Here is a 56,222-nt window from a genome sequence, read left to right on the forward strand (position 1 = left end):
GCTTTGTTTCAATAAAGCGTTCTTGCTTAGGTGTGAGACTAATGCTCATAGTAAATTTTGATTAAGTTGGCTATACATAATAACTATTGTAATATAATTCCAAAAATTTAATTATTCTCAAGGCTCAAGGCGTTAGTAAAGATTACCGAAGGTATCGCTATTTATTCTAACATCAGATAATGCGATCACTCCTCACTCTACACCAGAAATGCGATCGCTCTCACTCTACATCCATAATGCGATCGCTCTCACTCTACATTAGAAATGCGATCGCTCTTAACTCTATATCAGAAATGCAATATTACTTGCCTGAACTTCCCTCTGCTATTAATCTATCCAAGTTAATAGTCCATCGTGAACCTAAATTCTCAGCAAGCAACTTTTGTAATGATATTCCTCCCAATAGTTCTATCTGAGGATTTTCGTTAGCTTTATTGATTGCAGGTTTTGTAAATCCACTTGGAGTAACTAAAACTCCCTTAGTAGCTTTTCTATCTAATACAGTACCTAGTAACTCTTTTAAATCTTTGACTCCTACATTTTTTGTATGTCTTTTGCACTGAACTATTAATAACTCTCTACGTCCGGGATCATCACGATAACAAACTAAATCAGCACCATCATCTTTACTGTATGGTGTCAAATCCACTGAATAGCCCATCTTACGATAAAGTTTTGCCGTTAATGCCTCAAAATCTTTTGGATTAAGTTTAAGAAGCATTTCACTAATCTCCTCAGAGGTTTGAGGGTTGCTCAAATATCTAGCCCGAATAAGGGACATCGCATCTGAAAAACCCCTAAATCGTCCATCAGGGAGTAATTGTCCATGAGCAAAAGAATATGCTCTAAGCACTTCTAAGACTATTTCTGGTTTATTATATGGTAATAAATCTAAAACCCAAGTTATACCTTCCCAAGCACGTCCAGTAGCTATTAAACGACGATCAAATTCAAGCATTATCTCTGGTCGGTATTTCAAACGGTACTTGAAACCATCAATATCCATAGGAAGAGAACCTGATTCTATAAGGAATAGTCGAACTAGATTACGAAATTCAGATTCTGAACGAGTATGTATTGTAGCTATATACTCAGTCTTGTGATTATCAGTTGGAAATTCCCAATCAGGAGTGTAAACTGTGTCATCATTTAATGCGATTAACCATTGTTCCAGCGTTAGTTTTGCACAATCTACCACTGGCTTATCATCTAATTCTAATATCTCTCCATCACATTTAATATAGGGATACTTATCTTCCATATTTTTTGTAAATTAGACGTACTAATTTTGGATAATTATGATTGAACTCAGAATTGAATCTTAACAGCAACAATACGCACATCATGAGTACGTTTACCCATTACCTTATTAGTTGTTACCAAATTTAACCAATTGGGAAAAATGCACAAGTGTTGAATCCTGCAATAAAACTTTACAATCTTTGCGTTTTACCCAGGTAAAATCCATTGTCTATTGAGAATAGAGTCATTAATTGATCAAATTTGGTATCACCAATACCAATGCACAACTTGGACACAATCCTCAAAATCTTAACATTCAACACTTCTGGGAAAAATGTGTTTAGACTCTAAACATTCATCTCCCTGTGCAAGTAACCGAGATATAGCCTCTGTTGCTAGGTGATGCTGAATATCAGAAGGATTACAGAAGCGCATCACAACATTAGTATCAAGAATATATCTCGTCATTCTTCGTAAATACTATCTCGATCAAAAGCTTCATCAGGTAAACTTAAACCAGTTTGAGGAAGTTGAGAAACCCATTCACGAAACTCCTTAGTCCTTGCTTCTGGTGTTACTTCTTGCCAAAATGCTCCAGCATAAGAAACCTGTTTAGTCTGAAACTCAATAAAAGCGATAAAATCAGCTATTTTTTCGAGTTGTTCTTCATTGAGTTTATCTAGTTCTTGCTTAATTTTTTCTCGCAGCATAATAATTTAAGTTTGAGATTGCAATAAATGAGCAAATTAACAAAGTAATACGATTATATCATAATTGTTTATTAGATAATACTTGCTGAAGATATTCTGGTAAACTGAAAAAGTTGAAAGCAAATGCAGGTGCTACTGACGTAAATCCTAGATAACCCGTTAAAATTAGACTCAGGATTAATACAGAAAAGACTTTTTTGAACTTAGAAAACATAATGCTAATGAAAACCTAAAATCTTGGTGTTTTCGCTTAGTTAAGGCTTGTTACAAGTATACCAACTTTAAAGGATTGATTAAGCCATAATTAACAATTTTTTACCTAAAAAACAGCAAAATCCGTATATTTCCGAACTTCAGGCGCTTTAAACCGTAAAATAATATAGCAATCCGGAACCATTCATGAGAAAATACTGATATAGATAAAAAGTAACGTGTAAAACTAAGGTGTAGGTGTGAGGATGTGGATGCAGTTATTAGCAGATTTTATCAAAAATTGAAATTGTATTTCTCCTTGAAGATGATCCAAATAGTGGTTATACAGCCACAGCATTAGGCCAATCAATTTTTACTCAAGCCGATGATATAGAAACACTGCAATTCATGATTCCTGATACTGTACAATGTCATTTTACCGATAAGGAAAAACGTCCTAAAATTATTCACTTACAAAACATTCTCTAAACAACATGAACTTAAAAGATATCAAACAAAAACTATTCCCCATTATCAAAATCATCTCCACCGCACTCATCACCAGCGCTATTGGTTTAGAATTATGGAATCTCAATAATCAACTACCCAGTATCTTAACCCCTGCTTTAATCATTGCCCATATTGCCCTATCTGCTCATTTTATTGAAGCATTAATTGCCGCTTATTATGCCCCAACACGCAATCAGACAGCAATCAAATATGCAACTTATACATTTTTTGTCGGTACAGTTGGTTTATTAGAATTATGGGAAAATCCTGATACCTAAAATATTCTCCCCAGTTTCTCTACCATCTCCACCGGTTTGAATTATCCTTATACTTGACACCAAAATCTAAAATCTACAATGCTAAGAGCCGGAATTGTCGGACTTCCCAACGTCGGAAAATCAACCTTATTTAACGCTGTAGTCGCTAACGCTAAGGCTGAAGCCGCTAACTTCCCATTTTGTACCATTGAACCCAATGTTGGCATGGTCTCAGTCCCCGACGACCGGTTAAACGTTTTAGCAAAAATTGCTACCTCAGTACAAACAGTACCCGCCCGTGTCGAATTTGTGGATATTGCCGGTTTGGTCAAAGGTGCAAGTCAAGGAGAAGGACTAGGTAATCAATTTTTATCCCACATTCGAGAAGTTGATGCCATAGTTCATGTTGTCCGTTGTTTTGAAAATGATGATATCATTCATGTAGCCGGTTCTGTTGACCCAGCCAGAGATATTGAAATCATTAATTTAGAACTTGGTTTATCAGATTTATCCCAAATTGAAAAACGCATTGATAGAACTCGCAAACTTGCACGCACTAGTAAAGATGCACAATTTGAAGTGACAATTTTAGAAAAATTAGCCGCTACTTTAAATGAAGGTAAATCCGTTCGTCAAATAAGTTTAAATACCGAAGAATCCGAAATTATTAAAGGCTTAGGATTACTTACTAATAAACCAATTATTTACGCTGCTAATGTCTCTGAAGAAGACCTAGCAACAGGTAATAATTTTGTCGAAAAAGTTCGAGAAGTCGCTGCGATTGAAAATGCCCAAGTTGTCATTGTTTCTGCTCAAGTAGAAGCAGAATTAGTGGAATTACCAGAAGCAGATAAAGCTGATTTTCTAGAATCTTTAGGTGTCAAAGAAGGTGGTTTAAAATCCTTAATTCGTGCAACTTACACCCTTTTAGGTTTGCGGACTTATTTCACCTGTGGACCAAAAGAAACCCGCGCTTGGACAATTAATGCCGGAATGTCTGCACCCCAAGCCGCAGGAGTCATTCACTCTGATTTTGAACGGGGATTTATTCGCGCAGAAACTGTGGCTTATAACGATTTAGTAACACACGGCTCAATGAATGCGGCCAAAGAAAAAGGCTTAGTTAGAAGTGAAGGAAAAGAGTATATTGTTCAAGAAGGTGATGTAATGTTATTCCGATTTAATGTCTAGCAATTAATGAATTAACACAGTTTAAATTAGCCAAGACATATATCCAAATAAATTCTTGTCTGGTGGGTTTCTGCCTACCTAACACCGAAAATATATGTCTTCCCTGGTCTTTTTTACAGCTTAAATTCAATTCTCAATCTTCATCTTTAATAACAAGTCCCAATAACTTACAGCAGTTCCCGCTATTATAAAGTACAGATATGAATAATTAAACTCTTGTGGTGCGGGCATCTTGCCCGCCAATAGTGTACAAAATCACATTAATATCATCTATAAACAGATGCAGTTATTTTTTAAAAACCATATCTACGGGTGGTACGCAAGTGTTATTAGTACAGACTATCCATCTTAGCATCAGTAACAAATTTTGCGTTTATTGCTGAGAAATTTAGTAAATATACTTGACAGATTGATAATTGCTATGTAATCTATAAAAAGTTGACTTGTAATTCAAGTTACTCAAAAAAAGTTTATCGTCTATACAATTACTAAGACTAAGGCTAGATAGTTATGCAGTATATAGATACAGAAAGCTTGATCACCAAGGAGGGGGTTTTTGATGATCAATTATTTCGGCAAAGCGCTGAGATAGTTGTATCCAAATTAGAAAAATACTTAGCTGACTCATCAATCAGAGGACTAGCACTCAGTAATCCTTATGACTTGTCCCAAACAGCAAAAGAGATTATGAATCAGGGACAGAACGATAAGGCTTTATGCAATCAAGAAAAGCTAGAAGCAATTATTGATTTATACATTAAAACCGGAATACAAGTGTACTCACCCGGTTATATGGGGCGACAATTTTCTGGTGTAATTCCCTTAGCCGCTCTGATTGATTTAATTAGTTCCATTGTCAGTCAACCCTCCTCCTTCTATGAAGCAGGGCAATTACCCAACGTAGTTGAGCGGATTATGGCCGATGAGTTTAACCAATTTATTGGTTGGAATCCTGATACTTTTGCCATGGTGACGACCTCCGGGGGGACATTAGGTAATTTAACCGCTCTTTTAGCAGCTAGAAACGAAAAATTTCCCCAGATTTGGTCAGAAGGTATTTCTGCATTGGGAGATCAATATCGTCCGGCCATTGCTGTGAGTGAAGATGCACATTATGGCATTTGTCGGGCTGCAGGGATTATGGGAATCGGAGAAAATCAAATTATCCGTTTACCAATTAATCAGAAAAAACAAATCTGTATAGACCAGGTACGTCCTACCCTAGAAGCAGCAGAGAAACGGGGGCTAAAGATTTTCTGTGTGGTAGCTTCAGCAGGAACTACTTCCGTAGGTGCTTTTGATACAATTGATGAATTAGCACAAATCACCAAAGAGAAAAATATCTGGCTTCATATTGACGGCGCTCATGGTGCTAGTTTACTGGTTTCTGACCAGTTGCGTCACAAATTAAAAGGAATTGAAAACGCAGATTCCTTTGTCTTAGACGCTCACAAAATGATGTTTTTACCTGGGGTGTGTACCCTTCTTTTCTATAAGAATAAAGAAAAGAGCTATGGAGCATTTCGTCAGAACGCTAGTTATGTCTTTGAAAAAGTTCCTGATATCTATACTCAATTCGATAGTGCAGAACAGAATTTTGAATGCACTAAAAGACCCCTAATTATGAACTTGTGGGTATTATGGGCACTTTATGGAAAGGACATATTTGCCAATAAGATCGAGTATTTATGCCAGTTGACCCAAGAAGCCTATCAAATACTCCAACAGGAACCAGATTTCCAGACCATTCATCAACCAGAGGTGAATATCCTTTGTTTCCGATATGTACCTTCTAATGTGAGTGATAATCTGTTATCTGATTTTCAGTTAGCAATTAGAAATAGAATTAGGGAAGGAGGTAAATTCTTCATCTCCAAGGTAGAAATTGATGGAATTAACTCTTTGCGTGTCGTTTTCATGAATCACAGAATTAATACTAATCACTTTCATGAATTGCTAGATGAAATTAGAAAAATTGGATTGGAATTAATTAGCGGAACTTAGTTAAAAATTAATAGTCAGTAAATGGGTGACTGTTGTAAAAAGCTATAAATTTTCAATAATTAGGCTTAAACAGGCGAAAAATATCGAAAAACTGCTTTTATAGCTTTTTGTAAATCTAATAAATAACAGGAGAAAAAAGTGTTAGAATATCAAGAGAGAGAAACAAGTATAGATACCGAAAGTCAGACAGTATCTACTTCTCGTAAAGAGTTAATCGATAAATTAATTCCCCTTGATGAACTAGAGCCAAAATCAATTGATGAAGTAGTCAAACTGCCTTCATTTTTCGAGAAAATCAACAAATGTGAAAGCCTATTAGATAGATCATACAGTGGACTTGAAGAGACAATTCAAAATGCCTTAGTATTGCGGCGTTTACAGCAAATGACAAATACTCTCATGCTCAATCCTATTTGGAAAGACATGATTGAGAAGTCAGGGTTAAAAAAAGCTCCCCGCAATTTTGAAGAATGGCAGCAATTACCGATTTCTGACAAGACCACTATGAGTGAGTTATTCTCATCCTCAAGACCAGGTTTAGTTGTTCCTTTAAGTCATGGCGGTTTTGAAATTGTCGCCAGTGGTGGAACTACAACTGGTTTACCAGCGGAAATGGTTTACTCATTACGAGAATTACAAGATACATACAAAATTGCTGGTAAATTCATCGGCGAACATATGTTAGCTGATTACTTAGCAGGAGATGATCCTAAGTGGGTTGCTACCACCTTAGCGGATTTTCAAATGTGGAGTAGCGGAACAATGGTTGGAGGTGTTTTACAGAATATACCAGGAATTAACTATCTTGGTGCAGGTCCGGTCATGAGGGAAGTTTATCACCACATTATGTCCTATCCCGGTCCAAAGGCAATTATGGCAATTTCTGCAGGAATAGCAATCCTGAGTGACCTTGGTGTTGGTTTACATGAAGAAGCTAGAAAAAGTTTTCGTGTAGCAATGTACGGTAGTGGAGTATTACCATATCGCAAACGACTTGAGTTAAAAGAGCTTTATCCTAATCTGGAGATTTTGAGTTACTTTGCTACAGTTCAAAACGAAGCTATTGGCTTACAGTTGCGCCATGAAGTTCCCTATTTAGCTACTGTTCCAGGGTTACATTTGGTTGAGGTTGTGGATAGTGAGGGTCGTTGGGTTAAAGTTGGAGAGGAAGGTGAGTTAGTTGTAACTCGACTGCATGGCCATGAAGCACCATTTCTGAGGTTCAAATCTGGAGATAGAGTAATACGTCGTCCTAATATAGATAAACCAGAATTAAAAACCCAACAATTTGAATTTTTAGGTCGCAGTGGAGATATTATTCACATTAACGACACACAATATTCTGCTCCCCAAGTTTACGCTTCTCTCTGTCATGAATTGAAAGCAATTGGTATTTTTGACTTGGAAGCACTGGCTCACGAAATGCAGTTTGTTAACCATCGAACAACAAAAACCTTGCAGTTAATCGCTTCGGTAGACGATATAGAAACCTTGTTTATCAGAATGGATAATATGCTGGGAATTGAAGGAATCAAGCGTTTATTTATTCAATCCTTAATGCACTCCTTATCTATTTTTAATATAGGAGAAGCTAATGTGTATTACACTGAAAATAGTGGCTATAAATTTGAGATAAAACTTGTAAAAAGGTGGTCAGAAGAGATTTATAGAACTCCACTAAGTAAAGTACCTTTAATCAGAGATATTTTCTAAAGTCGGCAGGATATGGATAATAAGGTAGGGAATGTCACGCCCGAACCCTAGATTTATTATTCTAGTAAGCTTGTAAACAGTAAATCTTGGACTTTTTCAGGTTAGCTTAACAAGAATCCTCTCACTTGAGGGGAGTGTCAACGACTGTTTTTTTTTCAAGTAAAATAACGAGGAAAATTATGGAGTCAAAGATCAGCATATTTTGTGTTGTTGATGTCATTGAATCACTTTCGGGTGGAACGCTATTAAATGGTAATCTTTCCATGATGGACAATAGCCCTCTGGGTAGTCTAAATCAGGGAACAACCAATTTAGTTACCCTGTGTCACCCAGGACAAACTATTCAGTGGACAATTTTAGCTCTTGATTTGCAGACACCAGTAGCTATCAGAAAGATTACCTTTCTTAACCAAGATGGTACTAGTGTTGAACCGCTTCCAGATGACCCTACAAAACTGGAAAGCGATAAGCTGCATTTAAATGTTTGGTCTGGAGTTGTCCCATATTACCTTGTACCTGGTGTAGATTATCGCTATAGATTTGAGTTGCAAATGTATGAAGGTAAGAACTGTCTGATGTATGTAGATACTCCTGCTTTAAAGTGCATTTAACCTCAGCTTCATAAACAACAAAAACGCCTGTAAAAATAGCACTTTATAGACAGTTTGGACTAGGCGTTAAACAGTGAAAACAAACTTGAACTCAGAGAAAAAGGAACCTTTATGAGCCAACAGTTGGGAATAATATTGTTGATTGATGTGGCAGCGGCCATAGAAGCCAACACCTTGGAAGGTAATACTTACCTGTTCGACAACATGAAATTGCAGGGGTCTGAAGGTTTAGGCACTGGCAAATTGATTTCTGCAATTAATGGTACTAGTTACTGTGATGGTTCTCAAGCTAATGAGCAGGTTTTGAACTGGCTGCCCTATGGAGTTGGTTCTTTACCCCCTACCTTGCCCAAGAGCTTTCTATCAGACAAGTCGAAAAATAGCGATCTTAAGGTACTTGAAGAGATACAAGCCCTTACAGATAGACTGACCGGTGCTAATGCTGACAAATCTCAAAACATCTCTAGCGTCGTCCAGGAATTACAAAAGATCTCGAAAGCTGTCGGTGTTAAGACTCAAGTTCAGAGTAAAAAGAGTAACGTTAATCAGGACATTGGCCATCTTGGACAAAAAATTATGGATGTCACAGGAAACCTTGTGACTGAGGTCGATGGGAAAATTCCTGAAATCAATTCTCTCAATCCCATCATTACAAACATCACTGGTGAAGCAGTTGATAAAAATGTCATTTATCCTGCTGCCTATGGCTCTCCTGATATGGTGACAGACGGTTGGTACTGGGCTGCATCTATAGATACATCCAGACCAGGAACTTATGCTTACACAATGCATATACAGTTGTATAAACTATCTCGTGAGAATGGGGCTTGGGCTTGGATACCAGTAGATTTTACCCATGATGCTTATATCAAGATCTCCAATGATCCTAAGAAAAATGGGTTTACAAATGCAGGTATTGGATACTTGCCAATTCCCAAAGCCTAGTCAACTGCTTGATTTTCAAACGCAATTTCAAAAAATGGAAGACAGATTATGGCAAAAACAATAACAATCGCCAGTGTAATAGATGTTGTGGGTGCATTGGCAACTGATTCCTTGAGCGGACAAGTCTATTTTACAGATACTGAGAAAGCATCTGGTTCTACAGGCCATGGTACAGAGAATTTAAAAACCATAGTGTCAGTAGGAGATGTATTGGTTTGGACAGTGACATTCTTAGAATGTGAAGCCTATGCTGCCATTGATGAAATCATCATTGACAAGAAATACTGTGAACCACAAAAGAAGGTTTATGAAGGTACAGATGTCTCCTACTGGTCTGGAACGGTGAAAAAGGGCATTCAATCAATTCCTTACACCATCAAATTTAAAGTAGGAACTCGGGCAGAATCTATAGCCACGGCTTCCCCTCTCCATCTTGTGGGTAAAGATGCCTAAACTGCCAAGAATCATAATTTAACTAAGCAAGAGGAAAACCATGTCAGATAAGTCTACTCTCAAGAAGCAAAATCCTGGACAGCTAAATTCAGTGCAACTGAATATAGTCACTGTCATAGACGTTCATAAAGCTGTGAGAACGGGAAGCCTGAAAAACACCCTATACATGATGGACAACAGCGTAGGGGGGCAAGGACAGGGAACAGATCATTTACAAACTGTCTGTAAACCAGGACAGGTTATTAACTGGATTATCTATCCTATGGATATGGAAAAGAGTCCAGAGGGCGTATGGCCACCTATGCCAAAAATTAATAACATTGTTTTCCTAGACAGTCAACAAGAAGGCGACGCTGAGGAATTTTCTGAAACCAAAATCTGCACTGAGTTGAAGGTTTATGGTGGTCCTGATATGATGCGTCATCGTTATTGCCCAGTTTATTATTATTGGGCAGGAGCGGTATTAAGTACCTTGAAACCTGGTGTTTATAATTACAGATTTGTCCTTGAACTGGAGCAGGAAGGTAAAAAGGAGAAATTGTATTTGCATACTCAGGAAAAGCCCTCTTTGAAAGTAATTGATCTGTCCGCAGGACAATACTAATCTCTGTTAGTAGTATTTCTGGTTTATTAGTCATATTAAATGACATAATCAGAGGTAGATTTAATGATTAGATGAGCTAAATTGCATCTGATTTTACATAGGTTGTGGGCATCTTTGCCCACAATACAAAACTTAAATTTCTAAATATTTGGTTTTTTTAAGTCTTGCTATTTAGCTTTAACGATTTGTGTTATAAATCCTAAAATTATTGATAATCCATAAATGGTAAAATTCCGCATTATTGAATCACAGGACTTTGAACAAACTGTTGATTTATGCTCTAATTTATTTGTGAATAATGAACCAATAACTAAAAGTTTGCAGATAAATTATCAAGAATTTCGACAATTAGCTGAAGCTTATTTAAGTAAAGCAATTGTGGATAGACTTTCTATTGTTGCGACTGAAGATAATGGAATTATTGTTGGTTTTATTATCTCAGAACATTTGATGACTATTCCCCCTTATACTCAGGAACTCAGTCATAAATTTGCAGCAATTCACAAGTTTTCCCAGGATTTAAAATATAGTTATTTTGGTAAATATCAATATTATTACTGGGAGTTATTTCAGACTTTACATATTTTTTTATTAGGGGTTAAAGATGAATACAAAAATCAAAAAATTGCTACGAATTTAATCAGGGAGAATTTAAGGTTAGCTAAACTGAACTATTTTTCTGTGGTTATTTCTGAACTAACTGGAATTGCATCTCAAAATCTATTTCGGAAAATAGGTTTTCAAGAAGAGGTAACACTCAGCTATGACTCCTATATCTTTGAAGGTGAGAAAATATTTTCATCTATTCAAGAATCTAGAAGTTGTAAGTTAATGTCATATAGGATTTAACTGAGCTAAGATGAGGACATCTGGTAGAATAAAATTTGGGATCATATCATCAGCCGAGAGAAAAAAAGATAGATGATTGATAACTTCTGTGTTAAAAATAGTTACATCAAATTTTAAGGAGATAATGACGTGAACACAGCACTAGTTCTAGTTGACATTCAAAATGATTATTTTTCCGGTGGTAAATGGGAACTTGTCGGTATGGATATAGCAGCTTTCAATGCTGGAGGGCTTTTGACTGCCTTTCGTGAGAGAAAGCAGCCAATTTTTCATGTTCAACATATTGCCAAAAATCCTGACGCACCATTTTTTGTTGTTGATACCTATGGTGCTGAGATTCATGAATCTGTTAAACCCCAGGAAAACGAAAAGATTATTATCAAAGAGTTTGCGAACAGTTTTCGTCAGACTACTCTTCTTGATGATTTACATAATGCTGGGGTGAAAAGATTGGTGATTTGTGGTGCTATGAGTAATATGTGCATAGATGCCACAACTCGCGCTGCTAATGATTTAGGTTTCGACTGTATTGTTGCTCACGATGCTTGTGCAGCTAAGAATCTTGAATTTCATGGTCATATTACACCTGCTTTGGAAGTTCACTGTGCCTTCATGTCAGCACTCAGCTTTGCCTATGCTCAGGTTATCTCAACTCATGAAGCAATAACTATTTCAGCTTTTACCTAGGTTTTGATCATCATTTTTGGAATTACCGATAAGTGCAATTAATGCAGATATCGCTATTAGGCTGTAACGCATTTAATTTGTACAGCAACACCTCATGGCGAGAATGATCCCCGCATCACAAAATTCAGCCATATTAGGATTGTACAATTTGGCTGCGTAACAGCTTACCTACAACTCTTTCAGCAACCCCTATTCTAGAAAGTTGTGAAGTGCTTGGTGATTTAATTTAATCTTTTCTGCTAACAATTCCCAGTTTTCCCCCTCAATTATATGAATAAATTCTTCTAAATTTTCCCGGTATTGATATAATGAATTTAATAATGCTTGGCGGTTATATTGCGCCATCATGACCCCTAATTCGGGATTTCCACCCCCCACCCTACTCGTATCCCGAAACCCTGAACTAGCAAAATTTTGGGCTAATTTGGCAATTTCTGGATCTGCTTCACTTAAACAAGCTGCTATCAAGGAGGCACTTACTATCACGGGTAAATGGGAAATCCAACTCACAGCCTGATCATGTTGTTCTGGTTGACAATGGTAGATAACCGAACCAAGCGATCGCACAATTTCCTCTATAATCGTAACAATATGACTAGCTGTAGTCTCTATTGGTGTTAATACATAAGGACGATTGACAAATAAATTCCGCTGTGCTGATTCTATACCTGAATCTGTCTTCCCCGCCATAGGATGACCACCAAGAAAATTCTCCCACAAAGGGGAAATTGCCTCAACTATAGGTTTTTTGACTGAACCAACATCAGTTATAATAGTAGTCTTAGGCAAATAGCCAATTAAGTCTTTGATTTGGGGAACTATTAATCCTATAGGGGTGCAAATAAATACGACTTCGGCTGATGCTAATAAGCTTAAATCCAAGGAAGCCTGATCCACACTACCTATTTCAACAGCCCTGACACAAGTTGATTCACGACGACTCACACCTAAAACATGGTGTCCTTGAGAACGTAAATCGAAACCCAAACAACCACCTATCAATCCTAAACCTAAAATACCAATTTTCATTGTCACCTGTAAAATTTAATTTATATTTTCGATACCTGACTCCAATTCCCAGAGTTAACAATATTTAAACAACATTAATGATAATTATCATATATCCAGTCCATCAGGATATCTTATGCCTAATTTCAATGGGACTGTGGATAGTAGCACAGAATTTTAATATATTGGTTATTTGGTAGAAAAGCAATAATTTTGAACTTTTACAAAATCTACTCAAATTACAGGAGACAAAGAATGCGTGATACATTTAATCGGATGATAGGCAGAACTAGATATGTTGTCTGTCGTTTATTCTTGCATTTAGGGGGATCTGACGTAGCACCGATATTAGGCGTTTTGAATCAGACTGCAAGGGAAGCAATTAACGCTGATGGTGATATAGAAGTTTTAGGAGAAGAATTGGCGCAATTATGCCAAACTCTACTACAATACGATGAATATTGGTTATCTGCTGCTAATGAAGGTGATGTACTTTGGGACGAAGGGGAGACAGGAAATTACGTCAATGAACTATTCACAGACTCAGCCCAAAGATATGGTGCTAATCTTGATTTTAGTTCTACTTCCTCAAACCAGCCTTTATCACTTCCTGCGACCCGTAACGTCATTGTTATGATTATAGTCGCTACGGAAGGAGAAATTCCAGAGTTAGAAACAGACTTGGCTAATATTCCCGCCTTAAAAGAAGCCTTAAAGGCCTTGATTAATTTACACTACAAACATAAACTCCGCGCTATCCAAGTGCATTTTTCACCCGCTCAGTTAGGAGATGATCTTTCTAGTGATCAGCTATTGGAATATTACCCCGAATTGATCCCATTGTAAACTAATTCAGGACTTACGGAAAATATCAGGAAAGTGGGGATAATTGATGAATTACCCCAATCAAATCTTACCTAAGTCTTATATTTGTTAACCTGTAATTAGTATCCGCACAAAACATGAATACCATGATTATGACTATGCTGCGTAAATTTACAGTTGTTTGTTTAGCCCTAACTCTGTGCTTAACCACTGTAGCCTGTGGAGGTGAAAACCAAGCTAATTCCGTAAAACCCGATGTTAGCAAAACTGCTACCCCCATCAAATTAAATGATGGACAGTATCAAGTACAACAAGGCACGTATAATGATGCCAATGGTGAGTATACTCTATTTTTACTCAACAACAACCCCCCAAGCTTTGCCACAGAAAAGCTACAAATGGCCAGATTAACTGAAGAAGAAATCAAAGCTGGTAAGAAAACTTACTTAAAAGTAGAAAATGGTCAACCAGCTTTATACCTGACAGAAGACTTTAAACTTGAGTACGTCCATAATGTCACAGAGACAAAAACCAATCCCCAAACCGGACAAAAAGAAACCGTCATTGTTCGTCAAGAATCTAACTTTTGGACACCTTTTGCTGCGTCTTTAGCTGGGAACGTTGCTGGTCAAGCTATTGGTAGTATGTTGTTTAGACCTCAATACTATGTTCCCCCCGTTTATCAACCCGGTGGGGTCATGACCGGTTATGGTGGTTATGGTTCTAGTTATGATTCCGCTGTTTCTAATTATCGTTCTCGCTACAATGAACCACCCGCAGCAGTAAGAAATCGTACTACTTTCCGTACCACAGGAAACATCAGAAACTCTGCTTCAGAACGCGCTACAACTAATAATAACCCAACCGGAAGAGCCTCCGGTTCTGGTTTTGGTGGTAGTAATCTCAGACCTTCTGATAATTCTAGCTCTACCCACCGCAATTCTGGTAGTAGTTTTGGTAGTGGTGGCCGTTCTTCCAGTCGCCGTTCTTCCGGTTTCGGTAGCAGAAGAAGATAGAAAATTTCTGCATTTAAAGCACCCTACCCATAATGTATAATTTAGGTAGGGGCTAATCACTGAAAATTAAACTTCATTCCAGCCCCAAGAGTGGAATTATACCTCAAATCCTAAAATTCCAAGTCTTTAGCACTAATACTAATAGACTGGGGATCTTGACTTGTATCTGTTGCTAATTTGCCACCAGAAAGAACAACAATAGCGCGAGTATATTGGGGATCACTATTTGTACCAATTAAATTTGGATTAGAAGCTAATTGGCGTTCCTGTGTTTGTGTTAAGTCTAGCTTGATATCAGGTGCAATCCCTTTATGATTAATATCTGTACCATTAGGTGTATAGTAATGAGCAATAGTTACAGCCAACCCTGAACCATCATTCAGTTCATGAACCGATTGTACCAAAGCCTTACCAAAGGTTTGACTACCAACAACCACAGCCCGTTTATTGTCTTTGAGTGCACCGGTGAGAATTTCACTCGCACTAGCAGAATTACCATCAACTAACACGGCCAAAGGTAGTTTAGTTATAGCTGTGCGATTGGCCTGTGTTTGGGCACTAGATCCTTTACGGTCTACGGTTTTGACAATATGACCATCATCTAACCACATTCTGGCAATTTCTATACTCGCATTTAACAAACCACCAGGATTACCTCGTAAATCTAAAACGTAGGCATCAACTTTTTGGTCTTTTAAGGTGCGAATAGCTACACGCATTTGATCAGCAGCGTGAGAACTAAACTCTTGTAATTTAATATACCCAACTCGCCGACCAGTTTCTTGTTTAAGGGTATACTTAACGGTAGGCACTTCTATTGTCGCCCTTGTTAATTTAACATTAAATTTGTTACTGAGTCTTTCCAAATCCAATTTAACAGAAGTACCAACCTGACCACGAATCAATTTTGACGCATCTTCCACTGTCATTTTCAGGGTAGATCTACCATCAATTGCCAAAATTTCATCACCTGATTTGAGTCCAGCTTTCAGGGCTGGAGAATTATCCATAGCTTCTATAACAGTCAGACGTTTGGTTTTTTCGTTTATTTGCATACGAATACCAATCCCGGAAACTTCCCCAGATGTTTGGTTAGTTAGGGATTCATATTGTTTAGGGTCCATAAATCGGGTATAGGGATCACCTAATTTTTGTAGAGCTTCGCGGATAGCTACATAAGCATCCTTGTTAGAAGTATATTCTTTTGTCAATAGGCTTTGTCTGATTGCTTGCCAGTCTTGTTGGTTAAATTTTTCATCCACATATTCACGATTAACCAACTGCCAAACCTGGTCAACTAATGCTTTAGGGCTATCTTGTAAAGCAGCATTAGCGCTGCGCGTCCAGGCTTGACTGAATACAGATATAGTAGCAGTTGTGGCGATCGCTCCACCAATCAGGGCAACTTGGAGCGGTGAGTAACGTTTCGCAGATTGGTTCATGTATATTAGCTGAAATAGTTGTGTTTTTGACAGTTTATCAATCAGATTTTTCTGATCTCTTCCAGTTTTTTATCTTAATTACCTTGACGATTCATCCGTATTTTGGTACGAACGCCAGTGATCAACCAAATATTGTATTTATTAGTTCATAAATACGGTTTGAGTTAATCTATTTTTTACATGACGACACAGAGAAATAGGTGATATTGAGATGAGTGTGATTTGTAAATGCTCAACTATCTCCTATATTATAGCACTTTCTTTCCTGAATAGCTGTGATTTTCATCAATTAATTAAAGTTGCAACTACTACCTGATTAATTCACTTTCAGGGCAAATTTAAGAAATCCTGGGGATTGTTACAAAAATTATCAGAGATTTTTAAGACAACTCATGATAACCTAAGTAAGTCGGTGTTCAAAATTGTCGTTATAGCACATTTGCTTGAGGCAAGAGGTAAGAAGCATGATTAGAAAAGTTTTCATCTTTACATAATTTGGTTTTATGCTGTTAACCTACTTAGTTAGTTTATAAAACTAAACCTCCTGTTAGTCAATAACTGGAGTTTTCCCAGCTAGTGAAAATAGACACTTTAAATACAAAATGTCTCATGGTAGAGAATTGAGTAGGTTTAGAAATAAAAGGATTTTGACCCTAAGATATTAATAATCAACTGACTAACTCAGGTCAAATCCAAGGTAATATTAGCGACAAAAATAAAATACAGCAATTCCCGGTATTATGATGTACATATCTAGCGGGCAAGATGCCAGCACCACAAAAGTTTCATAATTCAACTTTGTACCTCATCTTCAGTGGAAAACGCTGTAATATCCGCAAATCAACTAATTAGAGAAAATCTAGTCCGGGTTTGAAAAAAAGAACAGATTTTGCGCCATAATAAAAAATTGCTTACCAGTAACCAAAATTGAAGCAAGATTCCCTATTCCCTAACCAGAAAACTGACAAAAACCTAAAGAAAATAAGTATGAATAACCAACCGAAAATAATTGTCCTTGATGATGATCCTACAGGTTCGCAAACCGTCCACAGTTGTTTACTGTTAATGCGCTGGGATGTAGAAACTTTACGTTTAGGATTAAAAGATGATGCCCCTATTTTCTTTATTTTAACTAATACTCGGTCCCTGACTCCAGAAGCAGCCGCATCTGTTACCAGAGAAGTTTGTCATCATCTCAAACTTGCATTAGCAGCGGAAAAAATTACCGATTTTCTTGTAGTTAGTCGTTCTGACTCCACTTTACGCGGTCATTATCCCATAGAAACCGATGTCATTGCCGAGGAACTTGGTCCTTTTAATGCTCATTTTCTTGTACCGGCATTTTTTGAAGGAGGAAGAATTACCCGCGACAGTATTCATTATCTAATTATTGATGGTGTTCCCACTCCCGTACATGAAACAGAATTTGCCCGTGATTCCGTCTTTGGTTACAATGATAGTTATCTTCCTAAATATGTAGAAGAAAAAACCAAAGGCCGGATTAAAGAAAATACTGTGACTAGATTTCTACTTGCAGATATCCGTGCTAGTAGTTTGGATAGCTTATTGCAACTTGACAATAATCAGTGTGGTGTCGTAGACGGGGAAAATCAGCAAGATCTTAATAACTTTGCGGTAGATGTATTAACGGCCGCAAATCAGGGAAAACGCTTTCTATTCCGTTCTGCTGCTAGTATTTTAACAGCTTTAGCCGCCTTACCACCCCAACCCATTGCCCCCGAAAATATGGCAGAATATGTGCGCGGTGGAAAACCTGGGGCAATTATTGTTGGTTCTCACGTCAAAAAGACAACTCAACAGTTAGAATCATTATTACAAGTTGAGGGAACAGTAGGTATAGAAGTTAATGTCCGCCTATTGTTGGAACATGGGGTAAATGAATCTGCTAAACTGCTAACGGAGATTCTAGAAAATGTCAAATTAGTACATAATGCTGGTAAAACACCAGTAGTTTATACTAGCCGTCAGGAATTGGCTTTTAAAGATGTCAAAACTAGGTTAGATTTTGGCAGCACAGTTTCAGCTTTACTTATGAATGTTGTCCAGGGTTTACCATCTGATCTGGGCTTCCTCATCAGTAAGGGAGGTATTACTTCTAACGATGTGTTAAGCACGGGTCTGGCGTTAACTTCAGCCCGATTACTTGGTCAAATTTTAGCAGGTTGTTCAATGGTAATTACACCATCTGATCATCCTCTGTTTCCTAATTTGCCAGTGGTTTTATTCCCAGGTAATGTCGGTGATGCTGATGCTTTGAGAACAGTTTACCAAAGATTGATAGGCAAGAGGTAAAAGTCCAAGGTTCTATTTCCAATTGCCAATTACCAGTTCTCAAACTTTCATGAAAATCTTAATATTGGTGTATTTTGGCTAGTGCTACATGAATTCTGATTCTGCTAAACCTGATGAAATAAACTCTGAGTTGCCTAAGTCAGAATCAATTTCCCATCAGATTGATCAAGAGGTAAATAGTTCTGAATTTGATGAAATAAATCCAGATTTTACCAATAAAAAGGTAGAATCTCCCCCTATTATCCCTAATTCAGAGTTAAGTTCTGTAACTGTCTATTTAAACGGTAATTCTCCTGCCGAAAATATGGCCACACCACCCAGGTTATCAGCCAATGAGGAGGAATCTAGTTTTGGTTTATCTGAGGTCCTCAATACTGATTTAGAATTACTAGAACAAAAGGTAGATCATAATATTCAAGTTCAGTTAAAGACTGAAGGAGAGCGACTATTATTAATTTTACCCACTGAGTTACAAGTACCACCATCAGAATTTAATTGGTGGGAAATTTGGCAACAAATGAAACAGCGTCTAAATGCTGGCGATCGCTTACGCAAGCCAAACACAGCCCTGCATCTAGTAGCTAAAGATCGGTTGTTAGATAATAGACAACTGCAGGAGTTAGCAGAAACTTTAAATACATACCAAATTCAACTCAAATCTGTAGCAACTAGTCGAAGACAAACAGCGATCGCCGCTTGTACTCTCGGTTATTCTGTAGAACAAATCCAATTTCAAACATCCCTCACTACCGAAATTCAACCGACTTCCAGACCCCTAGCAGATGCTCTGTACTTGCAAATGACAGTCCGATCAGGTGTAGAAATTCGTCACCCTGGTACGGTAATTATCTTAGGAGATATCAATCCTAGTGGTATCGTCATTGCTGATGGGGATATTCTAGTTTGGGGACGATTACGAGGAGTTGCCCATGCTGGTGCCGGTGGTAATCGGGAATCTCTGATCATGTCCTTACAAATGGAACCAACCCAATTGCGAATAGCTGATGCTGTCGCTAGATCCCCAGAAAAGTCCCTAACCAGCTTCTTTCCTGAAGTTGCACATATTACAACCGCAGGAATTCGCATTGTTAAAGCCGTTGATTTTTCCCGTAGTCAATTAAGTAGTCGAATACAATTAGTTACACAAAATCTGATCTAAGATTTTCCTTTAGTGAAAAATCTGTAAGTAATTAATTCCCTGGGGTTACTGAATTAGAATCAATCAATAGCAATAAAAACATTTTATTATTGTTCTGAAGAACTTTCATACAGCATAATCATGACTCGCATTATTGTCATTACCTCCGGTAAAGGGGGAGTCGGTAAAACCACAGTTTCAGCTAATTTAGGAATGGCTTTAGCCAAAATAGGTAAGCAAGTGGCCTTGATTGATGCAGATTTTGGACTGAGAAATTTAGATTTACTCCTGGGTCTAGAAAATCGCATTGTTTATACAGCGGTGGAAGTTTTAGCAAGGGAGTGTCGTTTAGAACAAGCTTTAGTGAAAGATAAGCGACAACCAAATTTGGTACTCCTCCCAGCTACTCAACATCGCAATAAAGAATCAGTTACACCTGATCAAATGAAATTACTAGTAAATGCTTTGGCACAAAAATATCAGTATGTGATCATTGACTGTCCAGCAGGGATTGAAATGGGGTTTAAAAATGCTACTGCACCAGCTAAAGAAGCTCTGATTGTTACTACTCCCGAAATTTCCGCAGTCCGTGATGCTGACCGGGTAGTGGGATTGTTAGAAGCTCAAGGTGTAAAAAATATTAACTTAATAGTTAACAGAATTAGACCAGCAATGGTACAGGCAAATGATATGATGTCTGTACAAGATGTTCAGGAACTTCTTGCTATCCCCATCATTGGAGTAATCCCCGACGATGAGCGTGTGATTGTCTCCACCAATCGTGGCGAACCATTAGTATTATCCGATATTCCCTCTTTAGCGGCCACAGCTTTTGAGAATATTGCCCGGAGATTGGAAGGGGAAACTGTCGAATTTCTGGAGCTTGACTCATCTAATAAAAATATCTTTTCCCGCTTGAGAAAGATGTTGTGGTCAAAGATTGTTTAATTTACATGAAGAGCGTTTCTGCCTTACACATACCCGCAATGATTCTTGAAATTTTAGAAAAACTTTTTACTCGTAGTCCCGATAATAGCCGCGATGATGTTAAACGTCGTTTGCAAGTGGTAATCTCCCATGATCGTACGGACTTAGACCCCCAAACCTTAGAAAAAATGCGTCAGGAAATCCTAGAAATCGTTTGTCGCTATGTGGAAATAGAAACAGATGGTTTAGAGTTTTCCCTAGAAAGCAGCCAACGCACAACGGCTTTAATCGCTAATTTACCAATCCGCAGGGTCAAGGAAAGCCTAGATGAAACAGTATTACAAAACACTGATATCTTACTATAGGGGTGCAGGATCTATACTCTGGATTATATTCTAATTTAATTCATTATCCTTAGGTAGTATTGATGATATATCAGTTCCCAGGCTCATGAGGTTTTACAGCACATTCCGATTGAGCCATTAGCGAGTATATTTTGGTTGATACTGAAAATAGCGATTGATTTATACTGCAAATTATCGTGGTAATTAGTATAAAAAGTGATAGTATCCAATTGCTATAATCTGTTAAATCAATCTTCTTTTCTCTTACGGTTCTATAAAACTTACCCAAAACTACCATGGGTTAGACACATCTGGATATAGATAGTCTTGGCGTTTACTTTCTGCTTCATCGCTGTATTATAATGACTTCTATCTTGTTCCCTCCACAGATAATAAGAGTAGAATTTACCGTTTCTGAGGGTTCAGGGGTAAAAATATCCGCAAACCATGGGTTAATTTTCTTCCGAAATATCTAATGTTTAAGTTAAATTTAAACTAGCGTTGCTGATTTATTAATCTCTTCTTAATAATTTCAGATCAAACTTAGTAACAGGATGTAATTCCCTAAATAAGTATTTCTAAAAGCTTAAGAGGCAGTATGACTTTTTTATCCACCATTTTGAATCGTGTTGTTGCCACTTCAGTCATAACCGGGGCTGTTGCATTAAGTCCAGTTTTGACAGCAATTGCTGAAGCTCAAACCTTGAACGGTGCTGGAGCAACCTTTCCCGCTCCTCTCTATGAAAAGTATGCTCGTGAAGTTAAGAAAAAATACCCCGACTTGAAAGTTAACTACCAAGCAATTGGTAGTAGTGGTGGTGTTCGCCAAACCATTGCTGGAACTGTGGACTTTGGTGGTAGTGATGCAGCGATGAAAGATGATGAAATCGCTAAAGTGAAAAATGGTGTGATCTTAGTACCCACTGCTGGTGGTGCTGTTTCCGTTGTTTATAATTTACCAGGTGTCAACAAGCTGAGATTATCCCGCGCGACATTACCAGCAATTTTCTCTGGAAAAATTAAAAACTGGGATGATGCAAAAATTAAAGCGGATAACCCTGGTGTCAATCTACCAAATCAACCGATTAAATTTGTCGTTCGCGCTGATGGTAGTGGTACAACTTTCATTTTTACTAACCATTTAAGCACTATCGATGGTTATTTCAAAGGCAGAATTGGAGCTAATAGTGCTCCCAAATGGAATTTACCCAACGCTCTCAAAGGTAAAGGTAATCCTGGCGTAGCTGCTTTGGTGAAAAGCACTCCCGGATCTATTGGTTATGTTGAATATGACTTTGCTACTAAAAACAACCTCAAATCAGCAGAATTGCAAAATAAGAAAGGTGAATTTATAGCTCCTTCTTTAGCATCTGCTAACGCAGCTTTATCTAATGTAAGTTTTCCTAGTAACTACCGCGTTTTTATCGGAGATCCCAGCCAAGGTTATCCGATTGTGGGTTTGACTTGGATGATGATTTACAAACAGTATGCTAATGCAGGAAAGGCCGACGCTGTGAAAAAATGGATTAACTGGGTACTCAAAGACGGTCAACAATACAATGATGACCTCAACTACACAAAAATTCCTGGTGATGTTGTCAACCGCGTACTACAAACAGTGAATAGCACTGTTAAGTAATTTTTACGCAAGCATTCAGCCGTCAGCTTTCTCAGTGAAAATGCAGATGGTTAAAACTTTCTCTTTTTTACTATTTCTGCTGATTGCTGAACATTTACATCTAAATTTACATATTCTGATTCCATCAACTTTTTATTGATCATGGCTAATTTATTTGAAACACCAGATGATAATTCCCGGAATTTAAGTGATGGAAATATTGATTTAACCTCTACGGGTGGCGTTAATTTCTGGTTTGACAAAGGATTTACATGGATAGTATATATTTTCTCTAGTATTACTGTGGTCGTCCTATTTGTGATGACTTGGGTAATTTTTCAGCAAGCACAACCGGCTATTAGTCAATTTGGATTCAGCTTTTTATGGGGTCAAGATTGGGATACGGGTAATCAGATTTTTGGTGCATTACCTTATATTTATGGAACACTGGTAAGTAGTGCGATCGCTATTTTATTAACTATACCTGTAGGCATATCCATCGCCTTAGTTACCAGTGAAGACTTTTTACCAAATCCAGTCAAAAGTACCATAGCTTTTGTGGTAGAACTAATTGCGGCTATCCCCAGCGTCATTATTGGTTTATGGGGGATTTTCATATTTATTCCTGTTATACAACCTCTAGAAAAATGGTTAGGTAACACCTTTGCCTTTATACCGTTTTTTAACACCCAAGACCCAGCCGGCAATAATATGTTGACAGCGGGAATTATTCTCGCCATTATGATTTTACCGACAATGGCAGCTATTTCTCGTGATGTATTATTGGTCATTCCTAAAGAGTTACGTAGTTCATCTATGGCTTTAGGCGGGACTCGTTGGGAAACAATTTTTCGGGTTTTATTACCAGCAGGATTTTCTGGAATGGTCAGCGCGGCCATGCTGTCTTTGGGTAGAGCTTTAGGGGAAACAATGGCCGTAACCATGGTAATTGGCAATTCTGCCCAAATAAGTCTATCTTTTCTTGATCCAGCATATACAATTCCTGCCATTTTAGCTAATGAGTTTGCTGAAGCTGAAGCAGGTTTGCATATTGGAGCATTAAGTTATTTAGGCTTAATTTTATTTGCCTTAACTTTGGCAATAAATATTGCGGCTGTATTACTTGTGGAGTGGGTTGGTAAAAAGAATAGATAAAAGTACGGATCATTCTAAATCGCACCAAATCCCTAATTAACAATCCAAAATCTAAAATCTAAAATCCAAAATTAATATGCGTGATTATCCAAGTGCGAAAATAAATCAATCTATAGCGGCTGAATTGTGTAAACCTTTACCGAAAAGTAGACAAGTATTTACATACTTGATGAATGGTATTGCCTTTAGTTTAAGTGGTTTAGCACTCCTGCCATTATTATCCATATTATGGGAAATTATGTCGCGGGGGGCAATAGGCTTCAAATTGGAGATGTTATTTAATCCATTAATTGAAAATGGGTTTGCTAATGCTATTCTTGGTACTATACTTATGGTAAGTATCGGTGCATTACTCAGTATTCCTGTGGGCATAATGACGGGAATATTTTTAGCAGAATTTAGCCAAAGTAACCCAATTACTCAATATGTTAGGTTTATTACTAGCATTATTACAGGTGTTCCTTCCATTGTCGTGGGGATGTTCGCTTATGGTGTAATTGTTTTATTAACTAAGGGATTTAGTGCCATTGCTGGGGGTTTTGCTTTAGCTGTAATTATGCTACCAGTGATAGTATTAACAACGGAAGAGGCTTTAAAGCTAATTCCCGTTTCCCAGCGTCTTGCTTCTGCAGCTTTGGGAGGAACTCGTTTTCAAACCACCTTTCGTGTTATTGTTAGTTCTGCAATCCCTGGAATTACTACGGGTATTTCCTTAGCCATAGCTCGGGCTGCTGGTGAAACTGCGCCACTAATTTTTACCGCCTTATTTAGTCAAAATTGGTCAGATGGGTTATTAAGTCCTACTGCTTCCTTACCAGTATTGATTTTTAATCTCTATAATAATCCTGACCCAGCGGTAAACCAATTAGTGTGGACTACTTCCATTATTCTCCTAACTTTAGTTCTGTTTTTCAGCTTACTGTCTCGCTTAATTGCTAAAAAAAGTAAGGTCAATTAAAAAATTTTCTGTCGTATTTTTAGGTGAATCATGAGTAATCTAACCACTACCATCAAAGTCAAAGATCTGAGCTTTTACTACGGAAACTATAAAGCTATTCAAGGGATATCATTGGATATCTATCAAAACCAAGTTACCGCATTAATTGGTCCTAGTGGTTGTGGTAAATCTACATTTATCAAAACTATTAATCGGATTAGTGAATTAGAAGGAAAGGTTAAAGTTGAAGGTCGCATAGAATTTCTTGGTCAAAATATCTATGATCCTCAAGTTAATATTAATCGTCTCCGTCGAGAAATTGGCATGGTATTCCAAAAACCTAATCCTTTTCCCATGAGCATTTATGAAAATGTTGCTTACGGTGTGAAAATTGCCGGTAGACAACCGAAAGTAGTATTAGATGAAATTGTGGAATCTGCACTGAAAGGTGCGGCTCTGTGGGATGAAGTCAAGGATAAACTGAATCAATCGGCTTTAGGCCTTTCTGGTGGACAACAACAGCGTCTTTGTATAGCTAGGGCTTTAGCTGTTAAACCCAAGGTACTGCTTATGGATGAACCTTGTTCAGCCCTCGATCCTATTGCTACTATGAAGGTAGAAGAGTTGATTCACAAATTACGTTCAGAATTTACGATTGTGATTGTCACCCATAATATGCAGCAAGCAACTCGTGTTTCTGATTTCACTGCATTTTTCAGCACTGATGAAAGTCGTGTTGGTCAAATGGTGGAATTTGGGGAAACTGGTCAAGTCTTTCGTAGTCCTCTAGATGCTCGTACCCATGACTATGTTTCGGGAAGATTCGGTTAAATACAACAGAAAGGCGTAGTTTGAGGGCAATCAGGATTTAAAATCAATAGCATTGCTATTCCTAAATCCATAATTAGTATGACTCACTCTACAGATATTACCACCTTAGCCAGGTGGATGGCGGCTGATTTCAGTAATCAAGCCCAAGTTTTTGAGAATCCGGCTTTTTTTGCCCATATTCGTGTGTGTATGCGTCCCCTTGATTGGGGGGTATTGTCAGGGGTGAGCTTGTTCGTGGAACAAGCTTATGATTATATGTTGAATAAACCCTATCGGGTACGGGTGTTGCATCTGACGACTGTAGGGGATAAAATCCATATTGAAAACTATACAGTTAAGGAAGAAAAGGACTTTTATGGTGCTTCCCGTGATTTACCCCGGTTACAGACTTTGACAAGCGATCGCCTAGAAAGGCTTTCTGGTTGTAACATGATTGTAGAATGGACTGGTGGCAAATTTAAAGGCTCAGTTGAACCGGGAAAGGGCTGTATTGTCATCCGTGACGGACAAAGAACCTATTTGGATAGTGATTTTGAAATCGATGGGGAAAGGTTCATCAGTCGAGACAGAGGGCGAAATCCTGAAACAGATGAGCATATTTGGGGTTCTGTTGCCGGTCCTTTTTACTTTGTGCGTTGGGGAAATTTTGCCGAGGAAGTTAAGTTAAGTCCCTAATTTCCACTGTAGGACAGGCTTTGCGTCTGTCCAGCTAAGTAAAAACATGAATCTTCAAAAAAATTTCTTTCAGATAGTGCAAATTTAGAAAAATGATGCTAACATCATTAAATGTAAGTGCGGCGACATAGCCAAGTGGTAAGGCAGAGGTCTGCAAAACCTCCATCCCCCGGTTCAAATCCGGGTGTCGCCTTTTTTGAAAAATCAGCTAAATTCAACCGGGGAGTGTCAACAAGTGACTTAGCTACTAGAACCGGAGGCGGCTAATTCTGCTAATCGTTCTTGTTGATCTTGAGATATACAAGATTGAATCACAGTTTCTATATCACCTTCCAAAACAGGGTTAAGGGTAAAATTTTGACCTAAACGATGGTCAGTCACCCGACTATCTTTATAATTGTAAGTACGAATTTTTTCCGAACGAGAACCCGTACCCACTTGGGAGCGCCGCATAGAAGTTACAGCATCCTGTTGTTCTCGCAGTTTTAATTCATACAATTTAGCCCGGAGAATTTGCATCGCCCGTTCTTTATTCTGCAACTGGCTTCGTTCTTCCGTACAGAAAATCCGAATACCCGTAGGTTTGTGGAATAAATCAGCGGCTGTTTCCACCTTGTTCACGTTTTGTCCACCCGCACCACCAGAACGGGCTGTACTCATTTCAATATCTTTCGGGTCAATATGGACTTCTACTTCATCAACTTCCGGCATGATCGCTATAGTAGCGGTAGAAGTGTGAACCCTTCCTCCCGATTCTGTCGCTGGTACGCGCTGTACACGATGTACACCCGATTCAAACTTCAGCTTACTATAAACACTATCCCCTTGAATTTCTAGAATTACTTCCTTAAAACCGCCCATTTCCCCCAAGGACTCGCTGACTAGCTTCACTCTCCAACCTTGGACATCAGCATATCGGGAATACATTCGTAGTAAATCACCTGCCCAAATACTAGCTTCATCACCACCAGTACCAGCGCGAATTTCCAACATAATATTTTTATCATCGTTGGGGTCACGGGGTAGTAGTAATACCTTTAAGCGACTTTCTAAGTATTCTAGCTTTTCCTCTAATTCGCTGACTTCCAATGCAGCCATTTGATGTAACTCTAGATCACTATTGGACTCTTTGAGTATTTGACGCGCCCCTACCAATTCATCCTGGGCTGTTTTCCAAGTTTCATAGGTATTAACTACCTCCTCCAAAGAAGAACGAGACTTAGCAATTTTTTGATACTCATCAGGATTACCAGCGGTATCAGGATCAGCTAAACGGCGTGTTAATTCATGAAATGTTTGTTCAACGGACTTAAGCTTCTCCAGTAAATATGATTCTGCCATGATGACTATAAATGCTCCTAAAAAATAACAAGTTGGCTCAAGCATTAAATGACAAGCGACCCTACACTATGCAGGGTCGTCGGTGGCCGCCGCCACGCTATCAACAGCTACAGCCAACCAGCTACTTTTGATTACTGTCGCTAGTTTGAGTGGTGGACATACCATATTTACGGAGGAAGCGTTCTACACGGCCTTCAGTATCAATCATTTTCTGAGTACCAGTGTAAAAGGGGTGATTTCCAGACCAAACATCTACGTGGAGTTCGGGCTTGGTAGAACCAATGGTCATAACAACTTGACCATTGCAGTAGACTTTAGCGTCTGGATACCATTTGGGATGAATATCAGGTTTAGCCATTGTTTTTTGTTGCGAATCTATATAAATTGGGACTGAGGGCTGGGGATTGAGACTAGGGGGATTAGGTAAAAGTTTTTTTCCTTCCTTTTTCCCTCTTCAGTTTTCCGCCTGAACTCCTGATAGCGCAGCGTGGCGTTAGCCATACTCGGTGAACTCCTGATTCCTATCTTAACGTTTGGAGTATTGAGGTGCTTTGCGGGCTTTGTGTAAACCGTATTTTTTCCGTTCTTTAGCTCGTGGGTCACGAGTTAAATAGCCTTCAGTTTTCAAAGGTGAACGGTTATCTGGGTCAAGTTCACATAACGCACGAGCCACTCCTAGACGGATAGAATCAGCTTGTCCAGTTAGTCCACCACCTTCAGCCTTCACCAAGATATCATATTCATTTTCTAACCCCAAAGTTTCCAAAGGTGCTTTAATAGATCCTAAGTAATTGGGATTGAATTGGAAATACAATTCTCCGTCTTTACCATTAACAATCATTTTCCCTTCACCGGGAACTAGACGAACTCTTGCCACTGAGGCTTTACGGCGACCAGTACCCCAGTAAACGGCACGACCGCTATTAATTTCTGCTATCTGCATTAGTTTTCTCCAGGAATTGTACTAATTGTGATTTCTTTGGGTTGTTGTGCTTCATGGGGGTGAGTTGGACCTGCGTACACTTTCAGCTTAGTAAATAACTGTTTACCCAAACTATTTTTAGGTAACATACCTTTAATAGCGTGTTCCAGGATTCTTTCTGGTAATCGCTGTTGTAACTTAGCGAAAGTTTCTGTTTTCATACCACCGGGGCGGCCAGAATGACGACGGTAAAGTTTTTGAGTGCGCTTTTTACCTGTAACTGCCACTTTCTCGGCATTGATAATAATCACAAAATCCCCTGTATCTAAATGGGGGGTATATTCAGCTTTTCTCTTGCCCCTGAGAATCATCGCTACTTCGCTGGCCAGACGGCCTAGACGTTTATCTGTAGCGTCTACTAAGTACCAATCGCGCTCAAGAGATGCTTGAGGGGGAAGGTAGGTTTTACTACTCATTGTTTGTCCTTTGTCAGTTGTCAGTTGTTAGTTGTCATGATTCATGACCCATGACTAGGTATGCTTGGGTGTCATACCAAATTTTTGGCGGAAAGGGAAAATCGGGATAACCGACCCTCAACAAGCATAGCCCGTGAGCAGGTGCAGAATATTTCACTTCTTCCCGCCGTTCTTGTCGCCAAATGTCGGTGAAGTTATCTAGAGTCCGCTGACCAGAACCTACTTCTACGACCATTCCTATTAACAGCCGCACCATACCATATAAAAATCCATTAGCCTGAATTTCAATATGGATAAAAGATCCACTACGACTACATTGTACTGCTTGCACTTCTACCCGGGAGTGCGATCGCGCTGATCCAGCCCGTTGAAAAGCAGATAAATGGTGTTTTCCCAGCAGTGGTTTCAGGGCAGATGTAATCAAGGATTCATCCAAGGGGGCATAATAATAATGCCAACTAAAAGGCTGCACGAATAAATTCGGTAACTCTTCAGTGTAGATGGTGTAGCGATATCGTCGGTAAACTGCGCTAAACCGCGCGTGCCAACTTTCACTTACACCCGCTGATGCCCTAATTAATATCCCTGGGGGCAAATAGCCATTAAGAACTTTTGCCCACCTGTGAGCAGGAATTAAACTTGCGGCTTGAAAATGGGCTACTTGGGCGGCAGCATGGACTCCAGAATCGGTTCTCCCTGCTCCATGTAGTGTTACATGATACCCTAGAACAGTGGCTATAGCTGTTTCTATCTCTTCTTGGACAGTGCGCTGTCCTTTTTGTCTTTGCCAGCCGTGAAAATGAGTACCTATGTACTGAATAATCAAGGCTACTCGCTGAGTGGCTTGTTGCTGGCGGCTTTCTAACATACTCGTTTGTCAGTTGTCAGTTGTCAGTTGTTTTTTGTACTACTGACCAATGACCAATAACTTTAAACTAGTTCAATAATCGCCATTTCAGCATGATCACCGCGACGGGGGACGGTATGCAGAATGCGAGTATAACCACCCTGACGATTAGCGTATCGAGTAGGAGCTTGCTCGAATAGTGCATGAACCAGGGTTTTGTCGTAGATATAACCTAATGCTTTCCGACGCGATGCTAAAGAGCCATCTTTCGCCAGGGTAATCATTTTATCTACTTCACTGCGGACAACTTTAGCTCTGATTAAAGTTGTCGTAATTCGACCATGACGTACCAACTCTGTTGTCAAAGCTCTGAGAAGAGCGCGACGTTGATCCGCTGGTTTACTAAGTTGTTTGACTCGGCAACGATGACGCATAACAAGGCACTAATGAAGTTTCATTTATTGGGTTTTGATTTAGCTGGGTTTAGAGCTTCTTTCTTGAGGTAAAGTAATACCTAAGCGACGCTGTAACGCTTCCACAACTTCTTCCGCCGACTTTTGACCAAAGTTTTTGATTTCTAAAAGGTCTTCTTGGGTATAATCCAATAAGTCGGCTACGGAATTTACTTGGGCCCGTTTTAGACAGTTATAAGCTCTGACAGATAACTGCAACTCTTCAATGGGAATTTGGGCGGTAGGATCATCGGGAATAGATGAACCTGTATCCGTTGGTTCTAAGGAGATATCTTTCAATGGGTTGAATAAATCTACCAAAATTCCAGCGGCAGATGATAGTGCCTCTTGAGGAGAAATACTACCATTAGTCCATACTTCTAATAAAAGTCGGTCTTTCAAAGAGCCATCACCACGAGCTTCTTCAACACTATAGTTGACTTTTCGCACGGGCATAAACACTGAGTCAATTTGGAGAAAATCCAAAGATGTAGCCTCTTCTCTACCTCGTTCTACAGTCCGGTAGCCCTTACCGCGCTCAATCCGAAATTCCATTTCCAGTTTTCCACCTTCAGCGATGGTGGCTATATACTGAGTCGGGTCAATCACTTCTACTTCACTAGGTAAATCGAAATGTGCCACAGTCACTGTTGCAGGTCCGTTAACGAGTAACCGACCAATTTGGGGTTGAGGAGAATAACTCTTGAGAATGACATCCTTCATTCGCATGAGCATTTCTAGTACATCTTCCCTTACCCCTGGAACGGTCGCAAACTCATGACTGACACCAGCAATTCTCACTGCTGTCACTGATGTTCCCTCTAAATTAGCAAGTAAAACCCGCCGCAACGCGTTGCCAACAGTTGTTCCTTGACCACGCTCTAGAGGTTCTAGAACGAATTTACTGTAATAGCTCCGACTTTCTTCAGCATTAGACTCTACACATTCAATTTGAAACTGCGCCACGGAGTAGCCTCCCTCACTTTGTAAAGTCAAAAGTCAAAATTTAAAAGTCAAAATTTAAAAGTCAACAGTCAACAGTCAAAAGTTGACAGTTAACTGTTAGATGAGAAAAGTTTAAACTCGACGGCGCTTAGGTGGACGGCAACCGTTATGGGGAATTGGGGTAATATCCCGAATCAGTGTAATTTCCAATCCTGCACCTTGAAGTGCCCGGATAGCTGTTTCTCTACCGGCACCAGGTCCGCTCACCATGACCTCAACTTGCCGCATTCCTTGATCTGTGGCTCGTCTTGCCGCGCTTTCAGCAGCAGTTTGTGCGGCGAAGGGAGTTCCCTTTTTTGCCCCTTTAAATCCACTAGAACCAGCACTTGCCCAGGAGATAACATCTCCATTTTGATCAGTAATCGTGACAATGCTATTGTTAAAGGTAGATTGAATGTAGGCAACCCCATTGGGTACGTTCTGTTTTTGCTTTTTGCTCCCGGTTTTTTTTGTCGGTTGTCTGGCCATATTTCTTTAGTGAATTTAAGGTACAACTTGCTAATTGCTGCAAGTTTAGAAAAATTATTTGCCAGGGGCTTTCTTCTTACCGGCCACTGTCTGTCTTCTACCACGTCTGGTTCTAGCGTTTGTCCGGGTTCTTTGTCCACGCACTGGTAAGCCCATGCGGTGTCTACGACCTCTATAACAACCAATGTCAACTAAACGTTTAATATTTAGTCCTTCTAACCGGCGTAAATCTCCTTCAACTTGATAGTTAGTTTCGATTTCTCCTCTCAGGGCTGTCACATCAGCATCGGATAGGTCTTTAACGCGTGTATCTGGGTTAACTCCAGTAGCTGCGAGAATTTGATGTGATCTAGTTAAGCCAATTCCGTAAATGTATGTTAGACCAATTTCTATACGCTTATCGCGTGGAAGGTCTACTCCGGAAATCCGTGCCACAATGAATCTCTCCCTATTGTTTTCGTAGTTGCATTTAGCAAAGCGCGATAGTCTGGACTTGTCCGGTTAATTTTCGCGGGTTTAACTTTGCTTTGATAGATAGTTTCTATCCTTGGCGTTGTTTGTGTTTGGGATTTTCACAAATCACCATCACACGACCACGACGCTTGATCACGCTGCACTTCTCACAAATTTTCTTAACTGAGGCTCTGACTTTCATGCCTTTTAAAATTGACTCCAAATAGTAAATTATAGCATTTCTAGAAGAAATATTTCAGTTATGTAACTAGAAAAAGACCAGTTGATTTATGTATGGTAAGATTCTCTGTTATTGATTTATTTCTTCCGCAAGCGATAGGTGATTCTACCTTTGGTTAAGTCGTAGGGTGTTAATTCAACTTTGACGCGATCACCAGGTAAAATCTTGATGTAATTACGGCGAATTTTCCCAGAAATGTGTGCTAGGACATTAAAGCCGTTATCTAAGTCAACACGAAACATTGCATTAGGCAATGATTCGGTGACAGTCCCTTCCATTTCGATTAGGTCTTGCTTAGACAAGTTTTTTCCTCAACTCAACAATCTCCTATTGTTCTTGTACACTTTCAGGGGCATAAAGAACACAATTAGAGAAAATATCAACAGTTTATTAATATATCTTAGCTAAAATTGACTTGCCCCTGGCTTGGAAGATAGGGGCGGGGTAATTCTCTCCGGGGAAAATTTGATTTTTTCCCTCTGGCGACATAGACCACTGCCCCTGAGTTTCTTTAAGCAGCTATGATATCTTTCAATTCGGTAAAAACTTCTTCTTGGGACTGATGACCGTTGACTGTGAGGAGTTTTTGGCGATCGCTGTAATAATCAATTAAAGGTGCAGTATCGTCACGATAAACTTCCAAGCGCCGACGAATGACTTCTTCAGTATCATCTTTTCGTCCGCGTCCTAATAACCGAGTAATGACAGTTTCATCTGGTGCATCCAGATTGACTACCTTTTCACCACCCTGTCCTAGACCTTTGAGTAATTTTGCGAGAAACTCCGCCTGTGTAACTTTACGGGGAAATCCGTCTAAAATCCAACCTGATTCAGCATCTGATTTTCTCAGACGTTCCTCGACCATATCTTCTACTAATTTATCGGGGACTAATTCGCCTTTATCCATATAAGATTGGGCTTGAATACCCAAATCTGTTTTATCCTGAATAGCCTGGCGTAAAATGTCACCTGTAGAAATATGGGGAATTTGTAAAAATTCAGCCAAGATTTTAGCTTGAGTTCCCTTACCAGCACCCGGTGGTCCCAAGAAGATTAATCGCGTCACTATTGTTTCACCATTCCTTCATAACGCTGAGAGATAACGTAAGTTTGGATTTGTTTAGCCGTATCAATTGCCACACCAACCAAAATCAACAAAGATGTTGCCCCCAGCCCCTTAAAGGTGGGAACTTTCAAAGCGCTTTCTACGGCTGTAGGAATAATTGCCACTAAACCTAAAAAGATAGCTCCTAAAAAAGTGAGGCGATTTGTCACCCGTTCAATATACTCACTAGTAGCCTTACCGGGACGAATTCCGGGAATACTAGAACCCATTTTTTTCAAATTCTGAGCCACATCTACTGGGTTGAGAATCAACGAAGAATAGAAGTAACTAAAGAAAACAATGGAAGTTAAGTAAACGAGGGCATATACCCAAGGTGCAGAACCACCAGGACTTAAATAGGTATTAACAATGTTTGCTAATTCAGGATTTTTAGTAAAATTGGCGACTAAAAGTGGCAAACTCAGGATTGCTGCTGCAAAAATAATTGGCATTACCCCACCAGAATTAAGGCGTAGGGGTAAATAACTCCGCTGTTCTGCTAAAACCCTTCTGCCTACTTGACGACGGGCAGAAATAATGGGGATGCGGCGCATTCCTTCCTGTACGAACACAATACCCACGATTGTGAACATAAAAACCAGTATCAGGACGATGACACGCCCAACAATTTCCCGTCCACCAACTTGTACCAAGTCAATGGTATCCCCTAGAGACTTGGGTAAAGAAGCCACAATGTTGACAAAAATCAACAAAGATGCACCATTGCCGATACCCCGTTCAGTAATCAGTTCCGAAGCCCACATAACGAACATTGAACCAGCAGTAAGAGCTATTGCGGTTTCTGCTACGAATATTGGACCTGGTTTGAGGGCAAATTGTTGGAGGAATAGTGTCGAAAAAGCCACACTTTGAATAATTGCCCAAACTACAGTCACATAACGGGTAATTTGGGATATTTTCCGCCGACCTGCTTCCCCTTCATTTTTCTGTAAATTTTCTAGAGAGGGAACAGCAGCCGTGAGTAATTGGATGATAATGGAGGCATTGATAAAGGGCAAAATCCCCAAAGCAAAGATCCCTAAAGTAGAGAGTCCTCGTCCAGAGAATATATCCAATAAGCCAAAGATGGAATTGTTGCCCGATATAGCTTCAGCAAACTTAGGTCTATCAATTCCTGGTACAGGTAAAAAGATGCCCAGACGAACCAAAATTAAAATACCTACGGTGACAAGCAGCCTACCTCTCAGTCCGGCTGCTTGTGCCATCTGCATAAAAGTCTCTTGAGCCGTTGGGGCTTTATCTCGACTGATCATAGAATTTTACCTTTTAAGTATGAGGTCTGAAGTATGAGGTGTGAAGTATGAGGTGCTTTATTATGCTTCATCCTTCATCCTTCATCTTCTATGCAGCTATGGCTGTACGCCACGCTACGCTATGACAACTCCCACCAGCAGCTTCAATTTTGGTACGAGCTTGGCCTGTGAAAGCAGCAGCTTTTACCTGAAGAGGAACATTTAATTCCCCATTCCCCAAAATTTTCAATGGACCCTTAACAGCGGTTAAAATACCAGCCTCTTTCAAAGATTCCAGAGTTACTTCTGAGTTAGGAGGTAAATCATTTAACTTCTCTACATTAATGATCGTGTAAACTTTCCGGTTAATCAGGGGGAAGCCCTTGAGTTTAGGTATCCGGCGGTACAATGGCTGTTGACCACCTTCAAAACCTGGTCTTGTGCCACTACCAGAGCGGGATTTTTGACCACGCATCCCTAAACCAGCACTAGCACCTTGTCCAGCAGAAATACCTCTACCTACGCGTTTACGGCGTTTTTTCGAGCCTTTTTGGGGCTTAACATCGTTCAGTCTCATTTTGGTTGGGGATTTTAGATTTTAGATTTTGGATTTTAGATTGAGAATCTGATACAAAGGGTGACTAAATATAGAGTTTCTCAATGGCGATACCGCGATCTTCAGCAACTTCACTTAATGTCCGCAGGGTAGATAGAGCGTTAACTGCGGCTCTGGCATTGTTTAAAGGGTTGTTTGAACCTAATTGTTTAGCAAGAATATTGCGTATTCCTGCCAACTCTAATACAGTCCGTACAGCACCCCCGGCAATTACCCCTGTACCTGGTGCGGCTGGGCGCATCATGACCTTAGCCCCGCCACCAATACCATCAATGGGGTGAGGAATGGAATTGGATTTAGTGATTGGGATGTCAATTAGATGTTTTTTACCATCAGCGACACCTTTTTTAACTGCACCAATAACATCTGATGCCTTACCAACTCCGACTCCAACTTGTCCACGTTCATTACCGACGACGACAATGGCACGGAAGCTGAGTTTTTTACCACCTTTGACGACTTTACTCACCCGGCGGATTTGGATAACTCGCTCTTGCCAGGTAGTTTCTTCTTTTTTTGTACGGCTTGCTTTACGACGACCGGTTACCATAATCAATGCTCTCTTTTAGTTGTCAGTTGTCAGTTGTCAGTTGTCAGTTGCTACTGACTACTGACGGACTTAGAAATCTAAACCAGCCTCGCGTGCCGCCTCAGCTAGTGCTTTAATGCGACCATGATAGAGGTTACCACCCCGGTCAAAAACAACTTTGGTGATGCCTTTTTCTAGGGCGCGTACAGCTACCAATTTACCAACTTGTACGGACGCTTCACAATTAGCACCAGAAGCAATATTGGATTTTAATTCGGGTTCTACAGTTGATGCGGCGACTATAGTTTCTTGCTTGGTATCATCAATCAATTGAGCGTAAATATGCTCATTAGATCGGAATATAGCCAAGCGTGGACGTTCCGGTGAACCATTGACTTTGCCACGAACGCGTCGATGACGACGCTGTTTTGATTCTTTGCGTGTAAGTTTCATATTTACTTCTTACCACCCTTACCAGTCTTACCGGCTTTGCGTCTGACCACTTCACCTGCATAGCGAATACCTTTACCCTTATAAGGTTCAGGTGGACGAACAGCACGAATTTTAGCGGCTGTGTTGCCGACAATTTCTTTGTCATAGCCACTGACTATGACATTAGTAGTACCTTCTACCGCAAATTGAATTCCTGCTGGGGGTTCAATTTGCACTTGATGGCTATAACCCATATTTAAGACTAGGTTACTGCCTTGAAGTTGGGCGCGATAACCAACCCCTTGAATTTCCAAACGACGTTGAAAACCCTGGGAAACTCCCTCCACCATATTTGCCACTAAGGTGCGGCTCAAACCGTGCATTTGTCTGGAGGTGCGGGTTTCATCACGACGGGTAACTAACAGTGTTTCTCCTTCCTGGGAGACTATGACATTGTTAGGTAGTTGCCGGGAAAGTTCACCTTTTGGACCTTTCACCACTACTTTGACACCATCAATCGCCACTTGCACTTTGGCGGGGATGGTAATTGGACGTTTACCAATACGAGACATGATTTTTTGTTCTTTGTCAGTTGTTTTTTGTCAGTTGTCAGTTGTTCGTTGTTTTGGCACTGACCAATGACCAATGACCAATGACGATTACCAAACGTGGCAAAGCACTTCACCGCCTAGATTTTGGCGGCGTGCTTCGCGGTCAGTCATAATCCCACTGGATGTAGAAATAATGGCAATACCGATACCGCCTAGCACTCTTGGTAATTCTTTTTTGTTGGAGTAAACTCGTAAACCGGGTTTACTGACTCGCTTGAGGGCAGTAATTAAAGGTTGGCGATTTTTACCTTTGTATTTCAGGGAAATAACTAGGTTACGCTTTACCCCTTCTCCTGCTTCTTCAACTTCCGCAATGAAGCCTTCTTCCCGCAGTACCTTAGCAATGCTACGGGTCATTTTTGTAGCTGGTACTTGCGTAGTTTGATGCTTCGCCATATTGGCATTGCGGATGCGCGTCAGCATATCTGCAATTGTGTCGTTAGCCGCCATCGTTCCCTCTTTAGATGAACTTATTGATCACGAAAGGGCATTCCCATTTCCTTGAGTAAGGCGCGGCCCTCTTCGTCGGTTTTTGCCGTGGTGATAATTGAAATATCTAACCCTCGGACTTGATCGATTTTGTCGTATTCCACTTCTGGAAAAATTAGCTGTTCGCGCACACCCAGTGTGTAGTTGCCACGGCCGTCAAAGCTTTTGGCACTGACACCACGAAAGTCTCTGATTCTGGGTAGTGTGAGGTTAATCAGACGATCTAAGAAGGCGTACATCCGTTCGCCTCTGAGCGTCACCATAATCCCTACAGGCATACCTTGACGAATTTTAAAGCCAGCGATCGCTTTCTTTGCCCGTGTCACCACAGGTTTTTGTCCAGTAATCAGGGCTATTTCGCTAATTGAGGCCTCTAGTGATTTAGCATTTTGAGCAGCTTCTCCCAAACCTCTATTGATAGTTATTTTAGTCACCTTCGGCACTTGATGCACGTTGGTGTATTGAAACTGAGTAATCAATTTGGGAGTAATCGTCTCTTGATATACAGTTTTCAGTCGTGTTATGGCCATAGTGTTTGTCCTTATATTCCCTGGGCTTGGTCAGGGAAAGTTCTTTGCTAGTTGTCAGTTGTCAGTTGTCACTTGTTTTTTACTTAATGACCAATGACCAATGACTAATAACTATTTATCAAGAATTTCACCTGTTTTTTTGAGCATTCTCACCTTCTTACCTTCAGCAGTGAAGGTGTAGCAGATGCGACTAGCAACGTTTTGTTTGGTGGAATAGAGCATCACATTGGAGCTATGAATGGGATACTCCTGGGTGACTATTTGCCCTGATTCCCCTTCTTGCTGGGGTTTCACGTGCTTGGTTTTAATGTTGACACCTTTGACAAGAACTTTGCTCAGTTGTGGCAGTGCTTTAATCACTTCACCAACTTTACCTTTATCTTTGCCAGCGATAACTTGCACAGTATCACCAGTTTTGACGTGCATTTTATGAAAAACTTTGGGTTGTGGGCGCTTTGCCATTACAGCACCTCCGGAGCCAGAGAAACAATTTTAGTAAAGTTTTTGTCGCGCAGTTCTCGAGCTACAGGTCCAAATACCCGTGTACCTCTAGGATTACCTTCTTTGTTGATAATCACTGCGGCGTTATCATCGAAACGGATGGTCATACCGCTATCACGACTAATGGCTTTACGAGTACGCACAATTACTGCTTCTACAACATCAGACTTTTTGACGGCCATGTTGGGTGAAGACTCTTTGACAACGGCGATAATTCTATCACCTACGCCACCATAACGGCGGTTACCTGCACCTAATACGCGGATGCACATTAGTTTTTTAGCACCGCTATTATCTGCGACATTCAGATAAGATTGGGGTTGAATCACAACTGGTCTCTCTTTTGGGGTTGTTGTATTGTATAATACAACTGTTTACGCTGTAGCTTTGGTGTTTAGGATTTCCGTAACTTGCCAACGCTTGGTTTTGCTCAGGGGTCTAGTTTCTTGAATCCGCACCCGGTCGCCTATTTTGCACGTATTTTCTTCGTCGTGAACTTTATAGCGGCGGGTTTTAACTACGATTTTGCCGTACTTGGGGTGAGGTGCGCGGTTTTCTATGGCTACTACCACAGTTTTTTGCATTTTATCGCTCACTACCAAGCCAACTCGTTCTTTGACTGCCATAATCTTCTACTTTTGCTCTTGGTCTGAAAGACTTGCTGCCCGTTTCCGTTCTCCTTCTACTGTCAGTAATTGGGAGAGTCGATGGCGTGCGTGTTTGAACTGGTGAGGCTTTTCTAGTTGTCTTGTGGCTTTTTGCAAGCGCAACTGGAATAGTTGTCTTTTAACGGCAACAATTTCCTCAGCCAGCCGTTCATCATTTAATTCTCTAGCTTCCGCAATCTTGGGAAGAGACATAACCTACTCCTGCTCCTGTGGTTGAGAGCGTACAATAAATTTGGTCTTAATTGGTAACTTAGCGTCGGCCAAGCGCATAGCTTCGCGGGCAATTTCTTCAGCAACGCCGCCAATTTCAAACATGATCCGGCCTGGTTTGACCACAGCCACCCAAAATTCTGGATTACCTTTACCAGAACCCATCCGGGTTTCAGCAGGACGCATGGTGATTGGTTTGTCAGGGAAAATGCGAATCCAGATTTTACCACCCCGGCGAATATAACGAGTCATTGCCCGACGGGAAGCCTCGATTTGCCGTGAGGTAATCCAAGATGGTTCTTGGGCTTGGAGTCCAAAATCCCCAAAGTTGAGGGTACTGCCACGGCTGGCCAGACCTTCCATGCGTCCGCGTTGTTGTTTGCGGAATTTAGTTCTTCTAGGACTTAACATGATTTGTCAGTTATCGGTTCTCAGTTGTCCGTTGTCAGTTGTCAGTTTTTTTACCACTGACTATTGACCATTGACTTAGGTTTCATTGGAGCGGTCTTCAAACTGTTGACGGCGACGTTGTTGTTGTCGGCGACGGGGTTCGCGTTCACGGTCTCCACGGTCACGGTCACGGTCACGTTCTCTGGCTGGTTGAGCGGGAGCCTGTTCTTGACCAGGAATAATTTCCCCTTTAAATACCCAAACTTTAATACCGAGAATCCCGTAGATTGTCTTAGCTGTGCAGCCAGAATAGTCAATATCAGCGCGTAATGTATGGAGCGGAACTCTACCTTCACGAGTCCACTCGGAGCGGGCAATTTCTGCACCGTTGAGCCGACCACCGACTTGAACCTTGATTCCTTGTACACCTGCTCTTTGGGCGCGTTGAATTGCTTGACGAACAACTCGGCGGAAGGAAACCCGACGTTCTAGTTGTTGAGCAATGTATTCAGCAATCAGGTAAGCATCAGCATCAACTCGTTGGACTTCAACAACGTTAATACGGATTTGGCGATTACCACCCAAAGCTCCTTGTAGTCCAAGGCGCAATGATTCAATACCCTGACCACCCCGACCTACAACTACACCTGGTCTAGCTGTCCGAACTTCTAGGTCAATTTGATCAGCTTTGCGCTCAATTCTCACTTCGGAAATGCCGGCGTTATTTTGAGCGTATCTACCTAGTTTTTGTTCAATGTACTGACGGAGTTTGTAGTCTTCCTGTAGAAGTTCTGGATAACGGTCAGGTTCTGCAAACCAAAGGGATTGGTGTTCTTGAGTTATACCCAGTCGAAAGCCGACTGGATGAATTTTCTGTCCCACAAAAGCTTCCTCTAAAATTTCTGACTGTACGCAATTTTCTTGTGCCTGTACGGCTGTTTACTCAGCAGTAGTGCCAGCGGAAACAGCAACAGTGATATGACACGTTGGCTTGCGAATTTGGTAAGCTCGACCTTGTGCTCTGGGTTGAAACCGTTTCAGCACTGGTCCTTGGTCAGCAAAAGCTTGACTAATCACCAAACTGGATCTATCTAAGCCAGCATTATGCTCTGCATTAGCTGCGGCACTTCTGAGGACTTTTAGAATGGGGTCACAAGCACCGTAGGGCATAAATTCAAGAATGATTAGTGCTTCTCGGTATGAACGCCCGCGAATTTGATCAAGTACACGGCGCACTTTATAGGGGGAAATGCGTATATAACGGGCGATCGCCTTCACTTCAGTAGTATCAGTTGCCATAATTTATGCGATTATCTCCCTGATTTCTTGTCACTTTTGCCATGACCTCTGTAGGTACGGGTAGGAGCAAATTCTCCTAACTTATGTCCTACCATTTGTTCGTTGACAAATACAGGAACGTGCTGCCGTCCATTGTGAACAGCGATAGTATGACCTACCATCAAGGGCAAAATTGTCGAAGCTCTCGACCAAGTTTTGACCACTTGTTTTTCATCTTTTGCATTTAACTTCTCAATTTTCTTGAGCAGATGGTCAGCTACAAAAGGACCTTTTTTTAAAGAACGACCCATAGTTCAGTTTTGGATTTGGGATGGGAAATGGAGAATTTCTAATTTTGGACTACTAAGTTGTCTCATATAGAGCCAGTCTAAAATCCAAAATTTAAAATCTAAAATTCTAGGACTGACGACCACCACGACCACGTTTAGAGGATTTGCGGCGACGACGCAGAATTAACTTAGTGCTTGACTTCTTGCGATTACGAGTCTTAGCCCCTAAAGTAGGTTTACCCCAAGGTGTCACAGGACCTGATCTACCAATGGGCGCTCTCCCCTCACCACCACCATGGGGGTGATCCACCGGGTTCATAACGCTACCTCTAACCTTAGGACGACGGCCTTTCCAGCGATTCCGTCCAGCTTTACCCGCGCTCAGGTTTCTTGCGTCTGTATTGCCAACTTGTCCAATGGTGGCATAGCAATCACGCCGAATTAAACGAACTTCACCGGAGGGTAATCTCAATGTTACATAGTTGCCTTCTTTGGCCACTACTTGGGCTACAGCGCCAGCAGCCCGGACGATCTGACCACCTTTACCTGGTGTCATTTCGACGTTGTGAACACCAGTACCCAAGGGCATATTTGCTAAAGGTAGGGCATTACCATCTTCAATAGGAGAATCAGGTCCAGCAATTACCTTTGTGCCTACAGTCATGCCATTTGGTTGCAAGATGTAACGTTTTTCGCCATCTTCATACAACAATAAAGCGATCCGTGCATTGCGGTTAGGATCGTATTCAATGGCTATAACTGTAGCAGTCATATTCCGCTTATCTCTTTTAAAGTCAATAATGCGGTAAAGTTGCTTGTGTCCGCCACCCCGACGACGGCTAGTTATCCGCCCTTGATTGTTCCGACCTTTGGGACGATGAACTGATTCAGTTAATGATTTTTCTGGCTCGGTTTTCGTAATTTCAGCAAAGTCGGAGATGATAACTTGGCGAGTACTGGGGGTATAAGGGCGATAAGAACGAGTACCCATGGTTCAATTTTGGATTTTGGATTAATCAATTTTGGATTTTGGATTTTCGATTATTGGTAATCTCAAATCTCAAATTCTTAAACTTCTGGGAAGAGAACTTTTCTAATTTTTTCTTCGTCCCCAGGGGCAACGGTGACAATAGCTCGCTTATACTGGGGTTTATAACCAATAAATCTACCTACACGTTTTTGTTTACGTGGGGGGTTGGCGGTATTGACTTTGACGACCTTAACTGCAAATAGGTCTTCAATGGCGGCTCTAATTTGTGGTTTAGTGGCTTTAGGAATGACTTCAAAGGTGTATTTGTTTTGTTCCATAAGTATGGTCGCTTTTTCGGTGAGAATGGGGCGACGCACTAAGTCTGGTAGATCACGGGTGGCAACTAGTTTAGGCACTGTAGACCTCCTGGATCTTCTCTAGGGTTGATGATGTAACAACTATTTTGTCTGCATGAAGTAAGTCGTAAACGTTCAACTGGTCAGCAGGAATCAGTTTTAGGTTTTCGATGTTACGGGCTGATAAAAGCACGTTTTCTGCAATTTCTGACAAAATTAAAAGTGTCTTTTGTTCTGGTACAGCACCCCATCTAGCTAATGCAGCTACGAGGTCTTTGGTTTTAGGACGCTGTAACTCGTTGCTAAATTCTTCAACAATGATGATGTCTTCAGCGCGTCCAATCAGGGCTGTCCGCAATGCCAAACGGCGTTCTTTGCGGTTCATTTTCAGGTCGAAATCTCTGGGTTTTGGTCCAAAGATGACACCACCACCACGCCATAATGGTGAACGGATAGAACCAGCACGGGCGCGACCTGTGCCTTTTTGCCGCCAAGGTTTACGACCACCACCACGAACTTCTGCACGAGTTTTAGTGCTGGCAGTTCCCTGGCGAGAATTGGTCATTTGTCTGACTAGGGCGCGGTGTACGATATGCGCCGCTGTTGTTTCTTTGGCAACTGGTAAGTCAAAGCTGGTTTCGCCAACTTGTTCTCCTTGCCAATTTTTAATTACACTCTCTACCATCTTTGTGTCCTTTGTCAGTTGTCTTTTGTCAGTTGTCTTTTGTCAGTTGTCAGTTGTCTTTTTTTGCCACTAACCAATGACTACTAAACAATGACTAAATGACTATTTTTTACCAACTATAGTTGCTGGAACGACGCTCACTAAGGCTCCTGGTTTGCCAGGAATGGCTCCTTTAATGAGGATTAAATTACGTTCTGTATCCACTCGTACCACTGTCAGTTTGCGAATTGTGACCCGAGTACCGCCTAAACGTCCTGCCATCCTTTTACCGGGATAAACACGACCTGGGGTTGTACCAGCACCGATAGAACCTGGGGCTCTATGGTTTTTAGAACCGTGTGACATGGGTCCGCGACCAAAGTTGTTCCGCTTTTGGTTGCCTGCAAAACCGCGACCGATACTTGTACCAACTACATCTACAATTTCACCAGCACTAAAAATATCTGCTTTAATTTCTTGACCTGGGGTGTAATCACCAGCGCTGTCGGTGCGATATTCATTTAGATGACGGAGTGCTGGGGCAGATGATTTGGCTAAATGTCCCAACAATGGTTTGTTCAGTGCCTTGGGTTTGACTTCGCCATAACCAACTTGAATGGCAGAGTAACCGTCGGTCTGTTTTGTTTTAACTTGCGTAACGGTGCATGGACCGGCTTGGATGATAGTAATAGGAATGGATACTCCTGCTTCATCAAAGATTTGGGTCATGCCCAGTTTGGTGCCGAGAATACCTACAGACACAGTTACTGGTTCTCCTTTCGTTTTATTTTTTTGGGCTAAACCTGGAAGTCAAATGGGGACATTTTTTGTCACCACTTCGGAAGTTTTCACTGGCGTTAGACAGTGCAAATTCTTGGCGACGCAACAATTTTTGTCCTTTTTGCTTTAGTGAATTTGTTTATTTTCACTTACTCAATCACAATAACAGGAATAACTCCTACTCTATTGAGAGGGTATTACTTCTGTAATCCAATGCGAGGCTTAATGGCTTTGCGCTGTGTGCAGCAATGCTTTTGTCCAAGCAATTGCTTTGGCACTCTACCGTTGTAGTCGGACTTAAGTGGTTATTCCCTCTCAGTATCCATTTTCTCAAGGCTTAACATAACGCTATAAAATCAACATTATTGCTCAAGAACTACTTCTTTTAATACCTTAAACTATTGTTTGAGGTGTTGCCTAATTTTTTTTTAGGATTTACGGGAGTGATTTGCTGTGGGAGCTTGAATATGACTTTGGCTCTTGATTTGACCTAAAAGCTTTTTTAGTTTAGCAGTCTCTGATGCATTCAGCCAGTTTTATTCTTTTAGGGAAACTAACTAGGAACTCAGATGCTAGGACTAACTAGGAACTTTCAATCAGAAGGATAGCTATCTAATTCTACTGTTCGGTCACAATCTAATAATATAAATCATTTATCAATTTTTGTCTAGTGTTTTTCTGATGATTTTTTATGATGTTGGGCTGAGGGTGGGTGGTTTTACCCAAATTTCGGTTTTTAATTCTCAAGATTGTTGAAAATATGCGCTTTCATTTAACTTAATTTACCACTAGAGGGTGAATAATAGAGATATTTAAGTGGGATAGGAAGAAAATCTATGGCACTAATTACCACTGGTAACGGTTTTATCCGCAGTTTGGAGAAGTTTGGGGCGTTGGGTGTTTATGTTCCTCTGGAGGGGGGCTATGAAGGTCGGTATCTCCGCCGATTACGGGCTTCTGGCTATGTTGGCCTCCATATTACTGCTAGGGGTCTGGGTGATGTGGCTGCGTATCTGACTCAAGTTCATGGTGTCAGACCACCGCATTTAGGTAAAAGAAGTAACAGTAATGGTGCGGCTGTGGGTGATGTATATTATTTACCACCAATGATCGGTTCTCATTTGGCACAATTACCACCTAAGTCTAAGGGGTTGGTGTTGTGGATTATTGAGGGATATATTCTTTCTGATCAGGAGGTTGAGTATTTAATGAATTTGCCTAAGTTAGAACCACGGGTTAAGGTGGTAATTGAGAGAGGTGGCGATCGCAGTTTCCGCTGGACTCCTTTGGAAAAGACACTGTTAGCTAGTTAAGCAAATTGTAAGGGTGGTAAAACTCCACCCCTAGGGTTAATTTGGGGATGTCTTAATTTTGTATTTCCTGTTGTACCCAAGTACGAAAAGATTTTTCAGCTTGGACTTCATCTATTTGGCAATGTTGCAAAAATTGATAAAGTTTTTCTTTGGTGATTATAGAAAATGTGGGACTTTTTTCTCCTTCAATATATTGATGATTTTGAAGTTGATAAATTCGCAATATTTCACCGTTATAACGCCAAAATTCGGGTACACCCATGCTGGCATAAAACTGAAGTTTATTGATGTCAGTATGAGTAATATCTACTTCTACAATTAGGTCTGGTGGTGGATCTTCGTTTAAATTAACTTTTTTGCCAACTACTTGAGGTTGATTTTGAATGTAATAACAATTATCCGGTTCAGCACTTCTTTGTAAATCATCACGATTTAAAGTGGTTGAGCCCATTGTTTTGATTTTTAAACCCATTTCCACTACCAAAATGCGGATAAATAGTTCAATTAATCTGGTAGCACTTTCATGTTCTTCTAATGGCATGGTGATTTCTAATGTTCCTTGATCATAAATGAGTCGAGAAGAACGATTTTGCCCTAATGCTGTTAAAATTAGTTGGTAATTTTGCCAACTGATATTGTGAAAAACTACTCGCTGTTCTGCGGGGGTAGTTTCTGGGGTAATATTGTTTGGTTTAATAATTGTATTAACCATAGTTGCCTTTAAATTTAGGTTAATAATTATTATAATATATTACGCAAAAGTGAGAAACGAGTGAATTTAAATTTGTCTACTCCCTTACAATTAATTGGGCGTTCTATAGAGTTTCAGCGGATTATTGAAATACTCGCAAAAGATGCTGATTTGTTAATTACTGGAGTTCCTGGTAGTGGGAGACGCACTTTAGTTAGAGGTGCAGCACAGGAGGTAAATACGGTTATTTTGGAAATAGACTGTATTCGCGCTACGGAAGCGGAGAGATTTGTGCAATTATTAGCAGAAGCGATTAATCAAAGTTGGAAAGCAGAAAAAATTCAAATTTGGTTAAATGAAAATCGGTCGGCATTTTTTACTTTTAATTCTGAAAGTCAACTCAAACTAATTCGTCCTTTGGAACAAGAACAATTATGGCAAGCTTTTGCCAGTTTGTTAGATTTATTAGAAATAATGGCGATTGATTTAAATCAACGAATATTACTGATTTTAGTAAGTTTTCCCCATATTCGTTCTTGGGATCGTCAAGGTTTATGGGAAACTAAATTTAGAAAGGAAGTTAAGGCATATCCTCATGTTAGCTATGTATTGATAGCCACAATTGCTGAATCTAGCCAACATTCAGATAATGCTAATTATCCGATAGAAACTATTCAATTAGCTCCTTTAGCTAAGGACGTTGTAGCCTTATGGGCGCGGGAAATTTTACATACAAAGGGTTTCACCTTTGATTGTCATAGTCAAGCTTTACAGCTATTTTTAGAGGCGGTACAGGGACATATTGGCGATGGAATGGCGATTATTCGGCGGTTATCTGCGTCCCGTTGTGCAGATGGTTTAATTAGGGAGGAAGATGTGCAAAATGCTATGGCGGGATTATTGAAAGATTTATCTATGACTTATGAATCTTTGCTGATGTTGTTACCAGCAAATCAGGTACATTTATTAGAGTCTTTGGCTATTGATCCTACTGATAAACCTCAGAGTAAGGAGTATATTCAAAAGCATGGACTTTCACGGGGTGGAAGTCTACAAGGGGCGTTAACTGGTTTACAGCATAAGGGTTTGATTTATGATGCTGAACATGGTTATCGGTTAGCTATGCCTTTGTTAGCTTTGTGGTTGCGGGAACGGTTGAGTTAATTTGGTTTCGCGCAAAGACGCTAAGGTGCAAAGGGAGAAGGTTATAATTCTGGTAAAAATTCAGTTTCTAATATTTTTGTGATTTCATAATGACAATTTTCTGGAAAGGTTTTATAGGGGAGGTTTGTTTCTTTGACTGCTAAGTTAATTCCATCTTGATAACTTAATGAAAAGGCTTCTTCTAAAGATAAAAAAGGTTTTATTATGGACTTGTGCTAAAATAATGAGTAAATCTTTTAGCCATTCTATCGCTAAAGTTTGATAAATGAGATGCAAATCGCGTTTTTTCATATACTTTTCTAAGTCCATTCCCTCAATTTTTTCCATTACCAAACATTTATCCGATATTCTACCTTAATTTACGGAAAATGGGTGAATGTTGTCAGAATCAGGATTTTCAGGATATATTGTTAAGCTGCGTTGATAGCGATCGCTTATCATAGAAAATATATGTATATCTTATGCCAATTTAACAATAGAGACTCAGAGGAAGAAAAGGAGTATGGAAGAGTTATTAATGTTAAAGGAATTATTGCACGAAGGGAAAGTTTTAGAAGCTTTAGATTTGGTGGAAGAATTGGAGGAAATGAGTAAGTCTGATAAGTTAAATAAGATTTTTAGTTATGGAATTATTTTGTTATTACATTTGATTAAACAAGGGGCTGAAAAACGTTCTACTCGGTCTTGGGAAACTTCTATTTTTAATTCTGTTAAGCAAATTCAACGCACTAATCAACGTCCCAAGGGTAAGGGTTTTTATTTGCAGGATGATGAGTTATTGGAAACTTTACAAGATGCTTACGAATCGGCTTTAAGAAAGGCTGCTTTAGAGGCTTTTGAAGGCAGGTATACAGCAGATGAATTAGGGGAATTTGTTAATCAAGATGAGGTGATTCAAGGAGCTATGAATTTTATTTTGGGAGAAGAACATTAATTTTGTCTGAATCAGGATGCTCAGGATTTTAGGATGTTCAGGATATTAAGAATATGAATAAGATGAAAATAATGAAATCCTGTTTATCCTTTAATCCTGGATATCCTGATTCAGACATTATCCCTAAAAGTCTTGTTCATCCTTTGTTGAGATTTTCAGGATATTAAGAATATGAATGAGATGAAAATAATGAAATCCTGTTTATCCTTTAATCCTGGATATCCTGATTCAGACATTATCCCTAAAACCGTCCATTTCCCTGAATAATATGTTTTACCGTCGTCAATGTTTCCAAACTAATAAATCCCCGACGATGTCCTTTTTGATTGGACATTCCTAAAAATACAGCCTCTCCCCGTGAAGAGTGACGGGAAAAACGAGGAGAAGCATTAATATAAGTGGAGGCGCTATTTACTCCTAATGCAAATTGGCGACTTTCTAGGTAAGATTCTGTAACAATACTATCAGCATGACTGCTACTATATTGGTTAATCCAAGCGATCGCACTTTCTAAATTATCCACCAATTTAAAAGCTACTGTTTTAGTTAAATAAGGTATTCCCCATTCTTCATCTTTAGCTAATTGTAAATGAGGAAATGCTGCAACTAATTCAGCATCACCTTTAAGTTCAAAACCTTTTTCTTTTAAACTTGTCCACAGCACCGACAAGGAAGATGGTAAAGCTTGACGATGCACTAAAACCTTTTCAATAGCATTTACTGGATCTGGTTCGCTTTCATGGCTATCCATAATCATCCAGCGAATCATTTCTAAGCTACTATTCACTGACCAATACAGATAGCAATTACCCATTGCTGACTTTAAAACTGGACAGGTTGCTTGTCTAATGACCTGTTGAATTAAACTAGAACGTCCATAGGGAATAACTAAACTTAAATACTCGTCTTGAGTAACTAAATCTCGCACTGAAGCACCATGTTCAGTAGTAATTAATTCAACACAACCCTTTGGTAAACCAACTTTAGTAATAGCTGTTTGTAGTGAATTAGCGATCGCTGTATTAGAATTACTAGCTTCCGTACTCCCTTTAAGAATAATACTATTACCAGTTTTTATACAAAAACCTGCGGCTATTGCCCCTAAATCGGGGAAAGCCTCATAAATAAAGGCAATTACCCCTAAAGGCATTAACTGGGTATAACTTTGGGAGTCTTCCTGTTGATAATCAGCAGTTCTTACCCGACGCAAAGGATCGGATAATTCCCCCAATCGTTGCAGAATTTTGATTGTATTCTCTAACCTAGAGGGAGTTAGCTTCAACCAGTCCAAAATCAATTCAGGAACTGCCATTTCTCGACTTGCTTCTAAATCCAAGGTATTAGCTTCGAGAATTTCATCAAAATCATTTTCTATCGCTTGTGCCATTGCTAACACAGCGCGACTCCTATCTATCCCCTTAGTCGTTCCCAATTTCAGAGAAGCTTGAAAAGCGCGTTTAGCACTTGTCATGGGTTCGGGGTAATCATCAATCACTTCATCTGTCATGGGTTTAACGTCTGTAAGTAAGCCAGACCATTAGTGCTGGTAGAATTGCCAATAGGACTGCCACTATTGCCCAAACTAGAATACTGGAACTATTAGCTAATCTTAGGGCTAATGGTAGCCATATAATGACTAACACAAAAATAATGCTTAGTGTTATTGGTAGATAGCTTTGTCCTAAGCGAGGTTGAACAATTTGCCAATTATTGCCTTTCCAGCGCCAAGCCCGCTTATAGGGATAGGTTGTAGATAGTTGTTCTAGCACATATCCATCTTCTTCTACCACAAAAATTTGCTGACAGCGATCGCACCCAAAAGCTTCTGTCAGCGTAATAGGAATCAATTGTCCCTTGCGACGACAAGGGCAAGTATACTCCGTGTTTAAATCAATTTTGTCTGGTTTTTGAGGTTGCACAAGCGAGATAAATAACTTGGGCGGTTTTTTAGATTATTCCTTAATTTTTCTGAGAATCAGTATGGGAAAACCTAAAATTAATAATATAGATTGAAAGGTCTAGGGAGGAACTCCTAACCTAAAAATACATCATTTAGTAGAGATGAAAATTTCTAGACCTATTCTAACATAATAATTTTAACCAGAAAGCGGGTGATGGGATTCGAACCCACGACATCAACCTTGGCAAGGTTGCGCTCTACCACTGAGCTACACCCGCGAACTCACCAATAAGCTTATTATTCCAGATTTATTTGGCTTTGTCAACCCCTAAATTAAAAATCTTTTTTGGTGGTCGGTTGTTGGTTGTTAGTGGTCAGTGGTCGGTTGTAAATTTGGGCGTAATTGACGCATGAGACTGGCCATTTCTATAGCATTCATTGCATATTCCCAGCCATGATTACTCTTGATACCGGCTCGTTCTAGGGCTTGCTGCATGGTATCTGTGGTCAAAATCCCAAAAATCACTGGTACACCTGTTTGAAAACTAGCCGCAGCAATGCCTTTAGAGACTTCTGAGGATACATAATCAAAATGTGGTGTTTGTCCTTTTATTACTGCACCAAGGCAAATTATGGCATCATAACGGCCAGACATGGCTAACTGACGAGCTACATTGGGAACTTCAAAACTACCAGGAACCCAAACATAGTCTACTTGATTACCTTCAGGATCAGGATCTATACCATGACGTTTTAAACAATCTTTACATCCTTCTACTAGTTTCAGGGTGACAAGATCATTAAAGCGGGCGATAATTAATGCAAAGCGTAAAGTCTCGGTTTGCTGAAAATGTCCTTCAAAAACTGCCATTACTGCCTCTAAATAAATTTACAATAGCTGCTTAACCAATATACTTTTCTATCGTCAACATAGAAGAGCAGGAAAGCACAATCAGGAAAAAGTCTGCTGGAAAAACTTTCTTTTTCCTTGTGACTCTTTACCTAGGCTTTTCTGCTCCTAAGTGTGTGTCTGGTATGAGCTAGTAAATGGTTAAAGCATTTAACTAAACTACAAAAAAGTTTAATATACCAACTAACACGACTAAAACTGCCCAAATCCCTGAACCAACCCAGAGCAGTTTTTTAGATTCTACCCAGTTTTGAGGGGTGGCGTAAACAACAGGTACACCTATCACAAGCACGAAGGAGAACAGGACTAATGATATTAAAGCGATTTGAAATACTATGCTCATTTTGTTTTTCCCAACATAACTAAATCTTAGTTTGTCCCGTAACTGCTGCTATATAAACAGTTTAGGGTTTTCGGTGAACCTTATGAACTCACAAGGTATCGCCTGATCAATTAATATTTTACGTCTGGTTTGTAACAGTTGGTGACATCTTTAGCAATCTGTTTTTTCTTTTGAGGATTGGGGAATTGATTAAGATGGAAATTGTGGCCATACCTTTGATCTGAAGTTTACACTTTTGGGCGCAGGCCTTGCGCCCCTACTTAAATATATGGATTTAATTCTTTGTCACACAACTGCTGACTTTGACGCTTTGGGGGCTGCAGTGGGGTTAACTTGTCTTAAACCAGGAAGTAAAATTGTTTTGACGGGTGGGGCTCATCCTCCAGTGCGGGATTTTTTAGCGTTACATCGTGACGAGTATCATTTAATTGAAAGACGTTCTGTCAATCCTGAACAGATTCGCTCTTTAATGGTTGTTGATACTCAAAAGCGAGCTCGTCTTGGTAAGGCTGCTATCTGGTTTGATTTACCTAATATCCAGGAAATTATCGTTTATGACCATCATTTTGGACAGGAAGGGGATATTCCTACTACTCAATTATATCTTGATGAGGTGGGGGCGACAACTACCTTAATGGTGGAGGAATTGCAAAAAAATAATATTTCTTTAAATTCTGCTCAAGCAACGGTAATGGCTTTGGGGATTCATGTTGATACTGGTTCATTGACTTATAAACAATCTACAGCTAGAGATGCTTTAGCTTTGGCTTGGTTAATGGAGCAAGGGGCGAATTTATCGGTTATTTCTACTTATCGAGATCCTGGTTTATCACCACAATTACAACAGTTATTAAGTCAAGCTTTAGAAAATTTAGAATATGTTTGTTTGCGGGGATATACTATTGCTTGGGTGATGATAAAAACTGATGATTTTGTGCCAGGTTTATCGGGTTTAGCTTCAGAAATAATTGATTTAACAGAAACTGATGCTGTACTATTAGCAAATGAATATCCTTTAAGTGAAGAAGATTGGCGATTAACAGTAATTGGTAGAACACAAATTCCCCAAACAAATCTTAATTCTTTATTTCAAACTCATGGTGGTGGTGGACATTCTCAAGCTGCGTCTTTTAACCTCCGGACTACAGATTCCCAGCCTATTATACAGGAATTATTAGCTGAGTTAAAAGCGCAAATTCCCCATCCTCCTATTGCTAGAGATTTGATGTCTTCTCCAGTCCGAACAATTCGCCCAGAAACTACTATAGCTGAAGCACAAAGGATTTTATTACGTTATGGACATTCAGGTTTATCTGTAGTTAATAATCAAGATTTATTAATTGGAATTATTTCCCGACGTGATTTAGATATTGCTTTACATCATGGGTTTGGTCATGCACCAGTTAAAGGGTATATGACTAGTAATTTAAAGACTATTACCCCGGATACTTCTTTACCAGAAATTGAGTCTTTAATGGTAACTTATGATATTGGCAGATTACCAGTTTTAGAGCATAGACAATTGGTGGGTATTGTCACGCGCACTGATGTTTTGAGAGAATTACATCAATTAACAATTCAAAATTTAGAATTAAAAACTGAAAATAATTCTCAAAAATTAGGACTAAATGATGAGTTGGAAAAACGTCTTACTCCTCAACTTTGGCAATTACTTAATATCGCTTCTCAAGAAGCAGAAAAACGAGGTTGGCATCTTTATTTAGTTGGTGGTGCAGTACGAGATTTACTATTATCAGAAACAGAAAATCATACTTTAATAATTAATGATATTGATTTAGTAGTTGATGGTTTTCATAAAACAGCAAATGTCGGTGCAGGGGTAGAATTAGCTAAAGCCTTACAGCACATTTATCAAAATGCGAGATTAGAAATTCATGGTGCTTTTCAAACTGCGGCTTTATTATGGCATAAAGATATATTATTAGATTCATTATGGGTAGATATTGCCACAGCTAGAACGGAGTTTTATCCTTATCCAGCAGCAAATCCAGAAGTTGAAGCTAGTTCTATTCGTCAAGATTTATATCGGCGAGATTTTACAATTAATGCTATGGCTTTGCGGTTAACTTCTCCTCGTGCTGGTGAATTATTAGATTTTTTTGGTGGTTTTATAGACTTACAAAATCAGGAAATTAAAATTTTACATCCTAATAGTTTTATTGAAGACCCAACGCGAATTTATCGCGGAGTGCGGTTTGCGGTGCGGTTGGGATTTTCCCTAGAATCAGAAACAGAAAACTATATTCGTTATGCTATAAATAGCGGAGTTTATAATCGTACTAGTCAAGAAAATAGTAAAACTCCAGCTTTGCAAACTCGACTAAAAACTGAATTAAAGTATATATTAGCCGCACCTTATTGGCAATCAGCTTTAGAATTACTTAATAATTTAGGGGCTTTACAATGTATTCATCCTACGCTACAATTAGATATAGAACTTAACCGACAATTAAATTTATTAAAACACTGTTTAAGAAAATTTGACAAAAAACAAACTTTGATAAATTGGCAAATACGTCTGGAGCTATTAATAGCTTATTTAAAACCAGAATATCGCGGTAAAGTTGCTAAAAATCTCCAATTAGCTGATGATAGTATTAGCAGATTAGAAAAATTATCTCAAATTCAATCTGAGGTAATAAGATTATTACCCACTTTTGAAAAACCCAGTCAAACTGTCTATTTACTGAGAAAGTATGATTTACAAACTTTAATTTTAATTGCTTTACAAAGTCCCCGAAAAATTAGAAGAGGAATTTGGCAATATTTAACAAATTGGGGAAATATTCAACCGCTGTTAAATGGGAATGATTTAAAACAATTGGGTTATAAACCTAGTCCCCAATATAAGCAAATGCTTGATGATTTATTAATTGCGACTGTAGATGGTATAATTAAGAATGAAGCAGAAGCCAAAGAATTTTTAGTCAAGCATTATGCTGGATAAAAGAATCATATTTACTAGTTTTCAGGATATTTAAAAGTCTGGAAATTCTTGTATTTCCAAATTTTTAGAGAAATGGTGAATCTTGTATATTCAGTAATTTTCTGATAGATTCTGTTGTGAGGGGATAAACCTTTTCAGGAGGTAAAATAATCAGCAAATTTTTCTTATTAGACGGTAGAGACGGAAAATTTGTGGATTTATTAGATTTTTGGGAATGAAATTTTTTATGTTCGTGATTCCGTTGACTAGATTTTGTGCGTTCTCTTGAGTTATGTAGTAAGTAGAAAATTACAAACAAACCACTAGAACAGCAGAAAATAAAAGCAATAATCAACCATAGAGGTAGAGGATTACTAGTGTCAGAAAATGTAGAAATAGTTGATTTTATAGGTATAAATGGGGTTTTTTCTGATTGTTTCTGGGGAACATAACTAATATAACTCAGTTGATAATAAGCAAAAATTGTCACCCATAGAGGAATGAGGAATAAAGTCAAGAACCAGATACCAAGGTATTTTCTCAATAGATTTACTAGAATTTTTCTACGATCTTGATTTTTTTCTAACTCTTGTCTATCATCCATTCTATTAATCACACAAATTATAGTTAAGATAAGAGGAAAAAATATATTTTCCTCTCTTACCTAATCCGCTATATTTTATCCCTAATCCCCTTAATTAATTGGAGAATATCTTTCAATTGCTAATTGAATTAATTGATCTACTAATTGAGTAAAAGGTATACCAGTATTAGCCCAAAGTTGGGGATACATACTTGTAGAAGTAAATCCTGGTAAAGTGTTAATTTCATTGATGAAAATCTCCCCAGTAGCTTCCACATAGAAAAAGTCTACTCTAGATAAGCCAGCGGCATCAACAGCAGCAAAGGCTTGTAAAGCCATGTCTTGAATTTGTTGTGCTACCATATCTGGTAACTTTGCGGGAATAAATAAATCGGCCTTTCCTGGGGTATATTTAGTTTCATAATCGTAAAAATCACTATCAAAAGTAATTTCACCAATGACAGAAGCTTTAGGATTATCATTACCTAAAACTGCACATTCAACTTCCCTAGCAATAACTCCAGCTTCGACAATAATTCTTCTGTCATAGGTTGCGGCATTATCTAAAGCTGTTTCTAATTCTTGACGAGAGCGCACCTTGGCAATTCCTACCGATGAACCTAGATTAGCAGGTTTTACAAAACAAGGATAGCCCAATGTGGCTTCAATTTGATCACATAGTTTTGGAAATACACAAGCATTTGACCAAACTTGTGATCTAGTTACAGCGATATATTTTACTTGAGGTAATCCCGCTTGGGCAAAGGCCATTTTCATAGCAATTTTGTCCATTCCCGTTGCTGAACCTAAAACTCCAGAACCAACAAAGGGAATTTGGGTTAAAGTGAGTAAACCTTGAATTGTGCCATCTTCGCCATTGGGACCATGAAGAACGGGAAACCAAACCTCAACTTGTGCTGTTTCGGGTGGAAATTGCCATAAATTAGGGGTGATAGAGGGGACTTCTTGGGGAACACCAGAGGTTAAAACTTGCTGTGCGAATTGTCCTGCTTGCCAAACACCATCTTTTTGAATATAGAAAGGTAAAATTTCATATTTATCAGCATTTTCTTGTAAACTCAGAGCATGAGCGATCGCCCGGGCCGAACTTATTGAAACTTCATGTTCTCCAGAACGTCCACCAAATAGCAAACCCACCTTTAACTTAGTCATTTTTTATATATCTCCACAGATCCGCGATTTCTATTATCACCAAAAAAAGGGAATAGGGAATAGGGAATATTTAATTTAATATTAAATTTACTACAAAACTGAAAATATTTGTGTTACCCTAGTACAGTTGTCTAAAATCCGCACATCTAGGAGTTCGGGTGTTTCTTAAATTGAGAAATGCACCTAGATG

Annotated in this window: 70 protein-coding genes and 2 tRNA genes (1 of these 72 only partly in view); 26 read left to right on the forward strand and 46 right to left on the reverse strand. The window is 39.5% G+C overall.

Features of this window, described 5'->3' with window-relative positions:
• The 4 genes from H6G44_RS06540 to H6G44_RS06555 all read right to left on the reverse strand — a co-directional run.
• Window positions 1–49 carry the 5' portion of a ribbon-helix-helix domain-containing protein gene (locus H6G44_RS06540; RefSeq protein WP_190385432.1) on the reverse strand. Its footprint begins 218 nt before the window's first position, so the window shows 49 of its 267 coding nt (coding positions 1–49); it begins with the start codon at window positions 47–49; its stop codon lies off the left edge, out of view.
• 252 nt (window positions 50–301) lie between these two features.
• A complete protein-coding gene (locus H6G44_RS06545) occupies window positions 302–1,261 on the reverse strand; it encodes a restriction endonuclease (RefSeq protein ID WP_190385431.1) in 960 nt (319 codons plus the stop codon).
• Window positions 1,262–1,551: 290 nt separating this feature from the next.
• Complete coding sequence (locus H6G44_RS20195; protein WP_242031647.1) at window positions 1,552–1,710, reverse strand: hypothetical protein; 159 nt, start codon at window positions 1,708–1,710, stop codon at window positions 1,552–1,554.
• The gene (locus H6G44_RS06555; protein WP_190385430.1) at window positions 1,707–1,952 is read right to left on the reverse strand and encodes a hypothetical protein; all 246 of its coding nucleotides are present in this window, start codon (window positions 1,950–1,952) and stop codon (window positions 1,707–1,709) included. Before H6G44_RS06555 ends, H6G44_RS20195 begins: the two co-directional genes overlap by 4 nt.
• Before the next feature lie 686 nt (window positions 1,953–2,638).
• On the opposite strand from H6G44_RS06555, the gene H6G44_RS06560 reads away from it, so the two are divergent.
• The 10 genes from H6G44_RS06560 (at window position 2,639) to H6G44_RS06605 (ending at window position 11,968) form a co-directional block, all read left to right on the forward strand.
• Window positions 2,639–2,932 carry a hypothetical protein gene (locus H6G44_RS06560; protein WP_190385429.1) on the forward strand — a complete coding sequence of 98 codons (294 nt, stop codon included), beginning with the start codon at window positions 2,639–2,641 and terminating at the stop codon, window positions 2,930–2,932.
• A 78-nt stretch (window positions 2,933–3,010) separates the two neighbouring features.
• Entirely contained in the window at window positions 3,011–4,102 is a 1,092-nt protein-coding gene (gene ychF / locus H6G44_RS06565; protein WP_190385428.1) for a redox-regulated ATPase YchF, read from the forward strand.
• A gap of 510 nt (window positions 4,103–4,612) precedes the next feature.
• Window positions 4,613–6,106 (forward strand): pyridoxal phosphate-dependent decarboxylase family protein, encoded by a 1,494-nt coding sequence (locus tag H6G44_RS06570; RefSeq protein WP_190385427.1) that lies wholly within the window; start codon window positions 4,613–4,615, stop codon window positions 6,104–6,106.
• Window positions 6,107–6,244: 138 nt separating this feature from the next.
• The gene (locus H6G44_RS06575) at window positions 6,245–7,819 is read left to right on the forward strand and encodes a hypothetical protein (RefSeq protein WP_190385426.1); all 1,575 of its coding nucleotides are present in this window, start codon (window positions 6,245–6,247) and stop codon (window positions 7,817–7,819) included.
• Between the two features lie 179 nt (window positions 7,820–7,998).
• Entirely contained in the window at window positions 7,999–8,430 is a 432-nt protein-coding gene (locus tag H6G44_RS06580) for a hypothetical protein (RefSeq protein WP_190385425.1), read from the forward strand.
• A gap of 111 nt (window positions 8,431–8,541) precedes the next feature.
• Complete coding sequence (locus H6G44_RS06585; protein WP_190385424.1) at window positions 8,542–9,375, forward strand: hypothetical protein; 834 nt, start codon at window positions 8,542–8,544, stop codon at window positions 9,373–9,375.
• 48 nt (window positions 9,376–9,423) lie between these two features.
• Window positions 9,424–9,828, forward strand: coding sequence for a hypothetical protein (locus H6G44_RS06590; RefSeq protein ID WP_190385423.1), 405 nt, complete (start codon window positions 9,424–9,426; stop codon window positions 9,826–9,828).
• A gap of 40 nt (window positions 9,829–9,868) precedes the next feature.
• Window positions 9,869–10,432, forward strand: a complete 564-nt coding sequence (locus tag H6G44_RS06595) for a hypothetical protein (protein ID WP_190385422.1) — start codon at window positions 9,869–9,871, stop codon at window positions 10,430–10,432.
• A gap of 222 nt (window positions 10,433–10,654) precedes the next feature.
• Window positions 10,655–11,281: a GNAT family N-acetyltransferase gene (locus H6G44_RS06600; protein ID WP_190385421.1), complete on the forward strand. Its 627-nt coding sequence runs from the start codon at window positions 10,655–10,657 to the stop codon at window positions 11,279–11,281.
• Between the two features lie 129 nt (window positions 11,282–11,410).
• A complete protein-coding gene (locus tag H6G44_RS06605) occupies window positions 11,411–11,968 on the forward strand; it encodes a cysteine hydrolase family protein (RefSeq protein ID WP_190385420.1) in 558 nt (185 codons plus the stop codon).
• A gap of 189 nt (window positions 11,969–12,157) precedes the next feature.
• Here the strand turns inward: H6G44_RS06605 and H6G44_RS06610 are convergent, their stop codons facing one another.
• On the reverse strand, window positions 12,158–12,997 hold the full coding sequence (locus H6G44_RS06610; protein WP_190385419.1) for a prephenate/arogenate dehydrogenase: 840 nt from the start codon (window positions 12,995–12,997) through the stop codon (window positions 12,158–12,160).
• A 234-nt stretch (window positions 12,998–13,231) separates the two neighbouring features.
• Here H6G44_RS06610 and H6G44_RS06615 point away from each other — a divergent pair, with 234 nt between their 5' ends.
• Together H6G44_RS06615 and H6G44_RS06620 are read left to right on the forward strand one after the other, a co-directional pair.
• Window positions 13,232–13,822, forward strand: a complete 591-nt coding sequence (locus H6G44_RS06615; protein WP_190385418.1) for a DUF1517 domain-containing protein — start codon at window positions 13,232–13,234, stop codon at window positions 13,820–13,822.
• 125 nt (window positions 13,823–13,947) lie between these two features.
• Window positions 13,948–14,817, forward strand: a complete 870-nt coding sequence (locus H6G44_RS06620) for a hypothetical protein (RefSeq protein ID WP_190385480.1) — start codon at window positions 13,948–13,950, stop codon at window positions 14,815–14,817.
• A 110-nt stretch (window positions 14,818–14,927) separates the two neighbouring features.
• Here H6G44_RS06620 and ctpB read toward each other — a convergent pair whose 3' ends face one another.
• On the reverse strand, window positions 14,928–16,259 hold the full coding sequence (ctpB, locus tag H6G44_RS06625) for a carboxyl-terminal processing protease CtpB (RefSeq protein WP_190385417.1): 1,332 nt from the start codon (window positions 16,257–16,259) through the stop codon (window positions 14,928–14,930).
• Window positions 16,260–17,246: 987 nt separating this feature from the next.
• Between ctpB and H6G44_RS06630 the strand changes: the two genes are divergently transcribed.
• The 10 genes from H6G44_RS06630 (at window position 17,247) to H6G44_RS06675 (ending at window position 26,390) form a co-directional block, all read left to right on the forward strand.
• Window positions 17,247–18,572, forward strand: a complete 1,326-nt coding sequence (locus H6G44_RS06630; protein ID WP_190385416.1) for a four-carbon acid sugar kinase family protein — start codon at window positions 17,247–17,249, stop codon at window positions 18,570–18,572.
• Window positions 18,573–18,660: 88 nt separating this feature from the next.
• Complete coding sequence (gene minC, locus H6G44_RS06635; protein WP_190385415.1) at window positions 18,661–19,731, forward strand: septum site-determining protein MinC; 1,071 nt, start codon at window positions 18,661–18,663, stop codon at window positions 19,729–19,731.
• A gap of 120 nt (window positions 19,732–19,851) precedes the next feature.
• Window positions 19,852–20,658, forward strand: coding sequence for a septum site-determining protein MinD (gene minD / locus H6G44_RS06640; protein WP_190385414.1), 807 nt, complete (start codon window positions 19,852–19,854; stop codon window positions 20,656–20,658).
• A gap of 38 nt (window positions 20,659–20,696) precedes the next feature.
• Window positions 20,697–21,002, forward strand: coding sequence for a cell division topological specificity factor MinE (minE, locus tag H6G44_RS06645; RefSeq protein ID WP_190385413.1), 306 nt, complete (start codon window positions 20,697–20,699; stop codon window positions 21,000–21,002).
• Window positions 21,003–21,579: 577 nt separating this feature from the next.
• On the forward strand, window positions 21,580–22,620 hold the full coding sequence (gene pstS, locus H6G44_RS06650) for a phosphate ABC transporter substrate-binding protein PstS (RefSeq protein ID WP_190385412.1): 1,041 nt from the start codon (window positions 21,580–21,582) through the stop codon (window positions 22,618–22,620).
• 141 nt (window positions 22,621–22,761) lie between these two features.
• The gene (gene pstC, locus H6G44_RS06655) at window positions 22,762–23,754 is read left to right on the forward strand and encodes a phosphate ABC transporter permease subunit PstC (RefSeq protein WP_190385411.1); all 993 of its coding nucleotides are present in this window, start codon (window positions 22,762–22,764) and stop codon (window positions 23,752–23,754) included.
• Between the two features lie 76 nt (window positions 23,755–23,830).
• Window positions 23,831–24,712, forward strand: coding sequence for a phosphate ABC transporter permease PstA (pstA, locus tag H6G44_RS06660; protein ID WP_190385410.1), 882 nt, complete (start codon window positions 23,831–23,833; stop codon window positions 24,710–24,712).
• A 30-nt stretch (window positions 24,713–24,742) separates the two neighbouring features.
• Window positions 24,743–25,522, forward strand: a complete 780-nt coding sequence (gene pstB / locus H6G44_RS06665) for a phosphate ABC transporter ATP-binding protein PstB (RefSeq protein ID WP_190385409.1) — start codon at window positions 24,743–24,745, stop codon at window positions 25,520–25,522.
• Between the two features lie 78 nt (window positions 25,523–25,600).
• Window positions 25,601–26,197 (forward strand): chromophore lyase CpcT/CpeT, encoded by a 597-nt coding sequence (locus tag H6G44_RS06670; protein ID WP_190385408.1) that lies wholly within the window; start codon window positions 25,601–25,603, stop codon window positions 26,195–26,197.
• Between the two features lie 121 nt (window positions 26,198–26,318).
• A tRNA-Cys gene (locus H6G44_RS06675) sits at window positions 26,319–26,390 on the forward strand.
• Window positions 26,391–26,437: 47 nt separating this feature from the next.
• Here H6G44_RS06675 and prfA read toward each other — a convergent pair.
• The 31 genes from prfA to rplC all read right to left on the reverse strand — a co-directional run bounded on the left by prfA (window position 26,438) and on the right by rplC (window position 44,056).
• A complete protein-coding gene (gene prfA, locus H6G44_RS06680; RefSeq protein ID WP_190385407.1) occupies window positions 26,438–27,538 on the reverse strand; it encodes a peptide chain release factor 1 in 1,101 nt (366 codons plus the stop codon).
• Window positions 27,539–27,659: 121 nt separating this feature from the next.
• Complete coding sequence (gene rpmE, locus H6G44_RS06685; RefSeq protein WP_190385406.1) at window positions 27,660–27,896, reverse strand: 50S ribosomal protein L31; 237 nt, start codon at window positions 27,894–27,896, stop codon at window positions 27,660–27,662.
• A gap of 168 nt (window positions 27,897–28,064) precedes the next feature.
• A complete protein-coding gene (gene rpsI / locus H6G44_RS06690) occupies window positions 28,065–28,481 on the reverse strand; it encodes a 30S ribosomal protein S9 (protein ID WP_190385405.1) in 417 nt (138 codons plus the stop codon).
• Complete coding sequence (rplM, locus tag H6G44_RS06695; protein WP_168645140.1) at window positions 28,481–28,936, reverse strand: 50S ribosomal protein L13; 456 nt, start codon at window positions 28,934–28,936, stop codon at window positions 28,481–28,483. The genes rpsI and rplM overlap by 1 nt, the downstream gene beginning before the upstream one ends.
• Window positions 28,937–28,970: 34 nt before the next feature.
• Complete coding sequence (gene truA, locus H6G44_RS06700) at window positions 28,971–29,804, reverse strand: tRNA pseudouridine(38-40) synthase TruA (RefSeq protein WP_190385404.1); 834 nt, start codon at window positions 29,802–29,804, stop codon at window positions 28,971–28,973.
• 62 nt (window positions 29,805–29,866) lie between these two features.
• Window positions 29,867–30,217 carry a 50S ribosomal protein L17 gene (rplQ, locus tag H6G44_RS06705; protein WP_027402085.1) on the reverse strand — a complete coding sequence of 117 codons (351 nt, stop codon included), beginning with the start codon at window positions 30,215–30,217 and terminating at the stop codon, window positions 29,867–29,869.
• Between the two features lie 39 nt (window positions 30,218–30,256).
• Complete coding sequence (locus H6G44_RS06710) at window positions 30,257–31,201, reverse strand: DNA-directed RNA polymerase subunit alpha (RefSeq protein ID WP_190385403.1); 945 nt, start codon at window positions 31,199–31,201, stop codon at window positions 30,257–30,259.
• 111 nt (window positions 31,202–31,312) lie between these two features.
• Entirely contained in the window at window positions 31,313–31,708 is a 396-nt protein-coding gene (gene rpsK, locus H6G44_RS06715) for a 30S ribosomal protein S11 (RefSeq protein WP_190385402.1), read from the reverse strand.
• A 54-nt stretch (window positions 31,709–31,762) separates the two neighbouring features.
• Window positions 31,763–32,143 (reverse strand): 30S ribosomal protein S13, encoded by a 381-nt coding sequence (rpsM, locus tag H6G44_RS06720; protein WP_190385401.1) that lies wholly within the window; start codon window positions 32,141–32,143, stop codon window positions 31,763–31,765.
• Window positions 32,144–32,249: 106 nt separating this feature from the next.
• On the reverse strand, window positions 32,250–32,363 hold the full coding sequence (rpmJ, locus tag H6G44_RS06725; protein ID WP_015079193.1) for a 50S ribosomal protein L36: 114 nt from the start codon (window positions 32,361–32,363) through the stop codon (window positions 32,250–32,252).
• Window positions 32,364–32,479: 116 nt separating this feature from the next.
• Window positions 32,480–32,704 (reverse strand): translation initiation factor IF-1, encoded by a 225-nt coding sequence (gene infA / locus H6G44_RS06730; RefSeq protein WP_006276978.1) that lies wholly within the window; start codon window positions 32,702–32,704, stop codon window positions 32,480–32,482.
• A gap of 209 nt (window positions 32,705–32,913) precedes the next feature.
• Window positions 32,914–33,468: an adenylate kinase gene (locus tag H6G44_RS06735; RefSeq protein ID WP_190385400.1), complete on the reverse strand. Its 555-nt coding sequence runs from the start codon at window positions 33,466–33,468 to the stop codon at window positions 32,914–32,916.
• Complete coding sequence (gene secY, locus H6G44_RS06740; RefSeq protein WP_190385399.1) at window positions 33,468–34,781, reverse strand: preprotein translocase subunit SecY; 1,314 nt, start codon at window positions 34,779–34,781, stop codon at window positions 33,468–33,470. Before secY ends, H6G44_RS06735 begins: the two co-directional genes overlap by 1 nt.
• 88 nt (window positions 34,782–34,869) lie before the next feature.
• Window positions 34,870–35,337, reverse strand: a complete 468-nt coding sequence (gene rplO, locus H6G44_RS06745; protein ID WP_190385398.1) for a 50S ribosomal protein L15 — start codon at window positions 35,335–35,337, stop codon at window positions 34,870–34,872.
• A gap of 64 nt (window positions 35,338–35,401) precedes the next feature.
• Window positions 35,402–35,926, reverse strand: coding sequence for a 30S ribosomal protein S5 (gene rpsE / locus H6G44_RS06750; protein ID WP_027402091.1), 525 nt, complete (start codon window positions 35,924–35,926; stop codon window positions 35,402–35,404).
• A 69-nt stretch (window positions 35,927–35,995) separates the two neighbouring features.
• The gene (rplR, locus tag H6G44_RS06755) at window positions 35,996–36,358 is read right to left on the reverse strand and encodes a 50S ribosomal protein L18 (RefSeq protein ID WP_190385397.1); all 363 of its coding nucleotides are present in this window, start codon (window positions 36,356–36,358) and stop codon (window positions 35,996–35,998) included.
• Between the two features lie 2 nt (window positions 36,359–36,360).
• Window positions 36,361–36,909, reverse strand: a complete 549-nt coding sequence (gene rplF / locus H6G44_RS06760; protein WP_190385396.1) for a 50S ribosomal protein L6 — start codon at window positions 36,907–36,909, stop codon at window positions 36,361–36,363.
• Window positions 36,910–36,996: 87 nt separating this feature from the next.
• Window positions 36,997–37,398: a 30S ribosomal protein S8 gene (rpsH, locus tag H6G44_RS06765; protein ID WP_028085248.1), complete on the reverse strand. Its 402-nt coding sequence runs from the start codon at window positions 37,396–37,398 to the stop codon at window positions 36,997–36,999.
• Window positions 37,399–37,418: 20 nt separating this feature from the next.
• A complete protein-coding gene (gene rplE, locus H6G44_RS06770; RefSeq protein WP_190385395.1) occupies window positions 37,419–37,967 on the reverse strand; it encodes a 50S ribosomal protein L5 in 549 nt (182 codons plus the stop codon).
• A 111-nt stretch (window positions 37,968–38,078) separates the two neighbouring features.
• Window positions 38,079–38,429, reverse strand: a complete 351-nt coding sequence (gene rplX, locus H6G44_RS06775; protein WP_242031646.1) for a 50S ribosomal protein L24 — start codon at window positions 38,427–38,429, stop codon at window positions 38,079–38,081.
• Window positions 38,429–38,797 carry a 50S ribosomal protein L14 gene (gene rplN, locus H6G44_RS06780; protein ID WP_137906396.1) on the reverse strand — a complete coding sequence of 123 codons (369 nt, stop codon included), beginning with the start codon at window positions 38,795–38,797 and terminating at the stop codon, window positions 38,429–38,431. The genes rplX and rplN overlap by 1 nt, the downstream gene beginning before the upstream one ends.
• Window positions 38,798–38,842: 45 nt before the next feature.
• Entirely contained in the window at window positions 38,843–39,094 is a 252-nt protein-coding gene (rpsQ, locus tag H6G44_RS06785) for a 30S ribosomal protein S17 (RefSeq protein WP_137906397.1), read from the reverse strand.
• Between the two features lie 6 nt (window positions 39,095–39,100).
• Entirely contained in the window at window positions 39,101–39,328 is a 228-nt protein-coding gene (gene rpmC, locus H6G44_RS06790) for a 50S ribosomal protein L29 (RefSeq protein WP_190385394.1), read from the reverse strand.
• A 3-nt stretch (window positions 39,329–39,331) separates the two neighbouring features.
• Window positions 39,332–39,757 (reverse strand): 50S ribosomal protein L16, encoded by a 426-nt coding sequence (gene rplP / locus H6G44_RS06795; protein WP_137906398.1) that lies wholly within the window; start codon window positions 39,755–39,757, stop codon window positions 39,332–39,334.
• 75 nt (window positions 39,758–39,832) lie between these two features.
• Window positions 39,833–40,618 (reverse strand): 30S ribosomal protein S3, encoded by a 786-nt coding sequence (gene rpsC / locus H6G44_RS06800; RefSeq protein WP_190385393.1) that lies wholly within the window; start codon window positions 40,616–40,618, stop codon window positions 39,833–39,835.
• A gap of 57 nt (window positions 40,619–40,675) precedes the next feature.
• Complete coding sequence (gene rplV / locus H6G44_RS06805) at window positions 40,676–41,035, reverse strand: 50S ribosomal protein L22 (protein WP_190385392.1); 360 nt, start codon at window positions 41,033–41,035, stop codon at window positions 40,676–40,678.
• 11 nt (window positions 41,036–41,046) lie between these two features.
• A complete protein-coding gene (gene rpsS / locus H6G44_RS06810) occupies window positions 41,047–41,325 on the reverse strand; it encodes a 30S ribosomal protein S19 (protein ID WP_027402103.1) in 279 nt (92 codons plus the stop codon).
• Between the two features lie 106 nt (window positions 41,326–41,431).
• Window positions 41,432–42,295 (reverse strand): 50S ribosomal protein L2, encoded by an 864-nt coding sequence (gene rplB / locus H6G44_RS06815; protein WP_190385391.1) that lies wholly within the window; start codon window positions 42,293–42,295, stop codon window positions 41,432–41,434.
• 77 nt (window positions 42,296–42,372) lie between these two features.
• On the reverse strand, window positions 42,373–42,690 hold the full coding sequence (locus tag H6G44_RS06820) for a 50S ribosomal protein L23 (RefSeq protein ID WP_190385390.1): 318 nt from the start codon (window positions 42,688–42,690) through the stop codon (window positions 42,373–42,375).
• Entirely contained in the window at window positions 42,683–43,315 is a 633-nt protein-coding gene (rplD, locus tag H6G44_RS06825) for a 50S ribosomal protein L4 (protein WP_190385389.1), read from the reverse strand. The genes H6G44_RS06820 and rplD overlap by 8 nt, the downstream gene beginning before the upstream one ends.
• A 102-nt stretch (window positions 43,316–43,417) precedes the next feature.
• Entirely contained in the window at window positions 43,418–44,056 is a 639-nt protein-coding gene (gene rplC / locus H6G44_RS06830) for a 50S ribosomal protein L3 (protein WP_190385388.1), read from the reverse strand.
• A gap of 854 nt (window positions 44,057–44,910) precedes the next feature.
• Here rplC and ndhN point away from each other — a divergent pair.
• Complete coding sequence (ndhN, locus tag H6G44_RS06835) at window positions 44,911–45,387, forward strand: NAD(P)H-quinone oxidoreductase subunit N (protein ID WP_190385387.1); 477 nt, start codon at window positions 44,911–44,913, stop codon at window positions 45,385–45,387.
• A 52-nt stretch (window positions 45,388–45,439) separates the two neighbouring features.
• On the opposite strand, the gene H6G44_RS06840 is transcribed toward ndhN, so the two are convergent.
• Window positions 45,440–46,099: a Uma2 family endonuclease gene (locus H6G44_RS06840; RefSeq protein ID WP_190385386.1), complete on the reverse strand. Its 660-nt coding sequence runs from the start codon at window positions 46,097–46,099 to the stop codon at window positions 45,440–45,442.
• A gap of 60 nt (window positions 46,100–46,159) precedes the next feature.
• Between H6G44_RS06840 and H6G44_RS06845 the strand changes: the two genes are divergently transcribed.
• Window positions 46,160–47,242, forward strand: a complete 1,083-nt coding sequence (locus H6G44_RS06845; protein ID WP_190385385.1) for an ATP-binding protein — start codon at window positions 46,160–46,162, stop codon at window positions 47,240–47,242.
• A 41-nt stretch (window positions 47,243–47,283) separates the two neighbouring features.
• On the opposite strand, the gene H6G44_RS20510 is transcribed toward H6G44_RS06845, so the two are convergent.
• Entirely contained in the window at window positions 47,284–47,448 is a 165-nt protein-coding gene (locus tag H6G44_RS20510; RefSeq protein ID WP_313885299.1) for a DUF29 family protein, read from the reverse strand.
• 296 nt (window positions 47,449–47,744) lie between these two features.
• On the opposite strand from H6G44_RS20510, the gene H6G44_RS06855 reads away from it, so the two are divergent.
• Window positions 47,745–48,176: a DUF29 family protein gene (locus H6G44_RS06855; protein ID WP_190385384.1), complete on the forward strand. Its 432-nt coding sequence runs from the start codon at window positions 47,745–47,747 to the stop codon at window positions 48,174–48,176.
• Between the two features lie 241 nt (window positions 48,177–48,417).
• On the opposite strand, the gene H6G44_RS06860 is transcribed toward H6G44_RS06855, so the two are convergent.
• The 5 genes from H6G44_RS06860 to psbZ all read right to left on the reverse strand — a co-directional run bounded on the left by H6G44_RS06860 (window position 48,418) and on the right by psbZ (window position 51,329).
• Complete coding sequence (locus tag H6G44_RS06860) at window positions 48,418–49,683, reverse strand: glutamate-5-semialdehyde dehydrogenase (protein WP_190385383.1); 1,266 nt, start codon at window positions 49,681–49,683, stop codon at window positions 48,418–48,420.
• A gap of 4 nt (window positions 49,684–49,687) precedes the next feature.
• The gene (locus tag H6G44_RS06865; protein WP_190385382.1) at window positions 49,688–50,095 is read right to left on the reverse strand and encodes a hypothetical protein; all 408 of its coding nucleotides are present in this window, start codon (window positions 50,093–50,095) and stop codon (window positions 49,688–49,690) included.
• 187 nt (window positions 50,096–50,282) lie between these two features.
• Window positions 50,283–50,354, reverse strand: a tRNA-Gly gene (locus H6G44_RS06870).
• Window positions 50,355–50,443: 89 nt separating this feature from the next.
• Window positions 50,444–50,947: a 6,7-dimethyl-8-ribityllumazine synthase gene (gene ribH, locus H6G44_RS06875; protein ID WP_190385381.1), complete on the reverse strand. Its 504-nt coding sequence runs from the start codon at window positions 50,945–50,947 to the stop codon at window positions 50,444–50,446.
• A gap of 193 nt (window positions 50,948–51,140) precedes the next feature.
• On the reverse strand, window positions 51,141–51,329 hold the full coding sequence (gene psbZ, locus H6G44_RS06880) for a photosystem II reaction center protein PsbZ (RefSeq protein WP_190385380.1): 189 nt from the start codon (window positions 51,327–51,329) through the stop codon (window positions 51,141–51,143).
• A gap of 268 nt (window positions 51,330–51,597) precedes the next feature.
• Here psbZ and H6G44_RS06885 point away from each other — a divergent pair, with 268 nt between their 5' ends.
• Complete coding sequence (locus H6G44_RS06885; RefSeq protein ID WP_190385379.1) at window positions 51,598–54,297, forward strand: CBS domain-containing protein; 2,700 nt, start codon at window positions 51,598–51,600, stop codon at window positions 54,295–54,297.
• Between the two features lie 64 nt (window positions 54,298–54,361).
• Here the strand turns inward: H6G44_RS06885 and H6G44_RS06890 are convergent, their stop codons facing one another.
• Both H6G44_RS06890 and H6G44_RS06895 read right to left on the reverse strand, forming a co-directional pair.
• Window positions 54,362–54,880, reverse strand: coding sequence for a hypothetical protein (locus H6G44_RS06890; RefSeq protein ID WP_190385378.1), 519 nt, complete (start codon window positions 54,878–54,880; stop codon window positions 54,362–54,364).
• Window positions 54,881–54,970: 90 nt separating this feature from the next.
• Entirely contained in the window at window positions 54,971–56,032 is a 1,062-nt protein-coding gene (locus tag H6G44_RS06895) for a D-alanine--D-alanine ligase family protein (RefSeq protein ID WP_190385377.1), read from the reverse strand.
• Between the last annotated feature and the right edge of the window lie 190 nt (window positions 56,033–56,222).

Source organism: Aphanizomenon flos-aquae FACHB-1287 (genome assembly GCF_014698755.1).
GTDB lineage: Bacteria > Cyanobacteriota > Cyanobacteriia > Cyanobacteriales > Nostocaceae > Dolichospermum > Dolichospermum flosaquae.

Bases quoted from the DNA above. Each gene is read 5' to 3' on its own strand.
- H6G44_RS06855 (WP_190385384.1), top strand. From the start codon at position 47,745: ATGGAAGAGTTATTAATGTTAAAGGAATTATTGCACGAAGGGAAAGTT.
- rpsK (WP_190385402.1), bottom strand. From the start codon at position 31,708: ATGGCCAGACAACCGACAAAAAAAACCGGGAGCAAAAAGCAAAAACAG.
- rplE (WP_190385395.1), bottom strand. From the start codon at position 37,967: ATGGCCATAACACGACTGAAAACTGTATATCAAGAGACGATTACTCCC.
- H6G44_RS06590 (WP_190385423.1), top strand. From the start codon at position 9,424: ATGGCAAAAACAATAACAATCGCCAGTGTAATAGATGTTGTGGGTGCA.
- minD (WP_190385414.1), top strand. From the start codon at position 19,852: ATGACTCGCATTATTGTCATTACCTCCGGTAAAGGGGGAGTCGGTAAA.
- H6G44_RS06595 (WP_190385422.1), top strand. From the start codon at position 9,869: ATGTCAGATAAGTCTACTCTCAAGAAGCAAAATCCTGGACAGCTAAAT.
- rpsI (WP_190385405.1), bottom strand. From the start codon at position 28,481: ATGCAGATAGCAGAAATTAATAGCGGTCGTGCCGTTTACTGGGGTACT.
- rpsS (WP_027402103.1), bottom strand. From the start codon at position 41,325: ATGGGTCGTTCTTTAAAAAAAGGTCCTTTTGTAGCTGACCATCTGCTC.
- H6G44_RS06545 (WP_190385431.1), bottom strand. From the start codon at position 1,261: ATGGAAGATAAGTATCCCTATATTAAATGTGATGGAGAGATATTAGAA.
- rplM (WP_168645140.1), bottom strand. From the start codon at position 28,936: ATGAGTAGTAAAACCTACCTTCCCCCTCAAGCATCTCTTGAGCGCGAT.
- rplD (WP_190385389.1), bottom strand. From the start codon at position 43,315: ATGGTAGAGAGTGTAATTAAAAATTGGCAAGGAGAACAAGTTGGCGAA.
- truA (WP_190385404.1), bottom strand. From the start codon at position 29,804: ATGTTAGAAAGCCGCCAGCAACAAGCCACTCAGCGAGTAGCCTTGATT.
- rpsE (WP_027402091.1), bottom strand. From the start codon at position 35,926: ATGGTAACCGGTCGTCGTAAAGCAAGCCGTACAAAAAAAGAAGAAACT.
- pstB (WP_190385409.1), top strand. From the start codon at position 24,743: ATGAGTAATCTAACCACTACCATCAAAGTCAAAGATCTGAGCTTTTAC.
- rplF (WP_190385396.1), bottom strand. From the start codon at position 36,909: ATGTCTCGTATTGGTAAACGTCCAATTACCATCCCCGCCAAAGTGCAA.
- rplQ (WP_027402085.1), bottom strand. From the start codon at position 30,217: ATGCGTCATCGTTGCCGAGTCAAACAACTTAGTAAACCAGCGGATCAA.
- H6G44_RS06560 (WP_190385429.1), top strand. From the start codon at position 2,639: ATGAACTTAAAAGATATCAAACAAAAACTATTCCCCATTATCAAAATC.
- pstC (WP_190385411.1), top strand. From the start codon at position 22,762: ATGGCTAATTTATTTGAAACACCAGATGATAATTCCCGGAATTTAAGT.
- rplX (WP_242031646.1), bottom strand. From the start codon at position 38,429: ATGGCAAAGCGCCCACAACCCAAAGTTTTTCATAAAATGCACGTCAAA.
- H6G44_RS06615 (WP_190385418.1), top strand. From the start codon at position 13,232: ATGCGTGATACATTTAATCGGATGATAGGCAGAACTAGATATGTTGTC.
- ndhN (WP_190385387.1), top strand. From the start codon at position 44,911: ATGGCACTAATTACCACTGGTAACGGTTTTATCCGCAGTTTGGAGAAG.
- H6G44_RS06610 (WP_190385419.1), bottom strand. From the start codon at position 12,997: ATGAAAATTGGTATTTTAGGTTTAGGATTGATAGGTGGTTGTTTGGGT.
- H6G44_RS06670 (WP_190385408.1), top strand. From the start codon at position 25,601: ATGACTCACTCTACAGATATTACCACCTTAGCCAGGTGGATGGCGGCT.
- rpmE (WP_190385406.1), bottom strand. From the start codon at position 27,896: ATGGCTAAACCTGATATTCATCCCAAATGGTATCCAGACGCTAAAGTC.
- rplR (WP_190385397.1), bottom strand. From the start codon at position 36,358: ATGAAACTTACACGCAAAGAATCAAAACAGCGTCGTCATCGACGCGTT.
- secY (WP_190385399.1), bottom strand. From the start codon at position 34,781: ATGATCAGTCGAGATAAAGCCCCAACGGCTCAAGAGACTTTTATGCAG.
- H6G44_RS06890 (WP_190385378.1), bottom strand. From the start codon at position 54,880: ATGGATGATAGACAAGAGTTAGAAAAAAATCAAGATCGTAGAAAAATT.
- ctpB (WP_190385417.1), bottom strand. From the start codon at position 16,259: ATGAACCAATCTGCGAAACGTTACTCACCGCTCCAAGTTGCCCTGATT.
- rpsH (WP_028085248.1), bottom strand. From the start codon at position 37,398: ATGGCGGCTAACGACACAATTGCAGATATGCTGACGCGCATCCGCAAT.
- prfA (WP_190385407.1), bottom strand. From the start codon at position 27,538: ATGGCAGAATCATATTTACTGGAGAAGCTTAAGTCCGTTGAACAAACA.
- H6G44_RS06585 (WP_190385424.1), top strand. From the start codon at position 8,542: ATGAGCCAACAGTTGGGAATAATATTGTTGATTGATGTGGCAGCGGCC.
- H6G44_RS06630 (WP_190385416.1), top strand. From the start codon at position 17,247: ATGAATAACCAACCGAAAATAATTGTCCTTGATGATGATCCTACAGGT.
- H6G44_RS06860 (WP_190385383.1), bottom strand. From the start codon at position 49,683: ATGACAGATGAAGTGATTGATGATTACCCCGAACCCATGACAAGTGCT.
- H6G44_RS06885 (WP_190385379.1), top strand. From the start codon at position 51,598: ATGGATTTAATTCTTTGTCACACAACTGCTGACTTTGACGCTTTGGGG.
- psbZ (WP_190385380.1), bottom strand. From the start codon at position 51,329: ATGAGCATAGTATTTCAAATCGCTTTAATATCATTAGTCCTGTTCTCC.
- H6G44_RS06570 (WP_190385427.1), top strand. From the start codon at position 4,613: ATGCAGTATATAGATACAGAAAGCTTGATCACCAAGGAGGGGGTTTTT.
- H6G44_RS20195 (WP_242031647.1), bottom strand. From the start codon at position 1,710: ATGACGAGATATATTCTTGATACTAATGTTGTGATGCGCTTCTGTAAT.
- rpmJ (WP_015079193.1), bottom strand. From the start codon at position 32,363: ATGAAAGTCAGAGCCTCAGTTAAGAAAATTTGTGAGAAGTGCAGCGTG.
- H6G44_RS06555 (WP_190385430.1), bottom strand. From the start codon at position 1,952: ATGCTGCGAGAAAAAATTAAGCAAGAACTAGATAAACTCAATGAAGAA.
- rpmC (WP_190385394.1), bottom strand. From the start codon at position 39,328: ATGTCTCTTCCCAAGATTGCGGAAGCTAGAGAATTAAATGATGAACGG.
- H6G44_RS06620 (WP_190385480.1), top strand. From the start codon at position 13,948: ATGATTATGACTATGCTGCGTAAATTTACAGTTGTTTGTTTAGCCCTA.
- ribH (WP_190385381.1), bottom strand. From the start codon at position 50,947: ATGGCAGTTTTTGAAGGACATTTTCAGCAAACCGAGACTTTACGCTTT.
- H6G44_RS06580 (WP_190385425.1), top strand. From the start codon at position 7,999: ATGGAGTCAAAGATCAGCATATTTTGTGTTGTTGATGTCATTGAATCA.
- H6G44_RS06840 (WP_190385386.1), bottom strand. From the start codon at position 46,099: ATGGTTAATACAATTATTAAACCAAACAATATTACCCCAGAAACTACC.
- rplO (WP_190385398.1), bottom strand. From the start codon at position 35,337: ATGAGACTGAACGATGTTAAGCCCCAAAAAGGCTCGAAAAAACGCCGT.
- minC (WP_190385415.1), top strand. From the start codon at position 18,661: ATGAATTCTGATTCTGCTAAACCTGATGAAATAAACTCTGAGTTGCCT.
- pstA (WP_190385410.1), top strand. From the start codon at position 23,831: ATGCGTGATTATCCAAGTGCGAAAATAAATCAATCTATAGCGGCTGAA.
- H6G44_RS06600 (WP_190385421.1), top strand. From the start codon at position 10,655: ATGGTAAAATTCCGCATTATTGAATCACAGGACTTTGAACAAACTGTT.
- minE (WP_190385413.1), top strand. From the start codon at position 20,697: ATGATTCTTGAAATTTTAGAAAAACTTTTTACTCGTAGTCCCGATAAT.
- ychF (WP_190385428.1), top strand. From the start codon at position 3,011: ATGCTAAGAGCCGGAATTGTCGGACTTCCCAACGTCGGAAAATCAACC.
- rplB (WP_190385391.1), bottom strand. From the start codon at position 42,295: ATGGGTACTCGTTCTTATCGCCCTTATACCCCCAGTACTCGCCAAGTT.
- pstS (WP_190385412.1), top strand. From the start codon at position 21,580: ATGACTTTTTTATCCACCATTTTGAATCGTGTTGTTGCCACTTCAGTC.
- rplP (WP_137906398.1), bottom strand. From the start codon at position 39,757: ATGTTAAGTCCTAGAAGAACTAAATTCCGCAAACAACAACGCGGACGC.
- H6G44_RS06895 (WP_190385377.1), bottom strand. From the start codon at position 56,032: ATGACTAAGTTAAAGGTGGGTTTGCTATTTGGTGGACGTTCTGGAGAA.
- rpsQ (WP_137906397.1), bottom strand. From the start codon at position 39,094: ATGGCAGTCAAAGAACGAGTTGGCTTGGTAGTGAGCGATAAAATGCAA.
- rplV (WP_190385392.1), bottom strand. From the start codon at position 41,035: ATGGCAACTGATACTACTGAAGTGAAGGCGATCGCCCGTTATATACGC.